Here is a 57,671-nt window from a genome sequence, read left to right as displayed (position 1 = left end):
TTCGGGTTGGTGAAGCGCCAGCCGATGGAGGTGTCAAAGGTAGCCCCGGGCTTGGCGAACGCCTTCTCTGGCTTGGCCATGACCCAGGGCGCGCGGGTCATGGACTCCACACCGCCGACCACCACAATGTCTGCGGCTCCGGCCTTGACCATGTGGCTTGCCATGGTGATGGCGCTCATGCCGGATGCACACAGCCGGTTGACGGTGATGCCGGGAATGCTGTCCGGGAAGCCGGCCAGGAGCCACGCCATGCGGGCCACATTGCGGTTTTCCTCACCGGCACCGTTCGCGTTGCCGAGGATCACCTCGTCCACGTCGGCGGGATCAATCCCGGTGCGGGCGATGAGTTCCTTGATGCTCAGGGCGGCAAGGTCGTCGGCCCGGACGGTGGCGAGAGCCCCACCGTAGCGGCCAACGGGCGTGCGGACGCCTCCCACTAGGAATGCCTGCGGTGTTGCTGCGGCCATGAAAACACCCTTCGAACGCGCTCGTCGGTGCGGCCCATGCCTCCACCGGGACCGGCCACCAAATTACCGACCGTTCGTTCTATAAATATTCCATGGAACGGACAAGCGGTCAATGACTGCCCTAGAGCCAGGGTCAGCTGAGCCGAAATACCCCACACCCCCGCCGAGTGTCCACATAACGTACGTTTGGGGGCCGAAATCAGGCTCAAACGTACATTAACTGGACACTCGAGCCCGCGGGAGGGCGGTCAATCGGCCAGCCGGACCCGCAGGGTGATCCTCGGCTGAACAGGCGGACGGAGCGGTCACGAAGTGGTGCAGCCAGGGTCAGCTGAGCCGAAATACCCCACGCCCCGCCGAGTGTCCACATAACGTACGGTTGGGGGCCGAAATCAGGCTCAAACGTACATTAACTGGACACTCGAGCCCGCGGACGGGCGGGCAATCGGCCATCCGGACCCGCGGGAGGGTGGCCAAGTAGTGCTCCGCTCTTGGCATAGTGTCCGGCTGCTGACTGCAAACCCAAGGGCGGGCCTCGCTACAGTGGAATCATGACGACTTCCGATGCCGCAGCACCCACGCACAATTCCGAGTCCCACCCCGCAAACTCGCTCCCCGCAGTGTCACTGCCGGCCAGCCAGGCGGATTCCAGCGCCCCCGTCCAGCCGCCCGTGGCCAAGAAGGTTCCCACGGAACGCACCCACCACGGGGACACCTTTGTGGATAACTACGAGTGGCTGCGCGAGAAGGAAAACCCTGAGGTCGTGGCGCATCTGAACGCCGAGCAGGCCTACACTGATGCGCTCACAGCCGGCCAGGAACAGCTACGCACGGACATCTTCAACGAGATCAAGAACCGTACGCAGGAAACCGATCTCTCGGTGCCCAGCCGCAAGGATGACTGGTGGTATTACGGGCGCATGGTGGAGGGCCAGGCCTACGGCATTCAGTGCCGCGTCCGAGCCGAAAGCAATGGCACCCTCGATGATTGGACTCCCCCGCTCATTGAGCCCGGCGTGGACGTCCCCGGCGAGCAAATCATCCTCGATGGCAACGTTGAAGCAGAGGGTCAGCCGTTCTTCTCGATCGGCGGCGCCGCCGTTACCCGCGACGGCAACCTCTACGCCTACGCCGTGGATAACGCAGGAGATGAGCTCTTCACAGTCCGCATCAAGGATCTGCGCACCGGCGAGCTCCTTGAAGACACCATCGAGAACGCCTTCTACGGCTTGGCCTTCTCCCCCGATGGCACCACACTGTTCTACATGCTGGCCGATGACTCCTGGCGCCCCCATCAAGTCAAAACCCACGTACTCGGCACCCCCGTGGACAGCGATCAGGTCCTTTACCAAGAGGACGACGTCGCCATGTGGACAGGCTTCGACCTATCTGCCGACCGCCGCCACCTCATGATCAGCATCGGCTGCTCCGAGTTCAGCGAAACTCGCCTTCTGGACTTCGCCGCCCCGGAAAAGGGCCTACAGGTGCTCATCCCCCGCAGTGCCGAGATCTTGTACGACGCCGAACCCTTCCTTGTGAACGGGCGCGAAAAGGTCCTGCTCACCCACGACCGTGACGCCGTCAACTCCATGATTTCCCTGGTTGACGCTGCGGAGTTCAGTAAGCCTGTGGACCAACAGGTCTGGGAGACTGTGGTGTCCCATGATCCTGCTGTACGCATCAACGGGGCATCTGTCACGGCCACCCACATGGTGGTCTCGCTGCGCAAGAACACCATCGAGAGCGTTCGGGTGACCGAGCTGGAAGGCTTGGGGACCGCGGCGCAGGCGGCCGCCGTCGAACCTATCTTCGATGAGGAGCTGTACACGGCTTCCATGGGCGGCAGCGAATACGAATCCCCCGTCATCCGCTTGGTGTACACCTCTGATTTCACCCCGCCGCGCGTTTACGACTACGTGCTTCCGGTAGGCGATGATGGCGGCGAGCTGCTGTTGCGCAAGGAAACACCCGTTCTGGGCGGCTACCGCTCCGAAGATTATGTCGCCACGCGCGAGTGGGCCACGGCCGACGACGGAACAAAAGTTCCGCTCTCGGTGCTGCGCCGGGCTGACCTTCCCCGCGACGGTAACAACGCCGGCGTGATCTACGGTTATGGTTCGTATGAGATGAGCATGGATCCGGGATTTGGCGTGCCCCGTTTGTCGCTGCTGGATCGCGGCGTGGTCTTTGTGGTTGCGCATGTGCGCGGCGGCGGCGAGATGGGCCGACCCTGGTACGACGACGGCAAGAAGCTGAACAAGAAGAACACGTTCACCGACTTCGTGGCCGCCACGGACTGGCTGGCGGGCTCGGGTTGGGTGGATCCTTCCCGCATTGCGGCCATGGGTGGTTCGGCCGGCGGGCTTTTGATGGGTGCCGTGGCAAACCTGGCCCCGGAAAAGTACGCGGCCATTGTGGCCCAGGTGCCTTTCGTGGACGCCCTGACCACCATTTTGGATCCGGAACTGCCGCTCTCGGCCTTGGAATGGGAAGAGTGGGGCAACCCCATCACCGATCCGGACGTCTACAAATACATGAAGGACTACACTCCGTACGAGAATGTTCAGGCCGTGGCTTACCCGAAGATCGCCGCCGTCACGAGCTTCAATGACACCCGCGTGCTGTACGTGGAACCGGCCAAGTGGGTGCAGGAACTGCGCGCAGTATCAACCGGAACCGAGCCGATTGTCATGAAGATTGAGATGGATGGCGGCCACGGCGGTGCGTCCGGCCGCTACGAAGGCTGGAAGACCCGCGCCTGGGACTACGCCTTCCTGGCTGATGCGATCGGGGCAACCGAGCTTCGCTGAGCGGCCACTGGCATGCGCGCCGCCCAGATGTGAAAAATGCCGCCTTTCCCGCATATTGCCGCAGGTCCGTAGACCGGTGGCAATATGCGGGAACGGCGGCGTTTTTGTCCGGTCGGCTCCGGTCAGCTGCGCACCACGGCGTAAACGGCCTCAGAGGTCCATTCGCCCTTCAAGTACATGTTGTTGCGCAACACGCCCTCGCGCTGCATGCCCAACCGTTCGCAAATGCCGGCCGACGCCGCGTTCCGGGCATCGAGCCGGGCTTCAACACGATAGAAATCCAGCTGGTCCAGGGCCAGCTCCAGCACCGCCCGCGCAGCCTCGGTGGCATAGCCTTTGCCTTGGGCCGTGGGTGCCATGGTCCAACCAATTTCGCCAAAACGCTGCGGTTGCGGCCCCTCGGGTTTGCCGCCCTCATTCCACTTCAACGCCATCTCACCAATGAGGCCCGGCTGCCCCTGGAGCTCCACGGCGAAGGTGGCCCAATGCCCCGGAGCGCAGAACGGCTCTTCAACATATCGGGCAATTCTCGCCATGCACTGGGCGTAGCTGCGGGCCTCGCCGTACAGGTACCGCGCCGTTTCCGGCAGCCGCTGGTAGTCGTAATAGGCGTCAAGGTCCGCGGTGGAAAAGCGCCGCAGGACCAGCCGCTGTGTGGTCAGTGGATAGGGAATTTCAACCATGCCACGAGCCTACCCCGGCACCCCAAACGGTGAGTGAGCGTTTACCAAAACACCCCTATCGCTGAGGGAGCGTCTAGGAGGAGAGCACGACGGCGGCACTCGCCTCTGCGATCGCCTGCTCTTCGTTGGTGGGAACCACCAGCACGGGAATCTGTGAATCGGGGGCACTGATCACCCGGGGTTCACCTGAGCGCACCAGGTTCGCTGCGTCGTCGAGCTTCACGCCCAGCGCACCCAGGCGGGAGGCCACCAAGGCACGGAACTGGGCTGAGTTCTCGCCAATCCCTGCCGTAAACACCAACGCCTGCGCCCCGCCCACCGCCACATGGTAGCCGCCAATGTACTTCGCCAACCGATAAGAGGTGACATCCAGGGCGAGCCGGGCATGCCTGTCACCGGATTCGGCGGCGTCCACAATGGCACGCATGTCATTGTTGCCAGCGAGCGCCTTCAAGCCCGATTCCTTGTTCAGCATGGTGTCGATCTCGTCAGCGGAGAGTCCTTGGCGCTGCAGGAATACCAGGATGGACGGATCAACATCTCCGCTGCGAGTGCCCATGACCAGGCCCTCCAGCGGGGTGAAACCCATGGAGGTGTCAATGCTCGCACCGCCCTGAATCGCCGTGAGGGAAACACCATTACCGAGGTGCGCCACCACAGCGTTGAACTCCTCAACCGGGATGCCCAGGAGAGCTGCGGCGCGGCCGGTCACAAACTCGTGCGAGGTGCCGTGGAAGCCATAGCGGCGGATCCCGTACTTGCGGTAGAGCGAATCCGGCACCGCATAGCGCCACGCGTGTTCGGGCAGCGTGCGGTGGAACGCGGTATCGAAAACCGCCACCTGCGGCATGTCCGGCCACTTCGCCGTGATGGCGCGGATGCCCAGCACGTTCGCGGGGTTGTGCAGCGGGGCGAGGGGGTTCAGCCGCTCGATGGCGCGTGTAATTTCATTGGTGATCAACACCGGTTCGCTGAAACGCTCCCCGCCGTGCACCACTCGGTGTCCCACGGCGTCCAGAGGCTTGTGCGCCAGCTCGTCCGCCAGTGCCGCCGCCACCTGAGTCATGGCTTCACCGTGATCGGCAATTGCACCACCTTCCTCGCCAATCCGCTCAATGAGGCCGCTGGCGGCAACCTCATTGGTATCGGTGTCCCTTACTTGATACTTCAAGGAGGATGAGCCGGAGTTGATGACAAGCACGCGCATTAGGAATCCTTCACTTCGGTAGCTTCAGTAGCTTCAGCGGGCTGGCTGCTTTCAGGGGTGCCGGACGTTTGGGCCTGAATGGCCGTGATCGCCACGGTGTTAACAATGTCTTCAACGGTGCAGCCGCGGGAGAGATCGTTGATGGGTTTCTTGAGTCCCTGCAGGACGGGCCCGACGGCGACCGCCCCGGAGGATTGTTGCACTGCTTTATACGTGTTGTTGCCGGTATTGAGATCGGGGAAAATGAACACCGTGGCTTGCCCTGCCACGGCAGAGGCCGGCAATTTGGAGGCCGCGATGGAGGCATCCACGGCGGCGTCGTACTGGATGGGGCCTTCAATGGCCAGATCCGGGCGGGCGGCACGAACCAATTCGGTGGCCCGGCGAACCTCGTCCACAGCCTCACCGGATCCGGAGCCGCCGGTGGAGTAGGAGAGCATGGCAATACGCGGTTCCACCCCAAATTGGGCTGCCGTTGCTGCGGAGGCAATGGCGATGTCTGCCAGTTGTTCCTCATTGGGTTCGGGGTTGACGGCGCAATCTCCGTACACCAACACCCTGTCCTCCAGCAGCATCAAGAACACCGAGGAGACGATGTTGACTCCGGGGCGGGTCTTCACGAACTCCAGTGCCGGGCGGATGGTGTTGGCTGTGGTGTGGGCGGCGCCGGAGACCATCCCATCCACATGGCCCAGCTGGACCATCATGGTGCCGAAGTAGGAACCATCCAACATGGCCTCGCGGGCCCGGGCCAGATCCATTCCCTTGTGGGCGCGCAGCCGCTGGTACTCACTAGCGAAGGACTCCCGCAGTTCGGAGGTCGCCGGGTCAACAATGTTGATGCCACGCAGATCGATGCCGTGGGAGGCAGCCAGTTCCGCAACGGCTGCACCCGAGCCCAGAATGGTCAGATCGCACACATCGCGGCGATGCAGAATTTCGGCGGCGCCCAGCACACGGGAATCGTTGCCTTCGGGGAGCACAATGTGTTTGCGTTCGCTGCGGGCCCGTTCGATCAACTCATGCAGGAACCGTAGCGGGGTCATGGTGGCCGGCCGGGGCAGTGTGAGCCGTTCCAGCAGCTCATGCTCATCCACGTTGCGGGCCCAAGCACCCATTGCGGCGGCGATTTTCCGCCGTTGTCCCGTATGGATCTCGCTGCGCACCTCACTGACAGCAGTTGCGGTACTGAAGGTGTCGGCGTCGTGCGCAAAAATAGGGAAGGGTGCGTGCGCCAGGAAGGGCAGCACGTGCGGATCCGGTGCCAAGCCCCCGGTCAGCACCATGCCACTAGGGACCGGGAATTCAGGGGAAAATGCTGACGCCAGGGTGGCAACCATGACATCGGCGCGATCACCGGGCACAATCACCAGATCATTGGAGTCCAGCTGACTCAGGAAGTTACCCACTGTCATGGCCGCGACCTTGATGGCGTGGACGTCGCGCTCCAGCTCGGAACTGCCAGCTATCTGTCGCATGGAAAGGGCCGCAGCCACCTCCCCCACCGTGGGCCGGGAAATCTCCGGAATTTCAGGGATCACATAGACCGGGCGATGACTGTTTCCCGGGCGAATGGCGGAGGCAATGGCCGTCATATTGTCCGGATCGGCGCGGTTGACCATCATGGCCAGCAGCGAACATCTCTCGGCGGCCAGTTCTTTGCGGGCCACGTCCACGGCGTCAGCGATTTCCTGGGCACTCAGTCCGCGAGCGCCAACAACGGCCAGCATGGGCAGGCCTAAATTGTTGGCCAGGCGGGCGTTGAGATCGAACTCTACTGCCGCGTCTTGGCCCGTCAGATCGGTGCCTTCAACAATGATGACGTCGGCATGTTTGGAGATGTCGCTGAAGATTTCCACGGCCCGGGAGTCGATGTCCTCGCGCCGGCCAGCGGCCATGAGCGCACGGGCCTCGGAACTACTCATGCCGGCACGGCACACTTGCGGATCCAGCTGATACATGCGGCGCAACATGGCCACGGTGGGGTCCGCTTCCGGGTCGAGCGCGGAGGTGATGGGGCGGAAGAAGCCGATCCTATCCGCGCGTCGGTGCAGGGCGTCCGCCAATCCGAGTGACACCAACGTCTTACCAGAACCGGGAGTAGTTGCACTGACATAAATTCCACTGGACATGGTCATTTGTTTACCTTTCGCACGTGTCCCTCCATCCAAGCATGCCGCGTCTTACTTAGGCCCGAATGGCGGCGTGGATCACGTGGTAGTTCTCCCACCCCGTAAGCCGCGCGTTAGAGTTGGCGGCATGTATGAAATTGGCGAGCTGCTCTTCGGACGAATGACCGGGCCCCTCGATATAGCCGCGACGGCCGCCACAATCTTGGGTGCGCTGCTGCTCTGTGCGGCGTTGTTTCTGATTGGCCGGCGCAATGATGTTGGCTGGGGACTGGCCGTTGCTGCCCTGCTTTTGGCCGGAATCGCGTCAGTGCTCCCGTTCCCGCCCATGCTGCTGAGCTCGTCTGCGGCAATAATGCTGTTCGGTGCCGGAGCGGCGATTGCCACGGCGATTGGCGTTGGTGCCGCCGTGTACGCTCTGCTGTTGTTTCGGAAGTTACCGTTGTCCGCCCCCATGACGCGCGCCGTGGTGCTGCGAGCATTCAGAGCGCCGGATGTGGTGGCGCCGGTGGCAGTTGCCGTGCTGTATTCATTGGCCTCGCTAGTGAGCGTTGCCGCAATTTTCACGGGTCTGCACGCCCCGCTCAGCAAAGCCCCGTGGCTCACCTTCTTTGTCACTGGAGTCCTGGCCGGGATAGTGCCAGCCGCGCTCGTGGGCCTGGCGAACCGTTCCCGCTGGGCATGGTTCCTGTTCTTCGTCGCCGCGATTGCTGCTGTTTACGGCACTGTCATGTCGGCGCAGGGCTCGGTGCTGATCTTCCTGTACGTGGTGCAGGCCGGGCTGGCGATCGCCGGTTGGCAGCGCTGGGGATCCATCCCGGCAGCGGCCGTTTCTTCAAGCCCGACGCCGGTCAAGCCCACCTTTTAGCCCACCCTTTGGCCTAGTTGACTGCAGCTGCAGCCGTCTGCGCCGTGCCCGGGTGGGAGCACGCTAGAAGATGAGGTTAAAGAAGCCCCAGCAAAGGACGCTTTACCGTGCGCTGCGTTGAGCACGGTTTGATACATCACTGAGATGTTCTGCAGGGATGCACACTGGAGCATCGTGCCGCCAGCGTTGAAAAAGGCCAGGGCACGGTTTGCCGGGCTACAAGGACTCAGCTGTTTTGCCGCGCACAGGTCGTAGGAGTGGATGACGCCGGTGAAGCCCAGATCGCCACGCAGCATGCCCCCACAGTGGTCCGAGAGAACGGGGCGATGTTGGCCGAGTCAATCCGCTTCTAGTAAGCGCTGGAGACCATGACCAACCGGACACCTTGGTTGACGGTGGGAACAATGGCGGCCTGCCGCATGCCTGCGGCAACAGCATTGCCATGACTGGAAACGGTTTGCGGGCTGTAGCCATACTCCCGTTCTTGGTAGCCGATCGGGGACATTCTAAGGCGCAAGAGCGGCACTGTGCACGGTGTCCAGCTCGGGAGCCAGATTCATGTTGAGACCGGCCGCTGCCCGCTGATTTTCCCCACCTCCTGGCATACGACGGCAAGGTTGCCGGCGCCAGTGCGCCCTGCGACAGCCCGGTGGGGATAGTGGAAAACCCGGCCCGGAAATCACCTGCCCGTACCCGCCTTCCTTGCCGGCGGCCACCAGCAGGAAGTTTCCGGAAAATATTCGCTTGGTGCACGCGGCTTCACGTTGCTGTTTCCTGGCCCTTCACGGCTACTTCCGGCACCGTCCGTGGAGTAGGAGCCGGGCAAAATCATCATTGACACCACATGGCCGGACATGATCAGCTTGTCTGGTCTGATGCACCCGTCGAATCGACTTTAAGGAGGACCCCATGATTGTTCGCGCAGCCTTTCACGCCCAAAACATCCATGCTTTCCTCCCCAGGAGTCGATCCACCCATGAAGTTTTCCACTGACGCCCAGCACTTCGAAAAAATCAACCGCAAGTCCTCTCGGCCCCGCTTCACAAATGGGCCCCTTGAGCGCAAGCCGCATTCAGCCGACTGGAGCGTCCTTGACGATTCCCTCGGCGATAACCAGCGCTGGTCAACGTGGCCCGATCTTGAGAAACTCATGCGCGGGCCCACTCCCTATCCCGAATTCGTGATTGAGGACGCCGCCGCTATTGACACCGAGCTCGGCGTCCTAAAAACCGGCAAGGAAGCGGACGTCTTTCTTGTTGAGCGGGCCACAGAATCACGGCGAGCCCTCTTGGCAGCCAAACGGTACAGGTCTGCCGATCAACGCCTGTTCCACCGGTCATCCACCTACACGGAGGGCCGCTCGGTGCGGCGTTCACGCGATGCGCGGGCCATCAAGAACAGCAACAGCTACGGCCGCGAGGTGGAGGCCGCCCGTTGGGCCAATGCCGAATGGACGTACCTTCGTATGGCGTGGGAGAACGGCATCCCAGTGCCCTACCCCGTGCAAATCTGCGGGAGTGAAATTCTGATGGAATTCATTGCCGACCCCGAGAACCCGGGCGCTGCGGCCCCACGGCTGCAGGCCACGCATCCAAGCGCTGAACAGTTGCGCAGTTATTGGCACCAACTTGTGGATGCCATGACGGCGTTCGCACGCTTGGGCTTCGCGCATGGAGACCTCTCACCTTATAACGTGCTTGCCGCCGGCGACCGCCTGGTGATCATTGACCTGCCGCAGCTGGTGGACCTGGCTGGAAACTTACAAGGAGCGGAGCTGCTGGCACGAGACTGCAAGAACATGTGTGTCTGGTTCTCCGCCCGCGGACTGGAGGTGGACGGCGAGCAGCTCCTAGGCAAGCTGCTCGCCGAAACCCGGTAAGTGATTCATCCAGCGGTCCCATGTGGGTGCCACGAGTTCATACAAAGCCTGGTAACCCTGGGACCGCGGATGCGCGCCGTCGCCCTCCAGAACCTGTTGCCGCCACACGGGGTGACGTTCCAACACGGAGAAGACCTCCACGTAGGGAATGCCCCGTGCACTGCACAACGCGTGGAAGTGCGCGGAGAGCTGAGCGATTCTAGCGTTTTGTGCATCGTCGGAAACTGCCGGCGGTCCCACAACAAGGATGGGATCGCCGGAGATAATCTCCAGAATGCGCTCTAGATTGGAACACGAATCATCCGGGTGAACCCGGGGTATGCCATCCACGGAGGTGGTGTCGTTGACCCCCATGGAGACAACCACACGGGTGGGGCGCAGTGGGGACCGCCGCTGGTCGATTTCTGCGCCGATCCTGCCGAGGATTTGAGCGGAGGTGTTGCCGCGAATGCCCAAATTGTAGGCGGTGACGGGTCGCGCCGCTGCGGCCTGCCGGGCTGCCAGCCGACCGGTCCAACCCAAGGCGGTTTCATCTCCAACGCCAGCCACAAAGGAATCACCCACAAAGCAGATCTGCTGGCCGCCCGGGCTCACGCGGACGGGCTCATGCCGGCCGGGCTCATGCGGAGACCTGAACCGTCCCCGGGCGGAACGGGAGCCATGGCGCGGAGTAGACCAAGGCCCGCGAAGTGCCCTGTTCAACAGTGAAACTGGCCTCCCCAAACTTCCACATCCGGTTATAGAGGAAGACCGTGACCTCCACGTCCCCGGCCACTTTCCAGTTTCGAGTGCCCCACTGCGTTGGTTGGGCCACGCCGTCAATCACCACTGTGGGCTTGGGAAATAAACCCAGCCACGGTTTGCGCAGGGTCAGTTCAAAACGGTGTGTTGCCTTTGAGAGTTCAGTCACGCCTTCAGCCTATCCGCTGTTTGGCAGCACGACGGCGGCACTAACGTTGCGCCGTCGCCTCACCTCCTGCGGCCGGCCGCCGTAGTTCCCAATGCCGTTCTGGCGCCAGCGCTGCGAGGAAAGCGTCGTCGTGACTAGAGACCACCATGGCCCCTTTGTAATCGGCGAGCGCGGAGACCAACTGTTCCGTGGACACCAGATCCAGGTTGTTCGTTGGCTCGTCCAGGAGCAGCAGCTGCGGTGCTGGCTGGGCCAGCAGGATCCGGGCCAGCGCCACCCGGAACCGTTCCCCGCCCGACAGTTCCCGCACGGGCTGGTGGGCCAGATCGCCGCGGAAGTGGAAGCGCGCCAGCTGCTCACGCACCTCGGCCGGATCAGCCGATGGTGCCGCCGCCCTCACATTCTCAAGCACCGACAAGGAATCATCCAGCCCCTCCCACACTTCACCGGTGCGAGCGGAGCCGAAACCGATTCGCTGCCGCAGGTACCCAACAGGCACCGCGGCCAACGGCACCAGCGCATTCAACAGGGTCGTCTTCCCCACTCCGTTGGGCCCAGTCAATGCCACCCGCTCGGGTCCGCGCAGCGTCAGGCGCGCATCGGGCGCAAGGGGCGCTCTGCCGTCGTGCAGTTCACCCAGGTCAACCACCCTGGCGGGCGCATCGAGCACTGTCCGGCCGGGCGGCACGGCAGTGTCCGGCAGATCGATGCGGATGCGAGTCTCGGCGCGGACGGCGTCGCGGGCATCCGCCAGGGCCGCCGCCGCATCAGACTCCCGGCTGCCCATGGTGCCGCGCACCTTGCCTGCCGACTGTTCAGCCTTCTTGCGCAGCTCGTTCGCAAGGATCTTGGGCATCGAATCCGCGGCCTTCCGCCCGGCCTTGGCGCGACGGGCAATCTTGGTCTCCGCTTCAATGCGCTGTCGCTTTTCCGTGGCGAGCCGGGCTCCGGCGTCGCGAACGGCACGCTCCGCCGTCTCACGTTCGGCGGCTAGTTCCGCCTCATAGACAGACCAGTTGCCGCCGTGCCGGATGAGCTCCACGCGTTCCCCGGACCAGGCACGGCTGCGGACGGGGCGCAGCTCGGCGATGGCATCCACACGTTCCAGCAGCGCCCTGTCATGCGTGGCAATCACCAGCGTGCCGCGCCACCGCTCCACCGCCTGATAGAGGCGTTCGCGGGCGGTCCGGTCAAGATTGTTGGTGGGTTCGTCGAGCAGCGTTATGGGACGGGCCGTGAGCTCCAGCCCCGCGAGCGCGGTGATCATGGCCTCGCCGCCGGAGAGCGTGCCCACCGTACGGTCCAGGAAGTCCGGGCCATCTGCCGGTAGCCCGTACCCGGACAGCAGGGCCACGGCACGTTCCTCCAGGTCCCAATCGTCGCCAATGAGCTCCAGGTTTTCCGCCATATTCGATTCCCGCCCGGCCAGCACATCGGCCAGCGCACGGCGCTTCTCAGCCATGCCCAGCAGTCCCGTGACGGTCTGCTCCGTCCGCAGGGTCAGCTTCTGCGGCAGGTAATTAACGTTCGACGACGTCATCAGAGTTCCGCTGCCGGGCGCCAGTTCTCCTGTGATCAAGCGCAGCAGCGCGGTTTTTCCTGTGCCGTTGGGACCAACAAGGCCGGTGCGGCCGGCGGCAAAAACAGCCGAGACGTCAGTGAAGACGGGGGTGCCGTCCGGCCAGCCAAAAGTGAGCCGGGACAGCGAAATGGGATGGGTGTTCTGCATGGTTCTCCTCGACAAGTGAATGCGCCGAGCTGCAGGCCGGACCTCTCAGAGGTGGGCGTGCATCACTTCAGCGCGGTTAGGCGAAAGCGAACCAAGTCTTCAACGTAATACCTGACGTAGGGGATGCGAACTTCTCCAGTGTTGCACGGTCAGGGGCGGATCTGTCAACAGCCCTCCCACCGACGCTTCCTCATATATGGGGAGTTTTTCACCGACGCGTCATCACCTTTGGGGCATTTTTCACGGACGCTCCATCACCGGGCCTATTTCCCCGAGACCACTAAAAAACCATGTTGCAGCCGCCCCGCGGTGGCCCGGGCCGGATCTTCGCCCGCCAGCCCGATGCCTGTGCTGCCAGCTTCATCGTCTACTCTGCTGGAATGACTAATGCCGCCGGAGAACTGGGAAATACCGCCGCGAACTGGTGGGCTGCCATTGCCAACGGCTTCACCCGCACCGATCCGCTCAGTGTCCCCCTGGGCATCTTGCTCGCCATCATTGGCGCGGCCGTTGTGCTGAGCATCCCGCGCGTAACGTGGCGCTGGTTTGGGCTATACGTGACGTTTGTGCACGAGCTCGGCCATGCCTTTGCTGCGCTCATGACAGGCCGTGTGGTGCATGGCCTGAAGATTGGGCTGGACCATTCCGGCCAGCTGGTCAGCAGCGGCCGGCGCGGTTTCAGCGCCACATGGTCCGGCTTTTGGGGCTACCCAGCACCTGCCATCGTGGGGCTGGCACTTGTCTGGTCAGTGTCGGCAGGATGGGCAGGTGCAGCAGCATCCATCGGCGCCTTGATCCTGCTGTTGGCTTTGATATTCCTGCGGAACTTCACCGGGATCGTGGTGGCCCTGCTGAGCGCGGCGGTGGCGCAGGCCCTGGTCATGTTCGCCACCCCGCAAACTGTCAGCTGGGCGATTTTGACCTTGGGGATCGCCTTGGCCGTCGGCTCGGTTCGCGACTTCTTCAAGGTCGCGGCGGTCCACACTCGCCGCCGCAACCAACTCACCAGTTCTGATGCCTACCTGCTGGCGCAGTCAACCGGTGTCCCGTCCGTCCTCTGGCTCGCCGGCTTTGCCCTGGTCATCGGCGCCTCCGGCGCATCTTCGGCCTATTTTGTGTGGGGCATGCTGGCCCGCTGATCTAGTGCTTGCCCAGACGCAACGCCACCAGCGTCACGTCCCCGGAGATCCCTACCCGAAGATCGGCAGGCAGACCGTTGACCACCGTTGGGAGATCAAAGTTGATAACCCCGCCGGAGCCTAGAGGCACCTCCACCGTCAGCCACGGCAACCATGTCCCGGCAGCTCCGGCGCGTTCAAAACTGACCCCTCCACTGCCGCCGTCGAGCACCCGCAGCTCACCCGGCCCAGCAGGCAACGCGGACCAGTTCTTGTAATAGGCCAACGCTGAACGATGCCCCGACGCAACCGTGATTGCCGTGCCAGCGAGGTGCGTTTCCGGCACCAATTCCAGCCCGTGCGCAGCATCGAAGTGCTCGGCACGGACGGTGTCCCCGGGCTCCCGGTCGCAACTGCCCGCCCCTGTCAACACCAAACTAGCTGACAGCGGCAGGTCCTGCGCCGACCGTCCAGCGAGGAAAATGTACTCCCCCGGCTCGGTCAGCATCGCCAAGGATGTGACGCTGAACGTGGCCAACCGCTCGCGAGCAATGGCCACCTTGACCACCCGCTCTTCGCCGGCGGCCAGCATGACTCGGGCATGACCAAGCAGCAGCCGGCGCGGGAATTCGAAGCGGTGATCCGGCGCTGCCGCATAAATCTGCACCAGCTCTGCCAGTTCACGGTCGCCGGTGTTGCGTACAGTCAGCGATGCTTCCAGCCAGGCATCGCCGTGGTCTGTCACCAAGAAATCGCTGTACTTCACCGTTGAATAGCCGAGCCCGTGACCCATGGGATACAAGGGTTCGGCGCGCGAGTACTGGTAGGTTCCGCCACCTGAAATGATGTCGTAGTCCAAAATATCTGGCAGATCGTCATCGTGGGCAAACCACGTTTGCGGCAGTCGGCCATAGGGTTCCACGGTTCCGGACAGCACGTCCGCTACGCCATGCCCCAGCTCCTGACCGGCATGCGAGGTCCACACAATGGCCGGCGTATCCGCCAAGTCACCCAAGGCATAGGGGTAAGAGGAAACAATCACCAGCACGGTGTTGGGATTCGCCTCCCTCGCTACCCTGACCATTTCCTGATCGCGCTGCGACAATTCCAGGGTGCTGCGATCCAGCGTCTCCCGTCCGCCCAAGTGCGGATCATTGCCAACAACGACGACGGCCACACTCGCCTGGGCAGCGGCTGCCGCCACTGCTTCCAAACCGTTCTCCTGGATGCGGAGCGTGAAGCGGTCGGCCACCTCGATATCGCCAGCCACGAGCAGGGCGCTGCCTGTGTGCGCCTCAATGTGGACCCACTTGCCGGTGCCCACGTGTTGCAGCCGGACACTGCCGTCGCTGTCCCGATGGAGGCGGAAGGTCTCCTGCACAATCCAGCCGCCCACCCGTGTGGCGCTGGGGTAAAGGTAACCGTCATTCCCAGCCGCCAGCAGGCGCGAGTTGCCCCGGGCCCGCAAGGTGACTTCCCCGCCACCCCAATCCTGTAATTCAAAGAGCTGATCGGCTCCGGCGGTGGCGGAGCTTGCCGCAAGGGATTCATTCTCGGCAGCAGTGCCGAGGTAACGGCCTGTCCGAATGCTGCGCAGGGCAACCACATCGTGTCCGCCCACCGTTTGAACGCTCGGGTAAATTTCACCTAAACCAACGGCTACACTGAGCTCATATTCCGGCGTTCCGCTGTACCAATCTGTCAGGACGTGGGTCCCCAAAGCACCGATGACTGCCACCGGTCCAGGGTCTTCCGGCAGCGGCAGGAGGGGGGCCGCCGTCGAGCCTTCCGCGGCAGTAGGAATGGCATTATTGGCCAGCAGCACCACAGATTTTGCAGCTGCTTCACGAGCCAGAGCCCGGTGGGCCCCCGCCTGCTCAGCCACGTCGGCACCCGACTGCGCTGCGTGAATCTCCTCGCCGAACTCACCCGTTGCCGCACGGAGGCGCAGCATGCGCAAAACGCTCGCATCGACGTCGTCCATGGTGATCAGCCCGCGCTCCAGAGCCGCTTCCAGGTGGGCACTAGAGGGTGCTGAATCGTCGCCGTCGTCGGTGAAATTATCCACGCCGGCCAACAGCGCCGCGGCATAGGCTGCGGGGGCATCGGGGAAATATTTCTCGGCCTTGTACAGGCTCGTGGGCGCCCCAGCGTCAGTCACAATCGCCAGATCCGCTCCCCCGGGCCACTGGCGCAAGTGCTCCGCCACTAGATCGGAAACATGGGCGGGCATGCCATTGACCAGATTGTAGGAAAGCATGACGGCGCCCACTGCGCCTCCTGCGATGGGTGTGCTGTAGGCGGGCAACTCGTATTCGTGCAGGACTCTGGCCCGCAGCTGCGAGGAGGAGACGTTGCGATCAACCTCGTTGTTGTAGCCCAGGAAGTGCTTCAGCGTTGGCACTGTTTGCCAACGGGCCGGGTCATTTCCGCGCAGGCCATGGCAGAAGGCCCCGGCAAGCTGGCCCGTCAGGACGGGATCTTCGGAGAATCCCTCCTCGTTCCTGCCCCACAGCGGATGCCGCAAAGGGTTGACCACGGGCGCCCACACGTTGAGGCTGATCGAGGGGTTTTCCTGGCGCTTGGCCCGGACCTCACGTCCCACAGCATCCCCAACGCGCTGGAGTAGATCCTCATCCCATGTGGCAGCCAAACCCACCGGCTGCGGAAAAACAGTGGCCTTCCCCAACCAGGCAACCCCATGGGCACCCTCAGTGCCTGTCTGATAGGCGGCGATCCCCAGCCGCTGAACGCCCGGTGAATGCTGGTGCAACATGGCCACCTTCTCCGCAGGACTCAACTGCGCCAATAACTGCTCGGGGCTGTTGCCGGGCTGCACATTATTGGCGGGCTCATGGCCGGCTGGCTCGGTACTGGCGAGCTCGGGAGCAGGAGTGGTCATGGCGACGGGTTGAGTCATGGTGGTTTCTCCGGAAAGGTGTTTTATGTTTAAACGCTTGCGCAAGGGATTGGGTTCTATTGTTACATCACTTTTTCATATAATTACAGCCGAAAACTCAATGTTGCGTGACGGGTGTCACCTAACCTAGAATCGATTTAATCGAAGCGCATCGACACTATTTCAACAGATTTCCCTCGCTTGCTTCGAGCGCTAAAACCCCATGGAACTCACGTGGGAACGGCGCCACAACGAATCAATCAATGGCATATGCCATCACAAAGGAGTGACACACTATGAGGAAAAATCGCCAAGCGACTACTTCCCCGCTAGGGACCAATGGCCTGAATCGCCGGTCCTTTCTGGGTCTCGTCGGCATCTCCGCGGTTGCACTGAGCACGGCAGGCGTTCTGACGGCTTGCGGAAACGGCTCGAGCAAGGCCCAAGTGACATCGTCCCTGGGCTTGGCTGATTCAGTGGCGAAACTCGTCCCCAGCTACGTCCCCATCGATCTGGTCACCCCGGATATTGCCAGCGTCAACGGCTCAACTCCCGGTTTCATCAGTATTCCAGAAACACTGGTCAAGTCCGTCACCGAGGTGCCCGGCAAGGGCGGCAAATACAAGGCCATGACCCCGGCGTGGTGGACAGTCCCGCCGGCTCTTGCCAACAACAGCTACTACCAGGCCGTCAACAAGGCCATTGGCGCCACTGTTGATTTCCAGGTCAATGACGGCAATACCTACGGCGATAAGATCCAGACAGTTCTGGCTTCCCCCAAGGATGTGCCGGACTGGGTTGTCATCCCCTCCTGGAACCTGCCCCCGCGCTTCGGTCAGGCAGTCACCAGCGTCTTCGAGGACCTCGCCCCGTACCTATCCGGCGACAAGATCGAGAAATACCCGAACCTGGCCAACCTGCCCACCGCGGCCTGGAAGTTCAGTGCCTTTGCGGGCGGCCTCTACGGCCTGCCCTACCCCAGCACCCTTATAACGGATGCCATTTTCTACCGTAAGGACATCTTCACCGAGCTCGGCCTCGAGGCCCCCAAGAGCGCCGATGAATACCTCGCCATTGCCAAGGAACTGACCAACCCAGCTAAGAAGCGCTGGGGCTCCGAGGATGTTTGGAACGGCGCACAGATCATGTTCGGCGTTGCGCCGAAATGGAAGCTCGTTGACGGCGCTCTCCAGAACAAGGTGGAGACGGATGAGTACCGCGCCGCCTTGGAATGGATCGCGAAACTCTTTGCCTCCGGAGCCGTGCACCCCGATGCTGTCGCCGGGAACCTGCAGCAGTCCAAGGCCCGTTTTGAATCAGGCGCCTCACTCATGGCCACTGACGGACTCGGCAGCTGGCACGAATCCCTGGCGCGTATGCTCCCCACCAACCCGAAGTACGACATGGTTCCCATGGACTTCTTTGCGGCCGACGGCGGTGACCCCACCTTGTTCCGCGGCTCACCGGCCAGCATCTTCAGCTTCATCAAAAAGAACAGCGACAAGGCCAAGATCGAGGAACTGCTCGCCCTCGCCAACTATTTTGCCGCCCCGTTTGGCACCGAGGAAAACCAGCTCATCAACTACGGCGTCGAGGGTGTGCACTTCACCAAGGACAGTCAGAACATCCCGCAGTCTACTGAAAAGGGCCTTGCCGAGGTCACCAGCACCTACTCGTTCCTGGTCAGCCCGCCAGTGGTTAATTCCAAGGTCCAGTACCCCGGCTACGTCAAGACGGCCAGCGAGTGGGAAGCCCGCCAGGCCCCGTTCGTTGTTGAAGAGCAGTTCTTCGGCCTTCAGATCGAGGAGCCGAACAAGTTCGGTTCACTGAACAAGCCGTTCGACGATCTGGCCATGGATATTGCCCGCGGCCGCAAGAAGATCAGCGATCTGGACACCGAACTTGCCACGTGGAAGAAGAACGGTGGCGATGAGCTCCGTGAGTTCTACACCGGTTTCTTGACAGCGTGAGCCGGCAGCCACCCATGACAACCACACTGACAAAAGTTGGCGATGCCGCCCCGGAAGCCGCTGCTTCCGGGGGCTCCGGCCCCAAGACGCGTCGCGGTAAGGACAAGCCCGAGGTTCGCATTGGCCTCGGTCTGAAGGCACGCTTCCGCCGCGACAAGTCCCTCATCTTCATGACCCTCCCGGCAGTTCTATTGCTGGGACTGTTCGCCTATGTGCCCATCATGGGCAATATTGTGGCATTTCAGGATTACTCACCTTTCGTTGGCATTGCCAATAGCCCCTGGGTGGGCCTGGACAACTTTGCCAGGGTGCTCAGTGACGCCAATTTCTGGGTGGCTGTCAAAAACACCCTGGTCATTACGGCCTTCCAGCTGATCTTCTTCTTCCCTATCCCGATCATCCTGGCCATCCTGCTCAATTCCCTGGTTCGCCCGGCGCTACGGGCCACGATTCAGGCCATTGTTTACCTGCCACACTTCTTCTCCTGGGTTCTAGTTGTTGCAGTCTTCCAGCAGATTCTCGGTGGCGCGGGGCTGTTGAACCAGCAGCTGCTAGCCAACGGCTGGCAGGGCATGGACATCATGACCAACCCTGACACCTTCTTGTTCCTGATCACCTCCCAGTCCATTTGGAAGGACGCCGGCTGGGGCATGATCGTGTTCCTGGCAGCGCTGAACGCCATTGACCCGTCTCAGTATGAGGCAGCAGCCGTGGACGGTGCCGGCAGGTGGAAACGCATGTGGCATGTCACCTTGCCCGGCTTGCGCCCGGTCATCATCCTGCTACTGATCCTGCGTCTTGGCGATTCCTTGTCGGTGGGCTTCGAACAGCTGATCTTGCAGCGTGATGCTGTAGGTGCCGGCGCCTCGGAAGTACTCGACACCTTTGTCTACTTCACAGGTGTTCAAAACGGTGACTGGAGTTATGCCGCAGCCGCCGGGCTCATCAAGGGCGTGGTGTCACTGGCATTGATCCTCGGGGCCAATAAAGTTGCCCACCTATTCGGCGAAGCAGGGGTGTACTCCAAAAAATGACCACCATCGAAAAATTACCCAAAAAAACCGGCGGACTCCGGTGGCCCGGTAGCGAGGCGCCCACCCGGGCAGCCTGGGAAGAGGAACCGTCCAAGGCCATCAAGGCGGCAAAGTCGGCAACCCTGATCATTGTTGTTCTCGCCGTTCTGCTACCGCTCTACACCATTGTGTTGACCAGCATCTCCACCCAGTCCACCATCACCAATGCCGGCGGTTTGGTCCTTATCCCAGGTGAGATCAGCTGGGATGCGTACCGGCAGATCTTCACAGGCGGCGTAGTCACGCGGGCCATCATGGTCAGCGTTGGCATTACGGCAGTAGGTACCGTCCTTAGCTTGGTGGTCTCGGTACTCTGCGCCTACGGCCTGTCCCGTCCCGGAACACTGGCCCACACGCCGCTTTTGTTCGTGCTGCTGATCACCATGTTCTTCGCAGCAGGCATGATCCCGTCCTACCTGCTTGTCTCCGGATTGGGAATGATCGACAGTTATGCAGCGCTTATCCTGCCCAGCTGTATCTCCGTTTTCAACATCATCATCTTGCGCGGTTTCTTCATGGGCATCGATCAGGGCATCCTTGACAGTGCCCGGATTGATGGTGCCAGTGAATGGCGCATCCTGGGCCAAATTGTCATGCCCATGTCCAAGGCCGTCACAGCCGTTATTGCACTGTTCTACGGCGTTGGCTACTGGAATGCGTTCTTCAATGCCATCTTGTACATCAATGACAGCTCAAAGAATCCGCTCCAGGTGGTGCTACGTTCCTATGTTCTGCAGGGCGTTTCCGTGCCTGGTCAGATCGCCGTGGGGCAGGGCGTTGCGGCGTCACTGGCCTTGCAGATGGCAGTGATTGTGGTGGCCATGGTGCCGATCCTGTTCGTCTACCCGTTTGTGCAAAAGCACTTCACCAAGGGCGTCATGATTGGTGCGGTGAAGGGGTAATGTTCACACCCAGCCACCTCGGTGGGGTCCGGAAGCTGTTGGCTCCGAAACCCACCGAACCAGGCCTCTCTGGCCTAGGCGCCTACCTTGGCGCCGTCGCTCTAGACGCTGGCCTTGGCCGGCGAGGTGGTGACGCGCTGCACCAGGCTCGGAACAATGAGCCGCACCTCCGCAGGCTTTTCGGTGTGCATCCGTTCCATGACCATTTCTACGGCGGTCCGGCCAATGTCATGAGCGGGGATACTGACGGCTGTCCATGGAGCCGTACTGGCCAGGGCAACGTCGGTGGGGGCGATAGCAACCACGGAGATATCCGCCGGGACGCTCAGACCCATCTCGCTCAGGGTGTCGCGCAGCATCGGGAGCAGGAATTCGTTGTGCACCACCAGCCCGGTGGCCGCATCGACTCCCGTGACCAGATCTTGCAGCGCGTGCGCCAGGGCGGCCGCCGTGGGTTCACACGCTCGGCTGGCAAAGTCCACGTTGGCTGCGCTGGCGGCAGCTTCGAAACCGTTACGCACCCTGTCCGCGTACGTGGCGTGGCGTTCCAGCGATGCCTGCGGGGAGCCAATCAGCGCCACACGCCGATGGCCCAGGTCCACCAAGTGGCGGACGGACACTCGGGATGCCGCGGCGAAGTCGAAATCTACGCAACTGAGTCCTTGGGCGTCGTCGGGCAGTCCAATCAGGACCGCCGGCTTCCGCATTTTGGCAAGCAGCGGCACCCTCGGATCTTTGGCTTCAATGTCCATCATGATCATGCCGTCCACAATGGACTGGGACATCACCCGGGCAATCCCGTCAGTGTCATCCTGGGTCAGCAACAGCACGTCTTGTTCGAAGGTTCGGGCTGTGGTGACCACGGCGGAAACAAACTGCATGACGACGCTGACGTTGACGTCTTCACGCAAAGGAACCATGAGGCCCAGAACGTTGGACCGGTTGGACGCCAGCGCGCGAGCGCCAGCGTGGGGGCTATAGCCAAGTTTTTCAATGGCGGCCAGCACCTCGGCCCGAGTATCAGGGGAGATGGTCCGCTTACCACTGAGCACATATGACACCGTGCTGGTGGACACTCCGGCCGCCCGGGCGACATCGTTCATGGTGGCCATGCAACTCTCCTTTTCACAACCGCAAACTTCATCACAGTAGCCGTTAATTTAAGCGAAGCGCTTCGATACCAAACGGTACCTGTTTATAAGCATCTATTTAAACCAATTCGTCCCTAATGCACACAATTTATCGAAATTCAGATCATCACATTCGATTGAACCGATCCAATTTGGAAGGAAATTCATGAACAGGCAGCAACTTGGACTGGCCTCGTCCATGCCGGGTGAAGGACTCATCTTTGGTGCCGACTACAACCCGGAGCAGTGGCCGAAGGCAAGCTGGCCAACTGATGTTGCGCTCATGAAGGAAGCCGGGATCAATCTCGTCACTGTGGGGGTGTTCAGCTGGGCTCAACTTGAGCCTGAAGAGGGCCAGTGGAACTTTGCTTGGCTCGATGAGGTGCTGGATCTGCTCCACGCGGGCGGCATCCGGGTCAGCCTCGCTACCCCCACAGCATCCCCGCCACCCTGGCTGGGGAAGCTGTACCCGCAAACACTGCCCACCGATGCCTCGGGCCACACTCTTTGGTACGGCTCCCGCAACCAGTTCAATCCTTCTTCTCCCAAGTACCGCGCAGCGGCCGCAACCATTACGGCTAAAATTGCCGAACGCTACGCCCAGCATCCGGCCCTGGCCATGTGGCATGTGGGTAACGAGTTGGGTCAGATTAGTTTTGATGACGAGAGCGCCTGCGCATTCCGTGAATGGTTGATGGGCAAGTACGTGACCTTGGAGCGGCTCAATGATGCGTGGGGAACCACGTTTTGGTCCCAGCAGTATTCAACGTGGGAAGAGATTCTGCCTCCGCGCAGCGCCCCCTACATTGGAAACCCCGGGCAGGAACTGGACTTCAAGCGGTTTACCTCGGATCAGCTTGTCTCCTTGTTTCAGGCGGAACGGGACATCATCTCGCGGTACGACACCACCCATCCCATCACCACCAACATGATGGGCTTCTTCTCAGGCATGGACTACAACTCCTTGGCGCGCGAGACGGACTTTGTTGCCAATGACTGGTACACGGATCCAGGCGATCCGCAGTCGTGGCAACTGGGCGCGTTGACCCATGACCTGTGCCGTGGTCTCAGCGGTGGCAAGCCGTGGTTGTTGATGGAATCAGCTACCTCAGCAGTGAATTGGCGCGGGCACAATGTGGCCAAGGAGCCAGGGGCCTTGCAAGTGGATGCGCTCTCAGCCGTGGCCCGTGGGGCCGATGGTGTGTGCTTCTTCCAGTTCCGGCAATCCTCTTTTGGTGCCGAACGGTTCCATTCAGCTGTTGTCCCACTGGCCGGCAGCAAAACTCGCGTTTTCCGCGAAGCGGCAGCCCTTGGCGCCTACATGGCCCAGCTCGGCGCCCTGGCGGGGACGCCGAGCCAAACCCGGATTGCGATCCTGTTCGACTGGTCCAGTTGGTGGGCTGCCGAATCTGCGGCACGCCCCTCTGAAAAGTTGCAGGTCATGGAGCAGTTGCTAGCCTACTACCGGCCGCTATTGCGGCACGGCTTGTCAGTTGAAGTGGTTCATCCGGACACCGATTTGGACCGCTTTGACCTGGTCCTACTGCCGAACCTCTTTCTTCTGGGCAAGCCGGCCGCCACCGCGTTGAAGCGCTACGTTTCCAACGGCGGGCACATGGTGGTGGGCCCCTTCAGCGCGGTAGCCAATGAGGAAGCCAAACTCGCCACGGGCCGTTTCCCGGGAGCTCTCGCTGAAGTTCTAGGAGTCTCCGGCGAGGAATGGCTGCCCTTGGACAAGCCCGTCCCGCTCGTCTTCACGAGCCCCTCGACGGGTACCCAACTGCAGGACATCCACGCCTCGATCTGGTCCGAAGATCTGGAACTTCACGGTCCCAACACGCGGACCCTGGCCTATTTCGGTGCGGGGCGCTTGGCCGGCAAACCAGCCATTACAGCGAACCCGTGGGGTGCCGGTGAGGCCTGGTACGTGGGTGCCGATCTTCCGGCCGAGGCCTTGGAAACACTTGTTATGTCCGCCGTCGCCGCGGCCGGTATTCAGGTTCCGGTGCCGCTGGGACTGCCTGACGATATTGAGGCTGTGGAACGCGGGGACCAGCTGTTCCTGCTCAATCACGGCCCCACCCTTTCCTCCGTTGAACTGCCCGGAACCTTCGGCACCAGCACCACCATCACACTTCCCCCTTATGGGGCAAAAGTACTTTCACAAAAGAAGAATCGAGTCTATTCATGAAATTCACCGACGGATATTGGCTGCACCGCCCTGGGATCACAGCGCTGAACCCTCGTGATGTGTCCGAGGTTGTTGCCGACGGCAGCAAGCTCGAGGTGTTCGCTCCCACCCAGCGCATCAACGCTCGTGGCGATGCGCTGAACTGCCCGCAGCTGACCATCACTTTTGATTCCCCGCTAGAAGATGTCATCTCCGTGACGATTGAGCATTTTCAAGGGGCTCTCGATCTGGGCCCGCACTTTGAGGTGACGGAGGGCAACCCCGAGGTCAATATCTCCATCGAAGAAAACCAGACGGTGTATACCTCTGGTGCCTTGAGCGCACGGATCAAGACCGACGGCGACTGGGGCGTTGATTTCATGGCCGGCGGTCATGTGCTCACCAGTTCCGTGCCCAGGAGCATTGGCGTGATTTCCGATGCTGCCGGAAACAACTACGTGCATGAGCAGCTCACCTTGGGCGTGGGGACCAATGTGTATGGTTTGGGCGAGCGGTTTGGTGCGTTCGTCAAGAACGGCCAATCGGTGGACGTCTGGAATGAAGACGGCGGAACCTCCAGCGACCTCGCCTACAAAAATGTGCCGTTCTACCTGACGAACAACGGCTACGGCGTTTTCGTGAACCACCCGGAGCGGGTCTCCTTCGAGGTTGGTTCCGAGGTGGTCTCCCGCACGCAGTTCAGTGTTGAAGGCCAGAAACTGCAGTACTTTGTGATTCATGGGGACACCCCCAAGGACATTTTGGCCCGCTACACGGAGCTGACCGGCCGCCCGTCGCGCATCCCGGCGTGGTCCTACGGGCTGTGGCTCTCCACCTCCTTCACCACCAACTACAACGAAGAAACCGTCATGTCGTTCATTGACGGCATGGAAAAGCGCGGTCTGCCGCTGTCCGTGTTCCACTTTGATTGCCATTGGATGCGGGCCTTCCACTGGTCAGATTTCATTTGGGACCCGGCCACCTTCCCTGACCCCGAGGGGATGTTGGCGCGTCTCCACGATCGTGGCTTGAAGGTCTGCGTGTGGATCAACCCCTATATTGCTCAGCGTTCCTACTTGTTCAAGGAAGCCATGGAGCTGGGGTATCTGGTGAAGAATGCGGATGGTTCCGTCTGGCAGTGGGATATGTGGCAGGCCGGCATGGCGCTGGTTGACTTCACCAATCCTGAGGCGGCCCGCTGGTACCAGGAAAAGCTCCGCACCCTGCTGGGTCAGGGCGTGGATTCCTTCAAGACCGACTTTGGCGAGCGGATACCCACCACTGTGCGCTGGCATGATGGGTCCTGCCCGGAACGGATGCATAACTACTACGCACAGCTGTACAACCAGACAGTCTTTGACTTGCTGACCAAGGAACTGGGCCACGGCGAGGCGGTCCTGTTTGCTCGCTCCGCCACCGCTGGCGGGCAGAAGCTGCCTGTTCATTGGGGCGGGGATTGCGAATCCACGTTCGCCGCCATGTCCGAATCATTGCGAGGTGGCTTGTCTTTGGCCTCCTCAGGCTTCGGATTCTGGAGCCACGATATTGGCGGTTTTGAAGGTACCCCGGATCCGGACATCTTCAAGCGCTGGATTGCTTTTGGCCTGCTTTCCTCCCATTCGAGGTTGCACGGTTCCAACTCTTACCGAGTGCCGTGGCTGGTGGACGAAGAATCAAGCGACGTCCTCCGGCATTTCACCAACCTGAAAATGCGACTCATGCCTTACCTCTTGGCCAGTGCCGAGGAGGCGTATGCGGCAGGGACGCCCATGATGCGGCCCATGTTCTTGGAGTTTCCGCGGGATCCGAGTTGCGCGGCTCTGGACCGGCAGTACATGTTGGGCTCGGACGTGTTGGTAGCTCCTGTGATGGACGCCAGCGGCAGCGTTCAGTTCTACCTGCCCGAAGGCACCTGGACGCATTTGGAAACCGGCGATCAGCTGCAAGGACCTGCGTGGCACACCAAGACGTTCTCCGTGCTGAGCGCCGCCACCTACGTCCGCCCCGGAGCAGTTCTCCCCTTGGGGACCGTCAATGACCGGCCCGAATACGCATGGAACAAGGAGGTTGAGTTCATCGCATTTGCCCCCTCCGAGGGGCAGCGGTCAGTGGTCTCGATCCCCACTCAGAGCGGCGGAACGGCGCTCTTTGATGTCACCGTGACCAAGGTCGACGGCGCAAGCCAAGTCACCGCCGTCGAACGCTAATCGCGTATGGGCTCACGGTAACTCCCTGAATAGCAGCGGGGTGTGACTGCCGGAATTCACGGCAGACACACCCCGCTTATTTGTGTCTTAGGAGGAAAAATCTGCCGGGAACAGCTCGGTCCAGCCCTCGTCACTGACATGCACAGCGGCGCTGAGCTCACCCCAGGAGACGCTCGCCGGCCCGGCCGTGGCCTTGGATTTAGCCCGCAGCCGGGCCGAGAGCAGTGTAGGGGCGCCCGTTTCAGTGCTCCAGCTCAGATCCAGGACGATTCCCGGGCGCACCACTAGGCCCCGCACCGATCCTTCTGGCCACAGGGCCGGAACCGCTGGCAGCAGCTCAATGTGCCCGGTATGGCTTTGCACCAGACACTCCACAACACCTGCCACAAAACCAAAATTGCCATCAATTTGGAAGGGCGGGTGGGCGGCAAACATGTTGGGGTAGAGCCCGCCTGCGTGGGGGCTATGCTGCTCCCCCGCGGTCCGGAAAACGAGGGCCAAGAGCCGTTCCACGGCCGCGGTGTCCTTCAGCCGGGCCCTTAGTGCCAGCTTCCACGCCAGCGACCAGCCGGTGGAATCATCGCCACGGGCGTCCAGCGTGCGGGCTACTGCTTGGGCCAAATCCGGGGTCAGCTCGGTCTCGCCGGGGTAGGCAAAGTAGAGGTGGGAGACGTGCCTGTGCGTGGGTTCCGGCTGGTCATAGGACTGTGCCCATTCTGAAATGGTGCCATCCGGCGCCACGGGAATCTGAGGCAAGCGCCCCAGCGCTGCCTCCAGCTGGGGCGTCAAAGGCTCCCCAACCGGCGCCAGCTCAAGTGCCGCACGGAAGAGCCTGGCGATGATGGTCAGATCCGCCGTGGAACTCTGGCCAGCAGCGGCAATGGTTCCATCCTCAGTTTGGAAGTGGTTTTCCGGGGACGTGGACGGGGATGTGCCCAAGGTGCCGTCGGCTTGCGGAACGAGCCAGCCCAAAGCGAATTCGCTGGCCCCCTTGATAATGGGCCAGGCCCGTTCTGCGGCGAACTGCTCGCTTCCGCCGTGGCGCACATGCTCGGCGAGGTGGGTGGCCAGCCAGGCACCTCCCATGGGCCAGAACCCCCACGAGGCGTCGCCAGCCACAGGCGAGGTGAAGGCCCAGGCATCCGTGTTGTGGTGGGCAACCCAGCCATCGAGGCCATACACGGTCCGTGCTGTGTGCCGGCCTTTCTGCGACAGGGACTCGAGGAGGTCAAAAAGCGGCTCATGGCACTCGGCCAAATTAGCGCTCTCGGCGGCCCAATAGTTCATCTGGGTGTTGATGTTGATGGTGAAGTTGGAACTCCACGGCGGTTGCATGGACTCGTTCCAGATGCCTTGCAAGGTGCTGGCCAGGGTGCCGGGGCGGGAGCTACTGATGAGCAGGTACCGGCCGTAGTTGAACAGGAGAGCGGCGAGTGCGGGATCGGCAGGGGTTTCACGGATTCGGACATCGGTAGGCTGTTCCAGATCACCGGTGGGGCTACCCAAATCCAGTTCGGTCCGCTCGTACAGCTCCTGATGATTGGAGCTATGAGCCTGGAAAAGTTCCGCGGAGGACAACGCCGAGGCGGCCTCGACCAAGTCGGTAGCGTGGTCGAGCGGGGCACCAACGTGAGGATCCAGGGGAAGGTGTGAGCCAACAAAGTTGGTGGCGGTGGCCAGCACAAGGCGCAAACGGGAGACGCCAGCGGCAGCCAACGTCCCGGCGTCGTGCTGGTCTTTTCCGCCCGAGAGTTCCGTGCCGTCATGCTGCCAGTGCGCTACTACGGCACCGCGCAATGACTCGCGTCCGGGCTGGTCATATTCGACGCCGGTGGGCGGGTTGGCGTAATCGGGAACCGCGTTCGTGGGCAGTTGCAGATCGAGGGTGGCAGCCCCGGGATCCGACGTGGCTGCCGTGATGCGCAGTTGGCTGGCCAAGGCGGCCGTGACCTTAGGCAAAGGTTCGCCCATCACGCGGAGCTCCACCACCATCACCTGATGCGCGGGCGAGACGTAAACCTGCTCGGTGATGCTCCGGCCAGCCACCGTGTAACTGTGTTCATGCAGGGCGCTGCGCAAATCCAGGGTGCGTCGGTACTGCTGGGCGGTCTGCGCTGTCTGCGCTCCGGAGCCAAAGTCCAGCTCGAACACTAGCTCGGCAAACGGCAAATAGCTTTGCGTATGCGCCGTGGCTACCTTGCCCAATTCGGTTTCGGCAACGGCGAAAAGGTCCGCTGCCACTGCCTCCCGCGCCCTGGCAATAGTGGCCGGACCATCCTTGAGGCCGCGCGTATTAGCCGCCTCGCTGCCGGGCCCACCTGACCAGGCCGTGGAATCGTTGAGCGTGATCCGCCCGCCGCCCACCCCTCCGTAACACATGGCTCCGAGCCGGCCATTGCCCAGCGGCAGAGCCTGCGTGAATTCCTGCGCCGGAGCATCGAAGAACAGCGTGTGCGCGTCAGTTGTTTGGGAGACGGCCGGTAACTCCGTCAAGAGCTGCTGAGCTGCCACTTTCGCCGTGGTCAAGGGGTGCGGACTGCGGTCAAGATGGTGGCTCATAGCTGCTTTCTAAAAGGATGGTTTACTCCTCTCCATGCTTCCCTAAAGTGCAGCCGACCGGGTCTTTGTGACGCGTGAATCTGGGCGTCATTTTGCCCTTTGCTATCCGTTCCTCACTCCGTAATGCAAATGGACGACGCCGTTGCCAAAGTGTTGCTGTCCCAGCAGTTCCAGCCGGGTTTCCTTGATCTCAGGAAGTGCTGCTTTCCCTCCGCCCACCATGACCGGGGAGATGAAGAGATGGATTTCATCGACCAGCCCGGCGCGCAACGCTGTAGCACCCAGTTCGGCACCACCCACGGAGAGGTCATGATCGGCGTCGGCCTTCATGCGACGGATGGTCTCGGGGTCAAAAATGCGTTCGATCCTGGTCCTTGACGTGGACACCTCATCAAGGGTTTTGGTGAATACCACTTTGTCCGTTCCGTGCCACAGCGTGGCGTAATCCCGCATGACCTTGGCGAGATCGGTTTTCCCGTAGAACTCCTCCCACACCTGCAGGGTTTGGAACATGCGCCGCCCAAGTAAGAACGTGCCAATATCCTCTTGCAGACGGTTGACGGCGCTGTGGACCTCGTCGTCCGGCATGGCCCACGCGAATCCGCCGACTTTGTCCTCGATGTAGCCGTCAAGTGATGTGATGGCTGCGTAAATGAGCTTGCCCATGGCGTCCGTCTCCCTAGCGAATATTGCCCTTTTGTTCACCAGTATTCGCGCATTGGGCGGGGCTGGAAAGCTATTTACCCATCTTTTTCAGGAGCCATTTCACAATTTGGTCTGTTTGATTTCCAAACGGATTCTCATCCACAACGTAGGTCCATGTGGCGGATCCGCTGCGAATGCCGGCGGCGTCAAGGTCTACATGGCCATCAATGACCTTAAGAGATTTCACGGTGTCGAGCGCAGTTGCGCGGGCGTCTTCGAGGAAGCCTTCAAATGTCCTGATGGTCTCGCGGCGGAATTCATCCAACGGGTTCTGCCGGCCCAGCGCGCGCAAGTGGATGGCGGCCCGTTGCTCCGAGAGTTGCGCCAAGTGGTCACTCCATTGCGCGTCGAGCTCAAAAAGCATCACGGCCCTGCACACACGAGCCAGTTCCGTTTCACCGAGTGCGCTGCGCAATTCGTCCAGACGGTCGCCGCTGTCGCCGCCGTCACCGTTGCCGTCACTGTCACTGTCACCGTCACCGTTGCCGTCTCCGTAGGCACGTTCCGCCAACGCGTAAAGCGCCGCATCCAGGTCGCTAAGGAACGTCTCCCGGTCCGCCAGCACCACCCTGCGCTGATAGGCGATCAGCTCGTTGTACTTCCACGAGTTTTGCTGTGTGGTGAAGCGTTCGGCCTCGGCGAGCCGTTGCGCCTTGTCCAGCAGCGCGGACACACCTGCCCGGGTGACCAGCCCGTCGCTGTCCGCGTCTTGGGCCACCGTATTGCTAAGTTCCAGGCCGTGCGTTTCCTGCCCATTGGCGGCCGGGTCTTCCATACTCGAGAAGATGACACTGGCCCCCGGATCGCCCTGCCGTCCAGCCCGGCCGCGGAGCTGAGCATCTAGTCGGGGCGAATAGAAACGGCCCACAATAATAACCAGCAACCCGCCCAGCACGGCCACCTCGGCGTGCTCGGCAGGGTCCGCAGGACTCCCACCCAAAAGAATGTCGGTGCCCCGGCCAGCCATCTGTGTGGAGACAGTAATGCTCCCCCGGCGCCCGGCCTGGGCAATGACCTGCGCCTCGAGGCTGTCGTTGCGGGCATTGAGGACTTGGCATTTGATGCCCGCAGCCTCCAACAGCAACGCGAAACGCTCGGATGTCGCCACATCATGGGTGCCCAGCAGCACCGGCTGTCCCGTGGCGTGAGCCCCTTGGACTGCCTCAACCACTGCGGCATCGCGGTGGGCAGCTGTGGCGTAAATTTTCTCGGGATGGTCCGCACGGATGCATGGCGCATGGGAGTCCACGCGTCCGGCGTCGAGCTCGTAATGCGTGCGCAGATACTCCGCAACGGCCACGGCGGTCCCGCTCATGCCCGTGACGGTGGCAAAACTCTTGATGAGATCCCGCACCAACAGCTGGTCCAGAACCTCTCCCTGCTCGGTTGTGTGCAACCCCTCCTTGGTTTCCACGGCCGCCTGCAGGCCATCGGGCCAGCGCTGCAACGCAGCCACCCGGCCACGGGAATCGGAGACAATCTCAGCCTTGCCGTCGCGCACAATGTAGTCAACGTCGCGATGCAGCAGGACCTGGGCGTGCAGCGCCGTGTTGATGGAAGAGAACAATGGGGTCCCTGCCGTCGAATAAAGTTCGACGCCGGGCCACCTCGCCTCCACTTCGGCCAGCCCCGCGTCGGTGAGCGAAACGTTCCGCTTGTCTGCTTCAATAATGAAGTCGATTCCGGGGCGCAGCGCTTTGACAAAGTCCGCCACATCCACTGATTGCAGCTCGCTGCGCGCGCGGCCCGCCAAAACCAGCGGAAGGGTGGCCTCGTCCACTAGAACGGAGTCGATCTCATCCACAATGCACACATCAAAAGGCTGCAAGGTGGTTTGCTCCGGCTCGGTGCACGTGCGGTCGCGCAACACATCGAAGCCCAGCTCGTTGACTGAAACGTACACAATGTCTGCCTCATAGGCCTGCCGGCGGCCCTGCGGTTCCATTGACTCGGTCACCGAGGCCACCTCAACGCCAAGCTGTTCGAAGAAGGGCTTCATCCAGGCGGCATCGCGCTGAGCCAGGTAGTCATTAACAGTCAGGACGTGCACGCGGCGTCCGCGGAGCGCATGGGCTCCGGCAACCAAGGCGCCCACCATGGTTTTGCCTTCACCGGTGTCCAACTCCACCACGGTGCCGCGCACCATGGTGGCGGCTGCCAGCAATTGCGTGTCAAAAAGTGCCATGCCGAGGCTGTTCTGGACGAAAACCTTGGCAACGGCCAGGTAGCTTTCCAGCTCCTCATCACCCCAGGTGGCACTGTCGGGGAGCTGCTGCAGGAGATCCTCGGCTTGTTCCCCCGTCAAGGTGGCAGCCCGAGCTGCGGCCCGGGTAACCAGCCCGCTGTGTGTTGCCGTATCCGCAACGCCAGGGGCGTTGAAGAGCCAGTTCTTGAATTTCTGGGGAAGACGCAAAGTTCCTCGAGTCATTGGAAGTTCAGGCAGCCTGCCGGTATCTACAAGGTACTCGATTTCCAAGGTATCCGGGCCGTGGCAAGAAGTGCCATAGCCGCTCCAACCCGGCAATCCCCTGCAGTCATCCCCTAGATCTCGCCGGTCAGCGAGCCGGCAGCCCCATGGACAAGAGTTTCCAGCCAGCACCTAACGGCGAACGGCCCAGCGCCTGGGAAATTTCCATCAATGAACAGCCGTCAGCGTACATAGCGCGCAGGCGAATCTGATCGTCACGGGAGTATGCCTCACCGGAGCGGAACGCCAATGATTCATCGTCAAGCCTGCCCTGGGCGTTCATCAGGATCCTCAGCAGCCGAACCACCACGTCCCGTTCCGCAACGCTCAGGGCCTCCCCTATCTCGCTCGGACTCTGCCCCTCTCGGAACAGCTCCAGAAGCTGCTGCGTTTCGTTCTCGTTCCATTCCCGGTCAGGCACGCCAGGGTCTGCTGGAGCAGCGGGGTCCCCGGGCTGAATCAACCAGTGGCGTGGCGGCACGCAGATAACCATGTCACGAGCGTCTTGCGGAACTGCCATGCAACTCATCCCCCCACTCGAGTTCGCTTTGCTAGTCCCGAGTGTAGGAGGAGGCCCTGACATTGCAGGGGCATGACCGGCAAGCTACTTAAAGCTCGCAGCCCCCAGAACAGCGGGAGCAACAGGTGTCCCGTCCTGACCGCCGTCGGAAGTTCCCTGCGCGGCAACCTTTTCCACCGCGTCAAGGCCGCCGGTGATCTCGCCGAAAACGGTGTAGCCGCCAGCCGCGTCCCGCCCAATACTCGTGTCGCCGTACACAATGAAGAACTGGCTGCCGTTGCTATTGGGATCAGTCGTACGCGCCATAGCGAGCGTGCCGCGCGGGTAGAGATTGTCAGTCGGCGCATTTTCAATGGGGCCAAACTCGTAACCCGGACCACCGGCGCCGGTGCCCGTGGGATCGCCGCACTGGAGGATATCGAAGCCGCCAGTGGTGAGCCTGTGGCACTTTGTCCCGGTAAAGAAGTTCGTGTCCGCCAAGTGCAGGAACGACGCCACGGCCTGCGGGGCCTTATCGCCGAAGAGCCTCACACTCATCTCAACCCCGTTGAACTCCAGGGTGCCGTTCCATTCGCGATTCTGTGCCGCGGCAGGAGCCGGCGCAGCCGCGGCGGCCTGCGTCTGCGCGTCGCTACTGTCCCCCATCATCAGCCCCATCACTGTGCCTCCGCCAATAACCGCGACCATCGCAACGATCAAGGCGATCACGAGAAATTTCATTTTCGTGGAGTTCGTGGCGGCAGACTTTGCGGCTTGGGGTTTATGCATGCGGATCAGTCTAGAAGAGATCCGGCTCTCCCCTTGCCATCATGACGAGCGGCACCGCACAATAACGGCGTCGATCTCGGCTGCGCTGACCCCATTGTTCAGCAGAAAATTCCGCACATCCATGGTTTCAGCGAATGCCTGCAACGCTTGACCACGCCCCCTCACCACGTCCGCCAACTCCGCCTCAGACAGATGCTGCTCATAGGGATGCTTCACGGGCGAGACTCGGTGCCATTCGTTGATGCCGCGCGCCGCCAATTCATCCTGGGGCACGGCCCGCTCCTCCTGCCCCAGCAATGTCAGCAGCAAGGTGGCAATCAGCCCGGTCCGATCCCGCCCTGCCGAACAGTGGATCACCACTTTCCCCCGCGCCGCCGCCAATTCCTTGAAGACTCTGGCCACCTGTAGGGGGAAAAGTCGCACGATGTCCGTATAGAGCCGCGGATGGTTCATGTAGGGGAGGAACAGTTCCTGATAGGAGGGATCGTCAGGGTCTTCCGTGGGTGAATGTACGACGTCGAACCCCACCATCGCAGCCTCACTCACCACCGGGTCGGTGGGCCTACGCTTGCGTTCGACAGGGTTCCGGAGATCGATGACGGTGCGTACGCCGTCGTCACTGAGCTGTTGCCAGCCGTGTTCGGTGAGCCACTCGCTGCGGCCCATCCGGTAGATGTCGCCGGTGAGAGGGCGGGCATTGACGGCACCTTCCCACTGCGGGGCGGCTGGCTGCGACGCATCCATGTCAGCGTTGTTTGGCGAGGCGGAAGTCAAGCCCGTTCCGGACTTGCGGCCACTCGGCGGCCAGGATGGAAAAGACAACAGTGTCTCGCAGTGAACCGTCAGCCAGGCGGCGATGGGCCCGCAAGATGCCGTCCTGTTTGGCGCCGAGGCGGGCAATAGCCTCCCGCGATTGCGTATTCATCCAATGCGTGTGAAATTCAACCACCTCGCAGCCAAGCGTCTCAAACGCGTACTGCAGTAGGAGTTTTTTGCTGTCCGGATTGGTTCCCGTGCCCTGGGCACTGAGCGCATTCCATGTGGCACCTATTGCGAGCCGGGGAACATTGAGGTCAATGGCGTAATAACTGGTCAGTCCAATCACCTTGCCCGGCTCCCCCGTTGCGGGATCATTCTGCCGCGCCGTGAAGGACAGCTCAGTTCCGGCCTGGTGGGCGGCCAGGCGCGTCTCAATATTGGCGCGCATGCTCTCAGGACGCGGCACTGTGGTGTACCAAAGGTTCCACAGCTCGCCGTCGGACGCCGCAGCAACCAAGTCATCGTGATGGTCCGGGCTCAGTGGCTCGAGAGTGACATATTTACCCCGGAGGGTGACGGGTTCAATCGGGCTCATGAAAAAACACTAGCGGATACCAGCACGAAAGCTTCGCCTGACCACCGATGGGACTACCCAACACCCTTGGTTGACATATCAACTTATTGCATGACATGATTTTATTGAAGCTTCAATTATTTGATGCTCGGCGCTTCATCCAGAAGGCCTGCCCCATGACCCCAAAGAAACGTTGAGAATCCTATGAACAACCTTGCCCTGAATACAGCCGCCCGAACCATCCTTCGGATTGTGGTTGGCTTCCTCTTCGCAGCCCACGGCTGGCAGAAGTACAACGAATTCACCATCGTCGGAACCCAGGGCGCATTTGCCCAGATGGGCGTCCCTGCCGCTGATGTGATCGCACCGATTATTGCAACACTGGAACTGGTGGGTGGCATCGCCCTGATCCTGGGTCTGGCAACGCGCCCGTTCGCAGCATTGCTGACGCTGAACATGCTCGGCGCCATTATTCTGGTCCACGCGTCCGCGGGCGTATTCGTAGAAGGTGGCGGCTACGAGCTGGTGCTGCTCTTGGGCGCATCGGCTCTGGCTATTGCCTTGGTTGGCCCCGGCAAGCTGTCGCTGGACCACGCCCTGTTTGGACGTTCCACGTCCAAGTTGCGCGTACTGGCATAACCTCCCCGCGAATACGCAGCCGCGACTTTATTTATAAGCAGCCGGGACCCTTGGAGCTGCGGCAGAATCATTGTGCCGCAGCTCCACCGGGCGTGGCGTGCGTATAAATAAAGTCCACTTTGGCTATACGCAGACCCAGCACCCGTGGCCTGCGTATAAACCACGTTCTGGACACCCAGCGCCGGCACCGGCAGACTTTCCCCATGGCCTACTCATTACAAATAGTGGTTGATTGCACCAATCCGCACGTTCTTGCCGATTGGTGGGCAGAAACCATGGGCTGGCAGGTGGAACCCTCAGATGAGGATTTCATCCGGTCCATGGTCGCCAAGGGTTTCGCCACCCAGGAACAAACCAAGCTCCACAATGGCGTCCTCGTTTGGGTTGATGGCCAAGCGATCAACCCAAACGAGGACATGAGTGCCGGAGCGCCCCGCATCTTGTTCCAGCGCAGCGATCAGGAAAAGCTAGGCAAGAACCGCATCCATTGGGACGTCCGGCTCGGCGATGATGACAAAATGACTGTTCGCACAAATCTGGAAGCACGCGGTGCCACCTTCCTCTGGGAAGCCAGCCAAGGCCCGCATTCGTGGTTCACCATGGCAGACCCCGAAGGCAACGAATTCTGCATCAGTTAGTGACAACAGCACGACGTCTACTGCGCCCCAGCTCACCCTGCCAGCTAAGATCGTTAGCGTGAACGCAACGAATCTTCCTCCCCAGGTATCTGACATCTTCGATCCCACCCGCTGGCGCGTGGTTGAGGGCTTCGACTTCACTGACATGACCTACCACCGCCAAGTGGAACGTGGCGAAAACGGTGAGATCATCAAGGACCTCCCCACCGTCCGCATCGCCTTCAACCGCCCCGAGGTCCGCAACGCCTTCCGCCCGGGCACGGTTGATGAGTTGTACCGCGCCATGGACCACGCCCGCATGACCCCGGATGTCGCAACTGTTCTGTTGACAGGCAACGGCCCCTCCCCCAAGGACGGCGGCCATTCCTTCTGCTCTGGCGGCGATCAGCGCATTCGCGGCCGCGACGGCTACCGGTACGCAGAGGGCGAAACCAAGGAAACCATTGATCCGGCTCGCGCTGGGCGCCTCCACATTCTGGAAGTCCAGCGCCTCATGCGCACCATGCCCAAAGTTGTCATCGCCGTGGTCAACGGCTGGGCAGCAGGCGGCGGACACTCCCTCCACGTGGTCTCGGATCTGACCATCGCCTCCCGCGAACACGGCAAGTTCAAGCAGACTGACGCCACTGTGGGAAGCTTCGACGCCGGATACGGCTCGGCGCTGCTGGCCCGCCAGATCGGGCAGAAGAACGCCCGCGCAATCTTCTTCCTGGCCCGCGAATACTCTGCCGATGACATGGTCGCCATGGGCGCCGTCAATGAGGCAGTCGCTCATCAGGATCTGGAAAACGTGGCACTGGAGTACGCGGCAGACATTGCCCGCCAATCCCCGCAGGCCATCCGCATGCTCAAATTCGCGTTCAACATGGCCGACGACGGCCTGGCGGGTCAGCAGGTCTTCGCCGGCGAAGCCACCCGCATGGCCTACATGACGGATGAGGCCGTGGAGGGCAAGGAAGCGTTCCTGGAAAAACGCGACCCCGACTGGTCTTCCTTCCCTTACTACTTCTAATCCCCTATATATAGGTACTCATGACTATTGAACCCCTTCTCAAGGCACTCTCCGAAGCACTCTCCGGCGAAGGCCCCGCAGTCCAGATCGCCCCTGACGGCAGCTTCACGCTCATCCCCCAAAGCGAGCTGGGACTTGCCGAAGGAAGCGAAACCGAGATTGCCGCCGTCGTGCTTACCTCGGGGAGCACAGGCACACCCAAGCGGACCATGCTCAGTGTTGAGTCGCTGGCAGCGTCGTCGGTGGGCACGGCCATGGCGCTGTCCGGCGAGGGTCAGTGGCTACTCGCGCTACCCATGAATTACGTGGCCGGTCTGCAGGTTCTGGTGCGCAGCCTGTTCGCCGGAACCCGCCCGTGGGCCATGGATCTGAGCGGCGGGTTCACCCCCGAAGCGTTCACCGAGGCCGCCCTTGAGCTGACCGACAAGATGCGTTTCACCTCTCTGGTCCCCACGCAGCTCAGCCGCCTGCTGACCAACCCGAGCGCCGAAACGCTGACCGTTTTGCGCCGTTTCAACGCGATTCTGCTCGGCGGCGGCCCCCTGAACCCCGTGTTGCTCGAGGCCGCGCGCGGTGCCGGGCTGAACGTAATCACCACCTATGGCATGAGCGAAACCTGCGGCGGTTGCGTGTACGACGGCGTCCCGCTCGAGGGCGTGCGCCTGGCCATCCGAGACGGCCGGGTCTGGCTCGGCGGTGACATGGTGGCCACCGGGTATCTGGGCGATGCCGCTCTCACCTCCGCCTCCTTCACTGAGGAAATGGACGACGGCGAGATGGTGCGTTGGTATGAAAGCGGCGACTTGGGGGATCTGGATGGTGAGGGACGGCTGCGCGTGCTGGGCCGAGCTGATGACGTCATCATCACCGGCGGGTTGAAGGTTTCGCCCGGAGCCGTGACGGATGGTTTGCACCGGGTGCAGGGTGTCCGCGAAGCAATTGTGCTTCCCGTTCCATCCGAGGAGTGGGGGCAGCAGGTGGCCGCGATGGTAGTGGCTTCATGCACCGAGGCCGAGTTGCTGGCCGCGGCTGGGGCGTTGCTGGAGCCGCATCTGGTCCCTAAGACTGTGGTGTTCGTCTCCGAGCTGCCGCTGCTACCCAATGGAAAGCCCGATAGATCGGCAATTTTGACGGCATTGACGCAAGCTGCAAATGTTGCCTAGCCCCGACAAGCGGCACAATTAACCTTGTGGGCCCGATGCTCGGGCTCACATATTTTTTATCTTGTTTTATGCACTACCGAATATTTCATTCAACTGCACATAAGGAGTACCGCTGTGGCCACTGTGGGTCAATGGATTGCCGGAGCCCGTCTGAGGACCCTCCCCATGGCAGTGGCTCCGGTCATTATCGGTACGGCCGCAGCCTACGATCTTGGTGCGCTGCACTGGGGGCGCGCAATTTTGGCGATGTTGGTCGCCTTGCTCCTCCAGATTGGTGTGAACTACGCCAACGACTACTCCGATGGCATCCGCGGCACCGACGAGGTCAGGGTTGGTCCGCTGCGTCTGGTAGGTAGCGGGGTGGCCAAGCCGTCGCACGTGAAGATGGCGGCCTTCACCATGTTCGGGCTGGCAATGCTGGCGGGCTTGGGCCTGGTCCTCGCCTCCAGCGCGTGGTGGCTGCTGCTGGTGGGAGCCGGCGCGGTTCTGGCCGCGTGGGGGTACACCGGCGGGAAGAATCCCTATGGATACATGGGCCTCGGCGATGTTTTCGTGTTTGTGTTCTTCGGCCCCGTGGCTACGTTGGGCACCACCTTTACCCAAGCCGGGCAGGTGAGCCTAGCGGCAGTGTTGGGGTCCATCGCAACGGGACTGATCGCCGTCGCACTTTTGATGGCTAACAATGTCCGCGACATCCCCACGGATACCGAAGTAGGCAAGCGAACTCTCGCTGTGCGGCTCGGGGACAAGAATGCGCGGCTCAGCTATGTGGTGATGCTGGCATTGTCGCTGGCGCTCATGATGTTCCTGGTGCCGGCCAAGCCGTGGATCTTATTGGTGCTGTTGCTGGTGCCGTTCATGCTGATGCCCAGCTGGCTCATGCTTCAAGGGAAACAGCGCAAGTCCTTGATCCCAGTGCTGCAGCAGACAGGGCTGATCAACTTGGGCTTCAGCGTGCTGTTTGCCGTGGCCATGGTGCTGACCGGGCTGCTGGGGCAGTAGCTCAGCGCACTCTGACACTCCACACAAAGGACACGTTCATGAACGCCTTCAGAAACAAGGTCATCCTCCTGCCCATGACCGCCGGGCTGTTACTGGCGATGGCCGGATGCGGCGGGGCTGCTCAGTCGCCCTCGCCCACGCACGCCGCGGGATCTGCAACCGCACAGACTGCCCCGACATCCGCAGCCCGTACCGTTCCCGACGCCAAGGAAATCTTCCCCAAGGTCACCGAAACGGTCAAGAGTGCCACATCCGTCTCCATCGCCGGCGACATTTCGCGCGACGGCGACACCGTGAAAATCAAAGTTTCCGGCACCCGCGACGGGTCCAACTCACTGGCCGAAGTTACCAATAACGGCGCAAAAAGTACCATGCTTGCCGCCGACGGGGGCAACTACCTGAAGGCGGATAGAGAGTTCCTCGCACAGAACGTGGGGCAGGAAACTGCGGGCTCAGTCGCAGCGCTGGTCGGCGACAAATGGATTGTGATTACTGACGCCAGCCAGTTCGGCAATATCAGTATTCCCACACTGCTGAATTCCTTCAGTGACAAAGGGCTGGCGGAAGCCGATTTTGGCACGATTACCGACCAGTCCATCGTGGACCTCAAGGGCACCAAGGCTTTCAGGTACACCTCTCAAGAGGCAATCGTGTGGATCGCAGCCGAGGGCGATCCCTTCCTGCTTCAGATGCAGCCGCAGGGTTCCGCGAGCCAGGACACGGGGACCATGATTTTCAGTGAATGGAACTCAGTGGCTCTTCAGACCGCACCCGCCGAGGATGAAACGATTTCCATCCCTGGGCTGTAGGACTTATTCGCTCTTGTCCGCGGAGGGCTTGCGGTCGGCGTCAATCCAGACATCGGGGTTCTCGTCGATGAGAGCGTCCTCAGCCTCGGCGTCGGCCAAAGCCGAGGCCGACTGGGTGGTGTTGGCGTTCGGGGCGAAGCGATCGGCCACAACCGAGGTGGCTCCGTCACGCTGCTTGCGCAGGAAAATGAAGCTGACCACAAAGGCACACAGGGCAGCAATCACGGCTGCGGAGAAGGGCTGAAGTTTCACCCCGAGGTAGGCGACGAGGAAGAACGCCATAAAGAGCACGCCGCGGATCAGGGAGTATTTGAAGAAAGCCACGGAGCAAGTTTAGCGGTTGAAGCTGGGTGTCTCCCCAATGCCCTAAGCAGGTGCTGATTTTTCTGTCAACGGTAGAATGAAGTATGCGCTATATCATTCCAGTGACCTTAGGTGTTGTCCTGTTTGTGTACGGACTCATTGACTGCATTCGCAGCGAAGCCAATGACGTACGCAGCATTCCCAAGCCCGCGTGGATCTTGGTGATCATCTTCCTGAACGTCATTGGCGTGGGTCTGTGGTTCCTCTTTGGCCGGCCCCAGTATGCCCGCAATCAGCCGGGCACAGCATCCTCATTCCGCTCTACCACTGCCGGTCAGCGCGGACCTGCTTCTGGGGGTCAACAGCGTTCCACCGCACCCGACGACGACCCCGAGTTCCTGCGCAACCTGGCGGTTAACAGGGCCCAAAAGCTGGAAGCCGAAAGGCTCCGCAAGCTCAAGGCCGAGCTGGAGGCCCGCGAGGCCAAACTCCGCGAAGAGCACCCAAACGACGAGACAAAGAAGTAGTCTCTAGGATCCCAGGGCACCAACCAAAGGGCTAAAATCCACGCCCTCCCATGGCCAAGTACCCTCCCCGCGGCTATGGTGGAAATCACAGTCGGCTGCTATTCCGTTACGGAAGTCCAGCCGATGGCTACGTTGGGAGGGAACGTAATATGCCACAAATGAGTGCCATCACCATCCGTGGAAGCGGGAAAAGGAAACGGCTCAGACACTGGGCTGCCATCGTGGCGCTGGGGATGGGCCTAACGATTTTGCCTGGCTGTGCCGCCTCAGACAGTGTCCCAACCCTGACCTGGTACATCAATCCTGACGATGGAGGCCAAGCCGATTTGGCTCAGGTCTGCACCACGGCAGCAAAGGGCGCCTACCGGATCGAAACTTCTCTCCTGCCCAAGGATGCGGCCGCACAACGTGAGCAGTTGGCCCGTCGGCTTGCTGCCGGCGATTCTTCGCTGGACATCATGAGCATCGATCCACCCTTCATTCCCGAACTTGCCGAGCCTGGCTTTCTAGCTCCGGTTCCCGCCGACGTGGCAGAGCGGACCAGTAAGAACATTCTGGACGGTGCCCTGGCAGGGGCAACCTGGAAAGACCAGCTGGTGACGGTTCCCTTTTGGGCTAACACTCAAATCCTCTGGTACCGGAAATCCGTAGCCAAAGCCGCTGGCTTGGATATGACAAAACCGGTGACGTGGGACCAACTGATGGACGCCACCCAGAAGCAAGGCAAATACCTCGGCGTCCAAGGTGCCCAAGCCGAGTCCATGACCGTATGGATCAACGCCCTCATTGAGTCCGCCGGCGGGCATATCCTGCTTAACCCGGGAGCCCGGGCTGATGACATCAAGCTCGGCCTGACCACTCCAGAAGGCGAGAAGGCTGCGGCAATTATTGGCAATATCGGCAAGAAGAATCTTGGCGGACCGGGACTGCCCACCTCAACGGAAAATGACTCCATGATTCTTTTCCAAGGGGACAAGGGTTCCTTCATGGTCAATTATCCATTTGTCTGGCCGGCAACGAATGCGGCTGTGAAAGCAGGAAGTGTTGACCAGGATGTCCTCGATGACATTGGCTGGACGCTTTACCCCCGCGTTGATACGGAAACCGATACTGCCCCTCCTCTGGGCGGGATCAATTTGGGAGTGGGCTCCAAGAGTCAGCACAAGGATCTGGCTTACAAGGCCATCGAGTGCATCACCTCTCCGGAAAACCAGGCCACTTACTTTGTGACCAACGGCAATCCGCCGTCAAACTCCACGGCCTATGACGATCCGCGGGTGGAGAAGCAATTCCCCATGGCAGCGACGATCCGAGAATCACTCAAGCTCGCAGCGCCCCGGCCACAGACGCCGTTCTACAACGAAATCTCCACGGGATTGCAGCAGCGTTGGACTCCACCGTCAGCGGTTGATCCTGCAACAACTCCACAGAATTCCCAAGAATTCATCCTTGCTGTACTTAGGGGGGACAGGCTGCTGTGAGCACCTCAATCAAAGCGTCCAAGGGCACACCAGCAACTCGATCCCAGCGCCGCCGCCCACATCTGAGCGACCGCGCCAAGTCTGAGCGCAGACTGGGCTGGTATCTGGCCGGGCCTGCCTTTATTGTGATGCTGGCCGTAACCCTGTATCCGATCCTGCAAGCCTTTTGGGACTCGCTGTTTTCCCTACGGCTGACGGCCCCTGATGACAAGGCGTTCATTTGGTTCGCCAACTACGTTACCGTTCTCTCCGATCCTGTCTGGTGGCGGGACCTGGGCGTTACGGTGATCATCACCATTGTCACTGTCGTGATTGAGCTGATTCTGGGCTTTGCACTGGCTCTTGTGATGGATAAGGCCATCAAATCCCTGCGGGGTCTGTTGCGTACAGCTATTTTGGTTCCCTACGGAATCATTACAGTGGTGTCCGCCTACGCCTGGTTCTATGCCTTCGACATCAACTCCGGCTACGTCAACCATTGGTTCAGCTGGATACCCGGAATTAACCCAGATCTGAACTGGTTCGCCGAATTCTGGCCTTCGCTCTTTGTCATCATGGCATCGGAGATCTGGAAAACCACTCCCTTCATTTCTCTGCTGCTGCTGGCTGGCTTGGCGCAGGTGCCCGGCGAACTCACCGAGGCAGCTCAGGTGGATGGCGCTACGTGGTGGGAACGCTTTCGGAAGGTCATTGTGCCCAACATGAAGGCGGCCATTATGGTTGCCGTCCTGTTCCGCACCCTGGACGCCTTCAGAATCTTTGACAATGTCTTCATTATGACCAACGGGGCCCACGGCACCGAGGTGCTGTCACTGCTGGCTTACAGGACGTCCATTTCGCGGCTGGAAATTGGGCTCGGGTCAGCTATTTCAGTGCTCTTGTTTGTGTGCGTGTTGATCATTTGTTTTGTTGCCATCAAACTTTTCAAGGTGGATCTCGCCGGAACGCAGGGAGGCAAGTCATGACCAGCGGAAAGCAAAAGATCATTTGGTCGGGGATCGCAGTATTGGTGCTGATTTACGCACTTTTTCCCGTGGCATCCATTCTTTCGACATCTTTCAAGGCACCCAGCGACCTCACCTCAGGAAAATTCCTGCCCAGCTCCGGCGCTAGCACGTTGGAGAACTACCAGCAGATATTGGTCGGAGACGCCCAGGGACTGTTCCTGTCGGCATTACGCAACTCCATCGGGATCGCACTGATCGCCACCGTGATCGCCGTGGTGCTAGCCACCTTGTGCGCCTACGCCATTGCCAGGCTAGATTTTCCTGGCAAGAAAATTGTGCTGACAACAGCTCTGGCTGTCTCGATCTTCCCTGTCATCTCGATCGTCACGCCGCTGTTCAACCTGTGGCGCAACATTGGCCTCTATGACACGTGGCTCGGATTGATCATTCCGTATCTGTCACTGACGCTGCCAATCTCCATTTGGACGCTGGCAGCATTTTTCCGCCAGATTCCGTGGGAACTTGAACAGGCGGCTCAAGTTGATGGGGCCACTACGTGGCAGGCCTTCCGCAAGGCGATCGTTCCTCTGGCTGCACCCGGGGTCTTCACCACGGCGATCATTGCGTTCTTCATCGCCTGGAATGACTTTGTGTACGGCATTTCTCTCACATCCACTGAAAGCGCACGAACGGTGCCGGCGGCTCTGGCTTTCTTCACAGGCGCATCCCAGTTTGAAGCGCCAACGGGCGCCATCTCGGCTGCGGCCATCATCGTGACGATTCCCGTGGTCCTGTTGGTCTTGCTGTTCCAACGCCAAATTGTCTCGGGCTTGACCCAGGGCGCCGTCAAGGGCTGAAACCTTTACTCACAGAATAGGATCGCGAGCATGGCTGCTATCACCCTCAAGAACATCGTCAAGAAGTACGGGGACGGCTTTCCGGCAGTTAATGATGTCAGCATTGACATCGCAGATGGTGAATTCGTCATCTTGGTAGGCCCCTCGGGTTGCGGTAAATCCACCATCTTGCGCATGATCGTGGGCTTGGAAGACATTACCTCCGGGGAATTGATGATCGGCGGGCAACGTGCCAATGACAAGGCTCCCCGAGATCGAAATCTTGCCATGGTCTTTCAGAACTATGCGTTGTACCCACACCTCACGGTGTTTGAGAATATTGCTTTCCCTTTGCGCTTAGCTAAGGGCAAACACCAGGAAGAGGATGTCCAGCGGCTGGTCACAGAAGCCGCGGCCATGCTGGAACTCACAGACCATCTCCAACGTAAACCGGCCAACTTATCCGGTGGGCAGCGCCAGCGGGTGGCCATGGGCCGGGCCATCGTTCGTCAGGCGGATGCGTTTCTCTTTGATGAGCCGCTATCAAACCTGGACGCAAAATTGCGCGGTCAGATGCGTTCGGAAATTTCTCAGATGCAGCGCCGGCTAGCCACTACATCTGTCTACGTCACGCACGACCAAACCGAGGCGATGACGCTAGGTGACAGAGTCGCCGTGCTCAAGAAGGGTGAATTGCAGCAGATCGCTTCACCACGTGAGCTCTACGAGCAGCCGGTGAACTTGTTCGTGGCAGGATTCATTGGATCACCCTCGATGAACTTCCTGCCGGCCAGCCTCGAGGGGAACATCTTGAGCACAGCCATCGGAGACATTGAAATCTCCCCAGAGAAAGCAGACAAGGCCAGAGACCGTCCGGTGATACTGGTGGGGGTGCGTCCCGAGTTCTTTGAGGACGCTTCTTTGGTAGAGGAGCACAAGCTTCATCACGGTTCCACCTTCACCGCTGAACTGACTCACACTGAGTGGTTGGGCAATGAACAGTACGGCTACATCAATTTCGATCCGGCCCCGGAAGTCCGCGAAATGCTCAACAGCCTGGCACGGGATATGGACGCCGATGAGCTGCGACCGCAAGTTGTGGTGACATTGGATGCCGCCAGCAAGATCCGCGGTGGACGTCCGGCCGAGCTCTGGCTGGACACACGCCGCTTGCATCTCTTTGATCCAAAGACTGGGGAAAATCTGACCCTGGATGCAGAGGAGGGTGCCCGCTTGACGGCAGAAGCCAATGCCGAGCGGGCTGAGGAAATTGAGTCTGCTCGACAAGTCGCAGCAGGCTGAAATATTCGGGACTCAGCGATACTTGCGCACTTCGCGACTAACCCCGGCACGGCGTTAATGCCGTGCCGGGTTTGGTCGTGGTTCCCGGAGGCGCTACTTCTTCTCGTCGATCTTAACGGTCCAGGAATCAAGGTTGGCGGCCTTGACGTCTAGGAAGTAGTTCCCGGCTTTCTTGTGGATGGCCGCGGTGTTGCTCTCCGGCTTGGCTGCCATCGACGAAACGTGGGACCAACCAGCATTGGGCAACGCTGTTACTGGCACACTGGCGCATCAAACTCTTTCCTCTCGACTGAAACTAATGCGTCGGGAGGAAAGGCCGCACCACCTCAACTGCAGGTGGCGCTGAAACTCACCTCGTTGCAGAAGTTTGAAAGGGTGCGGTTCCCGGTAGCCAGGCTGCGGTCATTGCTGTCATGAACCATAGTGAGTTGTGGTTCATTAGTTACGTCCAGTTAGGCTGTTTTACGGCCTCTCATCGACAAACAGACATCACAGGAGCAGCATTGTGAAGAGAACTTTTGCGGCGGTAGCGATTGCCGGATTGCTTGGACTGACTGGATGCGCCTCGAGCCCCACAGCGATGGAAACCTCATCAGCTCCAAAGACAGCCACTCCTACAGCTTCGGCGGAATCGCCGGTGGACTCTGCCGCAGCCACTGGGGCAAAGACAGTCAAGGACGCCTGCGAGACGTTTAACTCCCTCTACGCCGAGTTCGCGGCCGTTTCCGTCGACAACGAAAACGGCTACGAAGACATCTACATGAAGGCGCAAGACGCCCAAGGCACAGTCTCAGGGAATCTCGTCGGGCTCTTCGCCTCTTTGAGCATCATCGCACTTGACCGCGCATCAGCCGCATCAGACGGAGGTCAGATAGAACAGGCATCAAAGGACGCCGTTCGCGATGCTGTCTTCGCTAACGCCAGCGCTTGCACGGCCGAAGGCGTCACTCTTCAGCTTTAAGGGGACTCAAGATCCCGCCGTCGCGCAATCCAAGGATGCAGGAAAGCCGCACCATCTTTGTTTTTACAGTGACAATCTGGACGATGACTTCGCGCGGATCGTGGAGCGTGGTGCTGAAGCGGTAGTGGAACCTCGGATGGCAGCATCCGGTGCCGGATGCCAGGCCGTTGTGCGCGACCCGGACGGCGTCTCGATTGAGTTGCTCCAACGGGACCTTCCGCTCCGTAAGGGCACGGTGCCCCACCCGCACATACAAGCCATAGATCACTTTTCACTTCAAGCGTCAGATCACGATCGTACGTTTGAGTTCTACACCCGCAATCTGGGGATGAACGTTGCAAAACAAACCCCCATCCCCACCCTGCACGGCGGGGCACGATTGCACCACATCGCCTTTGCCGTTGACGAGGCAACTCTTGCCAACTTGGTCTCCATCGGAGCCACCACCGACGGTTCGGCAAAACCCGCAGCAGGCGGGGTCGGCAGCATCGGCTCTGTGACGGATCCGGATGGAACCGTCATAGAGTTCGTCGACAGGCCCCGGAGCCTCGCGGGGTCAATCAACGGACTGTAGACAACGAGTCTTGGAGCTCACCTCGTCTTGCTTGAGTCGATGCTGGGGCAACTTCCCACCCACGCAGACTCAGGGTGAGGCCAGATAAGAAAGCCGGGCCCGCGCTGGAAGGCGCGGGCCCGGCGTCGTGCTTGAAAAAGCGGGATCAGCCCACCGGGTACATCTGGATAACAGAGGGGCGGGGTGCACGCACGTCTCCGCGCTTCGGGGTGGCACCCTCGGCAACGTAGTCGGGGAAGTAGGAGGTGTGCGCCCCGTACGTCCCGTCCTCGCCCGGGTGCTGCACGGACACGTAAACCATGGACTCGTCGTCGTGAACGATGGGCCCACAGGTCTCGGCATCGCGCGGCATGGAAGCGAACTGCTGCACATTGCCGCGGTTGCGCCCTTCCAAGCCCACCTTGAACAGGCCATCGTTGTAGCCAATGACCGACGGCGCGCCATCCGTTGAGATCCACAGGTTGCCCTGGGTATCAAACGCCAGGTTGTCCGGGCAGGAAATGGGGCTGACCTTGTCTGTGGGGAAGCCGCTGAAGTACGTTGTCGAGTTCTGAGCGGGGTCACCACAGAGCATCAGCAGGTTCCAGTTGAACGTGGTGGCGGTGGAGTCATTGCGGCGCTCGGTGATCTCCACAATGTGACCGTCACGGTTCTTGGTGCGCGGGTTTGCCTCGTCAGCAACCGCATTTGCGCCCACGCCACGGTTGGTGTTGTTGGTGCAGGCCACATAGACCTTGCCCGTCTTCAAGTTCGGCTCCACGTCTTCGCAACGGTCCATCTTGGTGGCTCCAGCCTTGTCCGCGGCGAGGCGGGTGTAGACCAGAACTTCCTGAACGCTCATGCCGGCGATGGCACTCTTGCCGTTGACAACCAAGGGCAGCCACTTGCCGGAGCCATCAAAGGCGCCATCCGCGGGAACCGAGCCGGAACCGTCAATCTCCACGGCAGAATCGCCGGTGAACTGAGCAGCGTAGAGATCGCCCTCGCTCAACAAAGTCATGTTGTGAGCCTTGTTGTTCTTCTTGTACTTGTTCTTGGAGACGAACTTGTACAGGTAATCAAAGCGCTCGTCATCGCCGGAGTAAGCCACCACCTTGCCGTTGTCAGCGATGATGACGTTGGCGCCTTCATGCTTGAAGCGGCCCATGCTGGTGTGCTTTTTCGGAACGGAGTTCGGGTTTTCCGGATCGATCTCCACGATGTAGCCAAAGCGGTTTGGCTCGTTGCGGTACGCCTCGCCGCGGGCATCGAAACGGGGGTCCTCGTTCTCCCAGCCCATCCCGGTGACGTTGTTACCCAGACCGTATCGGCGGTCCTCAACACTGGTTCCTTCGGTGCGGAAGAAGCCGTTAAAGTTCTCCTCACCGGAGAGGATGGTGCCCCAGGGAGTAGTTCCACCGGCACAGTTACCCAAGGTGCCAAGGACAAAACGGCCTTCCGGATCCGCTGCAGTCTTCACGAAGTCAGTGCCAGCTACCGGACCCGTCAGCTCAAACTTGGTGTCCAGGGTGATGCGGCGGTTCAGCTTGCCACCGCGGATGTACTCCCACGGCTGGCCCTTCTTATCGCGCTCCAACTCAACCACGCTCATACCCACGGCGTTGCGGAAGATGTTTCGGCGCTGCGCCTTTTCGGCCTCATTAGCCGGAGCAGCGGGGAACATGATCTGCGCGTTCACGTACTCGTGGTTGCAGACCAGTAGACCCCGCTTGCCGTTGGGCTGGCGCAGGATCTCCAGGTAATCGTTGTTGTAACCGAACTGGCCAGCCTGCGCTTCTGCACTCTGGTTAGCAAAGTCAAAGTCCGGTGCTTCGTTGAAGATCGGATCGCCCCAGCGGATGATGGGCTGCCAGCCGTAACCGGCGGGAACGTTGAAGGCGTCAACCTCGGCGTCGACCGGCTTGATGGGCGTGAACGCGAGCTTGCCCTTCTGGCCGTTGCCGTTTCCGTTTCCGTTGTTGCCATTGCCGTTGCCGTTGCCGTGAGCCATCACAGCGGTGCTGAGCACGCCGGCCAAGCCGATTCCCATAGCCGAACGGCGGGAGAACTCCGTCGAGACAATATCGCGGAAGTAGTTGTTGGAGGACGTGTTGCACACGGCCTTGGAACAAGCGTTGTCACACTTGAGCTGGCAGGTGACGGCACTGCGCTTGCCGCGGGTGTGGCCGAGCATTGGCAAAAGCTTCTTCAAATCGTTCATGGCGAACCTTCCAGACGTGGATGCATTGCAGTCACTGTGGCAGGTCAGAACGACACGTTGGCGGGAATCTGTTGAACGGCAGGTTAATAAGGTGCAAACCATGAGTCCCAAGTCGACCGGATGCGCGGAACCAGCGCAGCGATGCCTGAAATCTTCTTCACGGCAGTTCGGGACGCTGTAAAGCCGGCACCACTTCGGGTATTTCCGCCGTTCCGTCGCCGGGCAGTCGCTGCTTCCTTACCTTATGCGCCACACTCGGACTGAGTTTGGCGCTGCTGCACGCGCAGCGCCAAACCACCCCCAACTTCCAAACGTTATGCGCCACACTCGAGCTGGGTTTGGCGCTGCCACTCTCGCAGCGCCAAACCGCTGTTCAGTCCGGCGCATAAACTACGGCGGTCAGTTGCCGCACGCCAGATCCTGGCTGTCAGCTCTTGGCGGCCAGCTCCTGACGCTCAGCTCTCCTTACCAAGGTAGGCGAATGCTGCAACAACGTGAGTCTGCGTGGCCACGCTAAGTGTGGGGTCAATCGCGGGTGCGAAGAACGGTGAGTGGTTCGCCGGGATGTCCTGGGCCACGGTACCCTTTTCCACCGCTGCACGGTACACATCAGGCGGTACCGATCCCACAGTCCAATATGTGTAGGGAACGCCGAATGCGTCAGGCAGCCTGCTGAAGTCTTCCGACGCCGTCGCCGGTGCAGTCTGGTAGACCATCCCGGGCTCAAAGTGCTCGGTGAAGGCCGCTGTGACGCGCGCGTTCGTCTCGGCATCATTTGTGGTCAGCGGGTACTGGTCGTAGTACTCAAATTCCGGTTCCTTGGGCGAACCGGCGGCCGCGCATTCGCCGCGCACGATCCGCTCAATCGAGGCAATGACGCGGCCACGTAGCGCTACATCATAGCTGCGGATGTTCAGCAGGAGCACGGCGCGGTCGGCGATGATGTTGGACTTGGTCCCGGCGTTCGATGCTCCCACCGTGACCACGGCAAACTGCCCGGGCATGGTCTCCCGCGAGACGATGGTTTGCAGCTTCATCACAATGGAAGCGGCCAGCACCACAGGATCCACGGAATTGTGCGGCATGGACCCGTGAGCGCCGCGCCCGTGGACGGTGATCTTAAGCGAATCCCCGGCGGAGAGGATGGGGCCGGCCGTGGTGCCAATGGTTCCAGCTTCGGTGGCCATCACATGTTGGGAAAGGGCGACGTCGGGCCGGGGCACCTTGGTGACCAATCCGTCGTCGACCATGGCGCGGGCACCGGCGGCGGTCTCCTCGGCTGGCTGGAACAGGGCAATGTAGGTCCCTGACCAAGAGTCGCGCCCGTCCGCGAGCAGCTTCGCCGCGCCGAGAAGCGCGGTGACGTGCACATCGTGGCCGCAGGCGTGCATGACGCCCACTGTTGAACCGTCGGTGTCCGCGACGGTGGCCGTGGAGGCATAGTCCAGACCGGTGGCCTCGGTAACGGGCAGGGCATCAATGTCGGCCCTGGCCAGCACGCACGCCCCGGGCCCATTTTCCAAAACCCCAACAACGCCGGTGCCTCCGATCCGCTGAACCGCAAAACCGAAGCCCGTGAGCTTTTCCTCGATGGATTGCGCCGTTGCGAACTCCTGGGAGCTCAGTTCAGGGTGCTGATGCAGCTGCTTGTAAAACTCACGCTGCCATTCGAGCTCTTGATCCAAAGTTGCGAGAACGGCCTTGACCTCTGACATGTATCTACCTCACTGTTCGGCGGCGAGTCCTGCAACACTTCAACGGCAGAACGGGTCCGCGATTGCCACGTTATTCCTTGCAAGGGGCAGTGTCCAGAAGACGGGCCGCAAGATCGCCGGGGAAGTCAGTCTGGTGCCCCAAGTTGCGGATTAGCTTCCAAACTTGCCATTTGCACCGCGGCAATGGTGGGCTGAGGCTATGAAAAGGCTATTGGGGATTCTTGCTCTGATACTTCTAGCTCTGTTGGGCGTGGCTCCGGCGGCCCTGGCACAGACCCCCACAGACATCGTTATAGAGGACACCGCGGGGGTGCTGTACCAGCCGCAATTGCTGCCAGCGCTCGAGAAGATCAACTTCCGCTCCCCCACCACAGTGGCCATTTACACCCGCAACGGTGAAGCGAGTGACAACTTCAATGAAGAAGTATTGCGCTATGCCCGGGCCAGCCATCCTGAATGGATCAGCGCCGACGGGCAAAAGTGGGCCGATGGGCTGTTCATCTTTGCCTTCGACCCGCAGGGGCGCCACGTAGGCACATACATGGGTGAGGACCGCAAGGTGTCTTCCGCAAAGCGAGAGGCCATCCAGGAATCTGTGAAGGACTTGTTCCGCGATGCACAGTGGACCGATGGCACCATCACCGGCGTCAAGAAGGCCGCCAAGCTCATCAACCAGCCCTGGTACCAATCAGCCGCGTTCATCATCACCACCAGCGTCGTGGGCGGCATTGCCCTGTTGGGCTTCGGCGTCCGGGCTGCCGTCCGCAGCAAAAATCGCACCAAGGCGGCCGAGCACCTCCAACGCGGCGACGCCGGATTTTCCAGTGTGAGCCTCGCTCTGGACACCACGGAACTGAATGCCAAGACCATCCCGGATTCCTCCAGCTACGGTGCCTTAGTGCTGGAAAAGTACCGCGATTTCAGCAGCCGTTACAACGAGGCCAGCGTGCTCAATCAACAGGTTCATTCCTTCACCAAGAAGGAATTGTCCCAGAGCGCTAATGTGAAGATCGTGGGCAAGTACGCGGATCTGGCCGAGGACTTGGACAGCTTGGACGATGTCATTGGTGACACGAACACGCTCCTGAACCGCTTTTCTGGGTGGGAGGGCGCTTGGGATCGGCAGTCGCAGCCGCTGCTTGAGGACCTCAACCAGTTGCCAACATTAGTCACCCAAAGCGAGGCCAAAGGATTGCCCACCACCCTTGCGCTGGATTCCCTCCACGCGCAAAAGAAGTCCGAGCTGGATCAGCTGGGGGCCTCTTTTCAAGAAGGTCAGCTCACACCTGAAGAGGCCCTCGACCGTCTGCGGGAGCTGCGCAAAGAATTGACGGCCGCGCTGCAAAAACACTCGGATGCCATGATTGAAAAGTATGCCAAGACCAAATCCGAGAAGTCTCAGATGCGTCGGGCCATGGACACGAGCCGCAAGAGCGCCTACCGCAGCAGCTCGCCCACCATCCTCGGATCGGTTTACGGCTGGAGCGCCTTCTACTCGGTGCCGTCCTTCACCACAGGCTATTCCAGCGCCCGTGACGAGGTGAAAGCTTCCCGCAGCGACTCGGGTTCCTCCAGTTCGGGCTACGGCTCCAGCGGTGGCAGCTTCTCCGGCTCCGGAAGCTCTTCCAGCTTCTAATCAGCTGCCTCTCAGCTAAGTCTCTTAAGTTCGACGCCGGATCCCGCCCAGAGCACCTACCTCACCCTGGGTGCGCCCTGGGTGCGCCTTGGGTGAGGTCGACACGGCAGGAGCGTTGCTCAAAATTTCCCGGATCTGAGCGAGCGTTGGCCGAAAAATCGCCATATCCGGGTTTCCGAGCCAGCGTCAGGCGGGGAGTGCCTCGGGGTTGACTGGGTGCGGCGGGAGTTGGCCCTTTGCCATGGCGATCGCATTGGCCGCTGCCAACACGGCCATTTTGGACCGAACAGGGCCCGTTGCGCTGCCAACATGAGGCAGCAGGACCGTATTGGGGAGCTCGGCCAGGCCAGGCGCCAGTGCCGGTTCGTTCTCAAAAACATCCAGGCCAGCGCCGGCAATGATGCCCTCGCGCAGCGCCGTGACTAGTGCAGCCTCATCCACCACGGGGCCGCGGGCCGTGTTGATCAGGATCGCGCCCGGCTTCATGGCAGCCAAGACGGAGGCGTCCACAAGGTGCCGGGTATCCTCGGTCAGCGGGACGTGGAGGGAGAGGAAATCGGCCTGAGCCACCACGTCCTGCCATGGCAGTTGACGGACCTTTCCGGCGAATTCCCCCAGCTCTTCATCGGAAACCATTCGCTCGGCCGGCGGGCGGGGCGAGAACACCACGTCCATGCCAAAGCCCAGCGCTCGGCGTGCCGTAGCCCGGGCGATGCGCCCAAATCCAGCCAGGCCCAGCACCTGCCCCGCCACGTCACTGCCGATCATCAGCTGGGGTTTCCACCCTTCGAATCCGCCGGAGCGGACCAGTGCATCAGCTTCCACTACTCGGCGGGCCGTCCCCAGCAGGAGCAGCAGGGCAATGTCGGCAGTGGCGTCAGTGAGGACGCCGGGGGTGTTGCTCACCAGAATGCCTTTGGCGGTGGCGACTGCGACGTCAATGTTGTTGAAGCCCACGGCATAGTTGGAGATTCCCCGTAACTTGGCGGTGGCCAGCAGTTCCCCATCGACAGTGTCAGCCAGCTGGGACAGCAACACGTCATAGTCGCCGCTGGCACACAAAGCACGCAGTTCGGCCGGGTTTGGGGCTGTCGGCAATACGGTGACCTCACCGGCGTCGCGCATCATCTGAAGTCCCGAATCCGGGATGGAATCAGTGACTAAAAATCGGAAGGTCATTGCTGCTTACTCCTTGAGGTCATCTGTAGGTAGTGAGGGAGCGCTGCTCAAAACATCACCATATGTGAGGAAGCGTTGGGTAAACCGGCCCGATACGTGATGGAGCGTTGCTTGGGAAAGCTTAGGCAACCGGGGTCTTGGCGCTCTCCACTGGTTCCGGCGCCGAATCTTCAATGTACCGCTTGGCATTGATCATGACGGCACCTGTCATCATGACCACGAGGCAAACGCCAAGCATGGCGAAGGAGGCGGTCCATGAGCCGGTGGCGTCGTGGATGGTGCCAAAGAACAGCGGTGCAATGCCAGCGCCCGCGTAGCCAAGGCCCTGGCTGAAACCGGACAACACCGAGGAGCCGTGCGTGGTCCGCGAGCGCAAGTTCACCATGAGCAGGGCTGTGGCGAAGGTGCCCTGGCCCAACCCGGAGAACGTCACCCACAGCCATGTCCCGTCCAACGGGGAGAGGTACAGGCCAAGATGTCCCGTGGCCCAGCACAGCGCGAACAGGCTGATGGCCACGATCGGGTTCTTCATGCGCGGCACCCAAAGCGGCACCAGCAAGCTCACGGGCAGACCAAGGATGGCGAAGTAGGCCAGCGCTGTGCCTGCCGTGGCGGCGTCCAGCCCCTGACCGGAGAGATACGGGGGCAACCACGTGAAGTACACATAGGTCTGGGCGGAGTTGCCGGCCAGGAAGATGGCCAGCCCCCAAGCCACCGGCGAGCGCCATGGCCGCAGCCGAGGTGCGTGTCCGGTGCCTGACCCCGCCGGGGTGAGGTGGGCAGCCGGCCCGGAGGCGCCGTCGTGAGTTACCGCGCGTTCCTTCCTGTCCCGGATAAATTGGATGATCCATGGCAGCAGCACCACCAGGCTCACCGAGGCCCACATGCCAATGGACACGCGCCAATTGCTCAGACCCGCCACCGGCACAGCCAGCTGCGGACTGATGGCCGTGCCCACGGACAAGAGCGTCACATAACCGGCAGTCACCACGCCCACGCGGTCCGGGAAATATTTCTTCACCAGCGGTGGCAGCACCACATTGCCAATGCCGTAGCCGGCCATGACCACGGCCGTGAAGCCCAGGAAAGGCCAGACCTGATCTGTTGCGGCACGTGCCAGCTGCCCCAGCACTGCCAGTACGACGGCGGCCACCAGCGCCTTCTCGAGCCCGAACCGGCGGATCAGGATCGGTGTCAGCAAGCCGAAGATGGCGAACATCAGCGGTGGCATCATGGCCAGCAAACCCGTGGATGCGGCGTCGAAACCGAGTTCTCCCTTGAGCTCGCCCAACAGTGGGGGCACCACGGAAACGGCAGTACGCAGGCTCAATGCCATGACCATGATGCCCAAAAGTGCGCCGATGCGGCCGGTCCAGGGTCGTTTTACAAGAAAATTGGTCACCGCTCAACAGTAGCCAATGACTGCCAGCTCCCATGACGGGCCTCCTTTTGGGGACTAGCCCAGGCCTGACGTTCCAGTCGGCCCAAACTGCTCAGTCAACCCAGACGGCTCAGCTCCACAGTCCTCCTGCGGCGGCACCCCTGCGGCTGCATGCCCCACAGAAGTGCACCCCGCGGAAGTGAGCCGTCATTTTCTGCAAGATCATGCCGAAAAACGACGCCGCAGGCTTAGGATGGAGCCACAGGACACTCAGCTGCCTGTGAAAACTTAGTACCAGTTGCGAGGAAAGGGGCGGCGCAGTATGGATGTTGCCGAATTGGGCGCGGCCCTCCGGGCGAGGCGCCGATCGCTAAACCTGACCCAAAGTGAAACCGCCGATCTCGCCGACATCTCCACCCGCGTGCTCAGTGATCTGGAGAATGGACGTGAAACCGTCCGCCTGGACATCCTCACAGCCGTCACGGCAGCCCTGGGCATGAGCCTGACGCTGGCGGTCACCCGGTGAAGAACCTCGAATACGCCAAGGCCGTCACCCGAGCCGTTGTGTATAAGCGAGGTGTTGCAGCGGCGACGCTGTCCCGGCAGGCCGGCCTGGGTGTTGTCTTCGCCTACCTGCCGGAGTACCTGAAAGCTGGCGGGCCCAGCATCGCCTCCACCCTGCCCGCGCTAGACGTCCCCGTGACGCTGAGCCATGGCAGCGTGCCGGCCTTCTTCGCTGGGCTACTGCCGGAGGGCGAGCGGCTGGCCAAGCTGCGGTGGGCCGTCAAAACCACCATGGATGATGAATTCTCCCTGCTCGTGGCCGCCGGTGAGAACCCTCTTGGCGATGTCCAGATTGTTGCCGCCGGGCAGAATCCCGAGACGATCCCATCCCTGTTGACTGTCACCAAAACCATGGATAACATCAACTTTGCCGATTTTGCTGCCGTCCCTGGCCCCGTTGACCTCTCGGTGCTGCCCGGATTGCAGGACAAGGTCACGGCCTCTTACCGCCACGACAAAGACCCCACCCGCGCCTACATCCTCAAGTTCAACGACGGCAGCCACCAGCATCAGGTCGAGACCGAACACCTCCTCCTCACCAAGGCACGGGGGCTGTCCATCCCCGTGGCTGATGCCCGCTTGGTGCACGACGGCGTTGGCCAGGCCGCGCTGCTCGTCTCCCGTTTTGACCGGTCCCCCAGCGGACCACTGGCGGTGGAGGACTGCGCGCAGCTGCTGGGCCTGGGGCCCAGCCGCAAATACTCGGTACCAAGCGAGGCCGTGGCCTCAGCCGCCATCAGCATGTGTTCTTCCAAGGCTTTGGCTGCACGAAACATCTTCCTGCAGTTCCTTTTTGCGTGGCTTACAGGCAATGGAAACCTGCACGCCAAGAATATTTCAGTGGTCCAGCAAAGCACTGGTGAATGGTTGGTGGCCCCGGCCTACGATTTGCAATGCACGCTGGCCAGTGAGATTGAACAGGGCTTCGCGGCAGGCGTCCCCGGCGGCATCCTCACCGAGCTCACCGACGGCGACCCCTCCCGCGACCCCGGCATGGCCCTCCCGGTGGGCGGCAGCGCAGGCAGCCGCACGGGGCTGAATCGCAATGACTGGCTGCGTTTTGGCCGGTCCCTGCAGATCCCTGAACGGCTGGTGGCCAAGTGCATTGACAAGGCACTCTCGGCTTCCCTGCTTTCCACAGCGGACCTGCCATTCGAGCGGCACGTCAGTGCCGCCGTCGTGCGTGTTCTGAGCATTCGGCGCGAGGCGATCCAGCGCTAGCGCGCCCAGGCGTACCGCGGCGAAATACTTTTACTGACAAAATGACGCTAAACTGTCAGTATGCCCAGAATAGCCGCCTCCACTAACGCGGCGCAGCGAGAGCAGACGCAGCGCAAGATCCTCAACGCCTTTGGCGAACTTCTGTTCACCCATGGCCTACCTGGCCTGACCATGACAGATGTTGCCAGAACCGCCGGCGTAGGACGCACCGCCGTTTACAACTATTTTGCCGATCTGGAACAGCTCCTGGTGGCGTACGCGCTGGATGAAACCGGCCGCTTTGTGGTTGAGCTACGGACCAGCCTCGAGGGCTTGGACAATCCCGTGGACCGCCTGGCACTGTACGTCCGGGCGCAGATGGAAGACCTCACGCGGCGTCACCTCCCACCGGGTCCGGCCATGCGTTCGGTACTCTCGAGCGAATCGTTCGCCAAGCTGGGAGTCCATGTGGGTGAACTGAACACCTTGCTGACGGACATCCTGCGCGACGGCATCGAGCGGCATTACCTACCCGTGGCAGATGTTGACGGGCTGGTGCTGCTGATCCACGGTTCGCTGACCACCAGCGCTTCCCGGCGCAATGTGGAAACCCCCGATGAGGACCACATTGCCGGGGCCGTCAGGTTTATTCAGGCCGGCGTTGGCGCCAGCTTTGACGCCGAAGGGCGCCCCCTCACACTGAGCTAAGACTTGGCGAAAGGTTGGGGCTCGCGCAACCTTTGGGCTTGCGCTGGTTCAAGGCTTGCCGGATGGAACTGCCGGGGCGCCTGTTGCTCCTGCACTCGGGGCAACACTAGGCGGCGGATTCAGCCGCGGGCAGGACAACACGCCAGCCTTCTGATCTACCTGCTTAGCAGCCACTAGGTCACCGAACTGTCCTGTCAACACCACATCCACCGTGGCGTCTTTGCGATCATCCTCGAGGTATTCGCTATTGGGGAAGTTGCGCTGCAAGTTGAATGCGCCCGCGTGGCCGCCGGGGCCGGAGATGATGACGGACGGTGCCACCGGGTCAATGACCTCATTGTCGATCTTCTTGACCTGGTAGCCGCGCTTTTTCAGCTCGGCAGCCACTTTT

General features: G+C 61.1%; 49 protein-coding genes (2 of these 49 only partly in view). 26 read left to right on the top strand and 23 right to left on the bottom strand.

Annotated features, from left to right (window positions below):
- Positions 1–467 carry the beginning of an acetyl-CoA C-acyltransferase gene (locus CXQ93_RS08505; protein WP_104110013.1) on the bottom strand. 760 nt of this gene lie to the left of the window's left edge, so 467 of the gene's 1,227 nt are visible here — the first part of the coding sequence; the start codon lies at positions 465–467; the stop codon falls past the left edge of the window.
- A gap of 551 nt (positions 468–1,018) precedes the next feature.
- Between CXQ93_RS08505 and CXQ93_RS08500 the strand changes: the two genes are divergently transcribed.
- Positions 1,019–3,277: a S9 family peptidase gene (locus CXQ93_RS08500; protein ID WP_104110012.1), complete on the top strand. Its 2,259-nt coding sequence runs from the start codon at positions 1,019–1,021 to the stop codon at positions 3,275–3,277.
- Between the two features lie 122 nt (positions 3,278–3,399).
- On the opposite strand, the gene CXQ93_RS08495 is transcribed toward CXQ93_RS08500, so the two are convergent.
- The 3 genes from CXQ93_RS08495 to pta all read right to left on the bottom strand — a co-directional run bounded on the left by CXQ93_RS08495 (position 3,400) and on the right by pta (position 7,299).
- The gene (locus tag CXQ93_RS08495) at positions 3,400–3,960 is read right to left on the bottom strand and encodes a GNAT family N-acetyltransferase (RefSeq protein WP_104110011.1); all 561 of its coding nucleotides are present in this window, start codon (positions 3,958–3,960) and stop codon (positions 3,400–3,402) included.
- Positions 3,961–4,033: 73 nt separating this feature from the next.
- A complete protein-coding gene (locus CXQ93_RS08490) occupies positions 4,034–5,167 on the bottom strand; it encodes an acetate/propionate family kinase (protein ID WP_104110010.1) in 1,134 nt (377 codons plus the stop codon).
- Complete coding sequence (gene pta, locus CXQ93_RS08485) at positions 5,167–7,299, bottom strand: phosphate acetyltransferase (protein ID WP_104110301.1); 2,133 nt, start codon at positions 7,297–7,299, stop codon at positions 5,167–5,169. Before pta ends, CXQ93_RS08490 begins: the two co-directional genes overlap by 1 nt.
- A 127-nt stretch (positions 7,300–7,426) precedes the next feature.
- Between pta and CXQ93_RS08480 the strand changes: the two genes are divergently transcribed.
- On the top strand, positions 7,427–8,164 hold the full coding sequence (locus CXQ93_RS08480; RefSeq protein WP_104110009.1) for a hypothetical protein: 738 nt from the start codon (positions 7,427–7,429) through the stop codon (positions 8,162–8,164).
- A 349-nt stretch (positions 8,165–8,513) separates the two neighbouring features.
- Here CXQ93_RS08480 and CXQ93_RS20630 read toward each other — a convergent pair whose 3' ends face one another.
- Positions 8,514–8,681, bottom strand: coding sequence for a hypothetical protein (locus tag CXQ93_RS20630; protein ID WP_181036095.1), 168 nt, complete (start codon positions 8,679–8,681; stop codon positions 8,514–8,516).
- A gap of 459 nt (positions 8,682–9,140) precedes the next feature.
- Between CXQ93_RS20630 and CXQ93_RS08475 the strand changes: the two genes are divergently transcribed.
- The gene (locus CXQ93_RS08475; protein WP_104110008.1) at positions 9,141–10,043 is read left to right on the top strand and encodes a serine protein kinase RIO; all 903 of its coding nucleotides are present in this window, start codon (positions 9,141–9,143) and stop codon (positions 10,041–10,043) included.
- On the opposite strand, the gene CXQ93_RS08470 is transcribed toward CXQ93_RS08475, so the two are convergent.
- From CXQ93_RS08470 to CXQ93_RS08460, 3 genes are read right to left on the bottom strand one after another with little or no spacing between them, the layout of a single operon-like run.
- Complete coding sequence (locus CXQ93_RS08470; RefSeq protein WP_104110007.1) at positions 10,014–10,637, bottom strand: GDSL-type esterase/lipase family protein; 624 nt, start codon at positions 10,635–10,637, stop codon at positions 10,014–10,016. The genes CXQ93_RS08475 and CXQ93_RS08470 overlap by 30 nt on opposite strands.
- Before the next feature lie 25 nt (positions 10,638–10,662).
- The gene (locus CXQ93_RS08465) at positions 10,663–10,953 is read right to left on the bottom strand and encodes a hypothetical protein (protein ID WP_104110006.1); all 291 of its coding nucleotides are present in this window, start codon (positions 10,951–10,953) and stop codon (positions 10,663–10,665) included.
- 40 nt (positions 10,954–10,993) lie between these two features.
- On the bottom strand, positions 10,994–12,682 hold the full coding sequence (locus tag CXQ93_RS08460) for an ABC-F family ATP-binding cassette domain-containing protein (RefSeq protein WP_104110005.1): 1,689 nt from the start codon (positions 12,680–12,682) through the stop codon (positions 10,994–10,996).
- Positions 12,683–12,972: 290 nt separating this feature from the next.
- Here CXQ93_RS08460 and CXQ93_RS08455 point away from each other — a divergent pair, with 290 nt between their 5' ends.
- Positions 12,973–13,821 (top strand): M50 family metallopeptidase, encoded by an 849-nt coding sequence (locus CXQ93_RS08455; RefSeq protein WP_258068770.1) that lies wholly within the window; start codon positions 12,973–12,975, stop codon positions 13,819–13,821.
- A 1-nt stretch (position 13,822) separates the two neighbouring features.
- Here the strand turns inward: CXQ93_RS08455 and CXQ93_RS08450 are convergent, their stop codons facing one another.
- On the bottom strand, positions 13,823–16,720 hold the full coding sequence (locus CXQ93_RS08450; RefSeq protein WP_258068769.1) for a beta-glucosidase: 2,898 nt from the start codon (positions 16,718–16,720) through the stop codon (positions 13,823–13,825).
- A gap of 275 nt (positions 16,721–16,995) precedes the next feature.
- On the opposite strand from CXQ93_RS08450, the gene CXQ93_RS08445 reads away from it, so the two are divergent.
- From CXQ93_RS08445 to CXQ93_RS08435, 3 genes are read left to right on the top strand one after another with little or no spacing between them, the layout of a single operon-like run.
- Positions 16,996–18,669, top strand: a complete 1,674-nt coding sequence (locus CXQ93_RS08445; RefSeq protein ID WP_104110004.1) for an extracellular solute-binding protein — start codon at positions 16,996–16,998, stop codon at positions 18,667–18,669.
- A 14-nt stretch (positions 18,670–18,683) separates the two neighbouring features.
- The gene (locus tag CXQ93_RS08440) at positions 18,684–19,703 is read left to right on the top strand and encodes a sugar ABC transporter permease (RefSeq protein WP_104110003.1); all 1,020 of its coding nucleotides are present in this window, start codon (positions 18,684–18,686) and stop codon (positions 19,701–19,703) included.
- Positions 19,700–20,644, top strand: a complete 945-nt coding sequence (locus CXQ93_RS08435; RefSeq protein ID WP_104110002.1) for a carbohydrate ABC transporter permease — start codon at positions 19,700–19,702, stop codon at positions 20,642–20,644. The genes CXQ93_RS08440 and CXQ93_RS08435 overlap by 4 nt, the downstream gene beginning before the upstream one ends.
- 101 nt (positions 20,645–20,745) lie before the next feature.
- On the opposite strand, the gene CXQ93_RS08430 is transcribed toward CXQ93_RS08435, so the two are convergent.
- Complete coding sequence (locus tag CXQ93_RS08430) at positions 20,746–21,756, bottom strand: LacI family DNA-binding transcriptional regulator (protein WP_104110001.1); 1,011 nt, start codon at positions 21,754–21,756, stop codon at positions 20,746–20,748.
- Positions 21,757–21,940: 184 nt separating this feature from the next.
- On the opposite strand from CXQ93_RS08430, the gene CXQ93_RS08425 reads away from it, so the two are divergent.
- Positions 21,941–23,965, top strand: a complete 2,025-nt coding sequence (locus CXQ93_RS08425) for a beta-galactosidase (protein WP_258068768.1) — start codon at positions 21,941–21,943, stop codon at positions 23,963–23,965.
- Positions 23,962–26,151 carry an alpha-xylosidase gene (gene yicI / locus CXQ93_RS08420; protein ID WP_104110000.1) on the top strand — a complete coding sequence of 730 codons (2,190 nt, stop codon included), beginning with the start codon at positions 23,962–23,964 and terminating at the stop codon, positions 26,149–26,151. The genes CXQ93_RS08425 and yicI overlap by 4 nt, the downstream gene beginning before the upstream one ends.
- An 87-nt stretch (positions 26,152–26,238) precedes the next feature.
- Here yicI and CXQ93_RS08415 read toward each other — a convergent pair whose 3' ends face one another.
- The 7 genes from CXQ93_RS08415 to CXQ93_RS08385 form a co-directional block, all read right to left on the bottom strand.
- Positions 26,239–28,710, bottom strand: coding sequence for a glycoside hydrolase N-terminal domain-containing protein (locus CXQ93_RS08415; RefSeq protein WP_104109999.1), 2,472 nt, complete (start codon positions 28,708–28,710; stop codon positions 26,239–26,241).
- Positions 28,711–28,812: 102 nt separating this feature from the next.
- Positions 28,813–29,376, bottom strand: coding sequence for a dihydrofolate reductase family protein (locus tag CXQ93_RS08410; protein WP_104109998.1), 564 nt, complete (start codon positions 29,374–29,376; stop codon positions 28,813–28,815).
- Between the two features lie 70 nt (positions 29,377–29,446).
- Entirely contained in the window at positions 29,447–31,843 is a 2,397-nt protein-coding gene (gene secA2 / locus CXQ93_RS08405; protein ID WP_104109997.1) for an accessory Sec system translocase SecA2, read from the bottom strand.
- A gap of 127 nt (positions 31,844–31,970) precedes the next feature.
- Entirely contained in the window at positions 31,971–32,402 is a 432-nt protein-coding gene (locus tag CXQ93_RS08400) for a hypothetical protein (RefSeq protein WP_104109996.1), read from the bottom strand.
- A gap of 84 nt (positions 32,403–32,486) precedes the next feature.
- On the bottom strand, positions 32,487–33,170 hold the full coding sequence (locus CXQ93_RS08395) for a peptidylprolyl isomerase (protein WP_104109995.1): 684 nt from the start codon (positions 33,168–33,170) through the stop codon (positions 32,487–32,489).
- A 39-nt stretch (positions 33,171–33,209) separates the two neighbouring features.
- Entirely contained in the window at positions 33,210–33,914 is a 705-nt protein-coding gene (locus CXQ93_RS08390; protein ID WP_104109994.1) for a tyrosine-protein phosphatase, read from the bottom strand.
- 1 nt (position 33,915) lies between these two features.
- Positions 33,916–34,524: a GNAT family N-acetyltransferase gene (locus tag CXQ93_RS08385; RefSeq protein WP_104109993.1), complete on the bottom strand. Its 609-nt coding sequence runs from the start codon at positions 34,522–34,524 to the stop codon at positions 33,916–33,918.
- A gap of 183 nt (positions 34,525–34,707) precedes the next feature.
- Here CXQ93_RS08385 and CXQ93_RS08380 point away from each other — a divergent pair, with 183 nt between their 5' ends.
- From CXQ93_RS08380 to CXQ93_RS08355, 6 genes are all read left to right on the top strand, one after another.
- The gene (locus CXQ93_RS08380) at positions 34,708–35,142 is read left to right on the top strand and encodes a DoxX family protein (RefSeq protein ID WP_104109992.1); all 435 of its coding nucleotides are present in this window, start codon (positions 34,708–34,710) and stop codon (positions 35,140–35,142) included.
- Between the two features lie 203 nt (positions 35,143–35,345).
- Positions 35,346–35,780: a VOC family protein gene (locus CXQ93_RS08375; RefSeq protein WP_104109991.1), complete on the top strand. Its 435-nt coding sequence runs from the start codon at positions 35,346–35,348 to the stop codon at positions 35,778–35,780.
- Positions 35,781–35,838: 58 nt separating this feature from the next.
- Positions 35,839–36,792: a 1,4-dihydroxy-2-naphthoyl-CoA synthase gene (locus tag CXQ93_RS08370; RefSeq protein ID WP_104109990.1), complete on the top strand. Its 954-nt coding sequence runs from the start codon at positions 35,839–35,841 to the stop codon at positions 36,790–36,792.
- 20 nt (positions 36,793–36,812) lie between these two features.
- Positions 36,813–37,955, top strand: coding sequence for an AMP-binding protein (locus CXQ93_RS08365; protein ID WP_104109989.1), 1,143 nt, complete (start codon positions 36,813–36,815; stop codon positions 37,953–37,955).
- A gap of 114 nt (positions 37,956–38,069) precedes the next feature.
- Positions 38,070–38,957: a 1,4-dihydroxy-2-naphthoate polyprenyltransferase gene (locus CXQ93_RS08360; protein WP_104109988.1), complete on the top strand. Its 888-nt coding sequence runs from the start codon at positions 38,070–38,072 to the stop codon at positions 38,955–38,957.
- Between the two features lie 38 nt (positions 38,958–38,995).
- Positions 38,996–39,766, top strand: coding sequence for a hypothetical protein (locus tag CXQ93_RS08355; protein ID WP_104109987.1), 771 nt, complete (start codon positions 38,996–38,998; stop codon positions 39,764–39,766).
- Positions 39,767–39,769: 3 nt separating this feature from the next.
- On the opposite strand, the gene CXQ93_RS08350 is transcribed toward CXQ93_RS08355, so the two are convergent.
- A complete protein-coding gene (locus tag CXQ93_RS08350; protein ID WP_104109986.1) occupies positions 39,770–40,090 on the bottom strand; it encodes a DUF4229 domain-containing protein in 321 nt (106 codons plus the stop codon).
- 83 nt (positions 40,091–40,173) lie between these two features.
- Here CXQ93_RS08350 and CXQ93_RS08345 point away from each other — a divergent pair, with 83 nt between their 5' ends.
- The 7 genes from CXQ93_RS08345 (at position 40,174) to CXQ93_RS21350 (ending at position 46,697) form a co-directional block, all read left to right on the top strand.
- Positions 40,174–40,596 (top strand): PLD nuclease N-terminal domain-containing protein, encoded by a 423-nt coding sequence (locus CXQ93_RS08345; protein ID WP_104109985.1) that lies wholly within the window; start codon positions 40,174–40,176, stop codon positions 40,594–40,596.
- Between the two features lie 158 nt (positions 40,597–40,754).
- Positions 40,755–42,077: an extracellular solute-binding protein gene (locus CXQ93_RS08340; RefSeq protein WP_104110297.1), complete on the top strand. Its 1,323-nt coding sequence runs from the start codon at positions 40,755–40,757 to the stop codon at positions 42,075–42,077.
- Positions 42,074–43,042 (top strand): carbohydrate ABC transporter permease, encoded by a 969-nt coding sequence (locus tag CXQ93_RS08335; protein WP_104109984.1) that lies wholly within the window; start codon positions 42,074–42,076, stop codon positions 43,040–43,042. Before CXQ93_RS08340 ends, CXQ93_RS08335 begins: the two co-directional genes overlap by 4 nt.
- A complete protein-coding gene (locus tag CXQ93_RS08330) occupies positions 43,039–43,881 on the top strand; it encodes a carbohydrate ABC transporter permease (protein WP_104109983.1) in 843 nt (280 codons plus the stop codon). Before CXQ93_RS08335 ends, CXQ93_RS08330 begins: the two co-directional genes overlap by 4 nt.
- Positions 43,882–43,911: 30 nt before the next feature.
- Complete coding sequence (locus tag CXQ93_RS08325; protein WP_104109982.1) at positions 43,912–45,162, top strand: ABC transporter ATP-binding protein; 1,251 nt, start codon at positions 43,912–43,914, stop codon at positions 45,160–45,162.
- A gap of 505 nt (positions 45,163–45,667) precedes the next feature.
- Positions 45,668–46,123, top strand: coding sequence for a hypothetical protein (locus tag CXQ93_RS08320; protein ID WP_104109981.1), 456 nt, complete (start codon positions 45,668–45,670; stop codon positions 46,121–46,123).
- Positions 46,065–46,697, top strand: a complete 633-nt coding sequence (locus CXQ93_RS21350; RefSeq protein ID WP_104109980.1) for a VOC family protein — start codon at positions 46,065–46,067, stop codon at positions 46,695–46,697. Before CXQ93_RS08320 ends, CXQ93_RS21350 begins: the two co-directional genes overlap by 59 nt.
- A gap of 145 nt (positions 46,698–46,842) precedes the next feature.
- On the opposite strand, the gene CXQ93_RS08310 is transcribed toward CXQ93_RS21350, so the two are convergent.
- Both CXQ93_RS08310 and CXQ93_RS08305 read right to left on the bottom strand, forming a co-directional pair.
- Positions 46,843–48,897 carry a PhoX family phosphatase gene (locus CXQ93_RS08310; RefSeq protein ID WP_104109979.1) on the bottom strand — a complete coding sequence of 685 codons (2,055 nt, stop codon included), beginning with the start codon at positions 48,895–48,897 and terminating at the stop codon, positions 46,843–46,845.
- 455 nt (positions 48,898–49,352) lie between these two features.
- The gene (locus tag CXQ93_RS08305; protein WP_104109978.1) at positions 49,353–50,612 is read right to left on the bottom strand and encodes an amidohydrolase; all 1,260 of its coding nucleotides are present in this window, start codon (positions 50,610–50,612) and stop codon (positions 49,353–49,355) included.
- 199 nt (positions 50,613–50,811) lie between these two features.
- Here CXQ93_RS08305 and CXQ93_RS08300 point away from each other — a divergent pair, with 199 nt between their 5' ends.
- Complete coding sequence (locus CXQ93_RS08300; protein ID WP_104109977.1) at positions 50,812–52,248, top strand: DUF5129 domain-containing protein; 1,437 nt, start codon at positions 50,812–50,814, stop codon at positions 52,246–52,248.
- A gap of 186 nt (positions 52,249–52,434) precedes the next feature.
- Here the strand turns inward: CXQ93_RS08300 and CXQ93_RS08295 are convergent, their stop codons facing one another.
- A complete protein-coding gene (locus CXQ93_RS08295) occupies positions 52,435–53,427 on the bottom strand; it encodes a D-glycerate dehydrogenase (protein WP_104109976.1) in 993 nt (330 codons plus the stop codon).
- Between the two features lie 121 nt (positions 53,428–53,548).
- On the bottom strand, positions 53,549–54,829 hold the full coding sequence (locus tag CXQ93_RS08290; protein WP_258068766.1) for a CynX/NimT family MFS transporter: 1,281 nt from the start codon (positions 54,827–54,829) through the stop codon (positions 53,549–53,551).
- 301 nt (positions 54,830–55,130) lie between these two features.
- Here CXQ93_RS08290 and CXQ93_RS08285 point away from each other — a divergent pair, with 301 nt between their 5' ends.
- The 3 genes from CXQ93_RS08285 to CXQ93_RS08275 are packed head-to-tail and all read left to right on the top strand — an operon-like array spanning position 55,131 to position 57,280.
- The gene (locus CXQ93_RS08285; RefSeq protein ID WP_062286420.1) at positions 55,131–55,334 is read left to right on the top strand and encodes a helix-turn-helix domain-containing protein; all 204 of its coding nucleotides are present in this window, start codon (positions 55,131–55,133) and stop codon (positions 55,332–55,334) included.
- Entirely contained in the window at positions 55,331–56,593 is a 1,263-nt protein-coding gene (locus CXQ93_RS08280) for a type II toxin-antitoxin system HipA family toxin (RefSeq protein ID WP_104109975.1), read from the top strand. Before CXQ93_RS08285 ends, CXQ93_RS08280 begins: the two co-directional genes overlap by 4 nt.
- Before the next feature lie 60 nt (positions 56,594–56,653).
- Complete coding sequence (locus CXQ93_RS08275) at positions 56,654–57,280, top strand: TetR/AcrR family transcriptional regulator (RefSeq protein ID WP_104109974.1); 627 nt, start codon at positions 56,654–56,656, stop codon at positions 57,278–57,280.
- A gap of 48 nt (positions 57,281–57,328) precedes the next feature.
- On the opposite strand, the gene CXQ93_RS08270 is transcribed toward CXQ93_RS08275, so the two are convergent.
- Positions 57,329–57,671, bottom strand: partial view of a LytR C-terminal domain-containing protein gene (locus tag CXQ93_RS08270; protein ID WP_181036094.1) — the 3' portion only. The gene runs 557 nt beyond the window's last position; 343 of the gene's 900 nt are visible here — the last part of the coding sequence; the start codon falls outside the window, past its right edge; its stop codon occupies positions 57,329–57,331.

This window comes from Arthrobacter sp. N199823 (genome assembly GCF_002929705.1).
Lineage (GTDB): Bacteria > Actinomycetota > Actinomycetes > Actinomycetales > Micrococcaceae > Specibacter.
The sequence above is the reverse complement of the archived record's forward strand: the minus strand, read 5'-3'. Positions and strand labels throughout refer to the sequence as shown.

What these genes read in the sequence shown, in the direction of transcription:
- CXQ93_RS08410 (WP_104109998.1), bottom strand. Translation starts at nt 29,376, where the DNA reads ATGGGCAAGCTCATTTACGCAGCCATCACATCACTTGACGGCTACATC.
- CXQ93_RS08395 (WP_104109995.1), bottom strand. Translation starts at nt 33,170, where the DNA reads ATGCATAAACCCCAAGCCGCAAAGTCTGCCGCCACGAACTCCACGAAA.
- CXQ93_RS08475 (WP_104110008.1), top strand. Translation starts at nt 9,141, where the DNA reads ATGAAGTTTTCCACTGACGCCCAGCACTTCGAAAAAATCAACCGCAAG.
- CXQ93_RS08430 (WP_104110001.1), bottom strand. Translation starts at nt 21,756, where the DNA reads ATGGCCACCATGAACGATGTCGCCCGGGCGGCCGGAGTGTCCACCAGC.
- CXQ93_RS08295 (WP_104109976.1), bottom strand. Translation starts at nt 53,427, where the DNA reads ATGACCTTCCGATTTTTAGTCACTGATTCCATCCCGGATTCGGGACTT.
- CXQ93_RS08490 (WP_104110010.1), bottom strand. Translation starts at nt 5,167, where the DNA reads ATGCGCGTGCTTGTCATCAACTCCGGCTCATCCTCCTTGAAGTATCAA.
- CXQ93_RS08305 (WP_104109978.1), bottom strand. Translation starts at nt 50,612, where the DNA reads ATGTCAGAGGTCAAGGCCGTTCTCGCAACTTTGGATCAAGAGCTCGAA.
- CXQ93_RS08340 (WP_104110297.1), top strand. Translation starts at nt 40,755, where the DNA reads ATGAGTGCCATCACCATCCGTGGAAGCGGGAAAAGGAAACGGCTCAGA.
- yicI (WP_104110000.1), top strand. Translation starts at nt 23,962, where the DNA reads ATGAAATTCACCGACGGATATTGGCTGCACCGCCCTGGGATCACAGCG.
- CXQ93_RS08460 (WP_104110005.1), bottom strand. Translation starts at nt 12,682, where the DNA reads ATGCAGAACACCCATCCCATTTCGCTGTCCCGGCTCACTTTTGGCTGG.
- CXQ93_RS08330 (WP_104109983.1), top strand. Translation starts at nt 43,039, where the DNA reads ATGACCAGCGGAAAGCAAAAGATCATTTGGTCGGGGATCGCAGTATTG.
- secA2 (WP_104109997.1), bottom strand. Translation starts at nt 31,843, where the DNA reads ATGACTCGAGGAACTTTGCGTCTTCCCCAGAAATTCAAGAACTGGCTC.
- pta (WP_104110301.1), bottom strand. Translation starts at nt 7,299, where the DNA reads ATGTCCAGTGGAATTTATGTCAGTGCAACTACTCCCGGTTCTGGTAAG.
- CXQ93_RS08440 (WP_104110003.1), top strand. Translation starts at nt 18,684, where the DNA reads ATGACAACCACACTGACAAAAGTTGGCGATGCCGCCCCGGAAGCCGCT.
- CXQ93_RS08345 (WP_104109985.1), top strand. Translation starts at nt 40,174, where the DNA reads ATGCGCTATATCATTCCAGTGACCTTAGGTGTTGTCCTGTTTGTGTAC.
- CXQ93_RS08425 (WP_258068768.1), top strand. Translation starts at nt 21,941, where the DNA reads ATGAACAGGCAGCAACTTGGACTGGCCTCGTCCATGCCGGGTGAAGGA.
- CXQ93_RS08445 (WP_104110004.1), top strand. Translation starts at nt 16,996, where the DNA reads ATGAGGAAAAATCGCCAAGCGACTACTTCCCCGCTAGGGACCAATGGC.
- CXQ93_RS08380 (WP_104109992.1), top strand. Translation starts at nt 34,708, where the DNA reads ATGAACAACCTTGCCCTGAATACAGCCGCCCGAACCATCCTTCGGATT.
- CXQ93_RS08455 (WP_258068770.1), top strand. Translation starts at nt 12,973, where the DNA reads ATGTTGCAGCCGCCCCGCGGTGGCCCGGGCCGGATCTTCGCCCGCCAG.
- CXQ93_RS08365 (WP_104109989.1), top strand. Translation starts at nt 36,813, where the DNA reads ATGACTATTGAACCCCTTCTCAAGGCACTCTCCGAAGCACTCTCCGGC.
- CXQ93_RS08450 (WP_258068769.1), bottom strand. Translation starts at nt 16,720, where the DNA reads ATGACTCAACCCGTCGCCATGACCACTCCTGCTCCCGAGCTCGCCAGT.
- CXQ93_RS08480 (WP_104110009.1), top strand. Translation starts at nt 7,427, where the DNA reads ATGTATGAAATTGGCGAGCTGCTCTTCGGACGAATGACCGGGCCCCTC.
- CXQ93_RS08495 (WP_104110011.1), bottom strand. Translation starts at nt 3,960, where the DNA reads ATGGTTGAAATTCCCTATCCACTGACCACACAGCGGCTGGTCCTGCGG.
- CXQ93_RS08500 (WP_104110012.1), top strand. Translation starts at nt 1,019, where the DNA reads ATGACGACTTCCGATGCCGCAGCACCCACGCACAATTCCGAGTCCCAC.
- CXQ93_RS08400 (WP_104109996.1), bottom strand. Translation starts at nt 32,402, where the DNA reads ATGGCAGTTCCGCAAGACGCTCGTGACATGGTTATCTGCGTGCCGCCA.
- CXQ93_RS08390 (WP_104109994.1), bottom strand. Translation starts at nt 33,914, where the DNA reads ATGGATGCGTCGCAGCCAGCCGCCCCGCAGTGGGAAGGTGCCGTCAAT.
- CXQ93_RS08375 (WP_104109991.1), top strand. Translation starts at nt 35,346, where the DNA reads ATGGCCTACTCATTACAAATAGTGGTTGATTGCACCAATCCGCACGTT.
- CXQ93_RS08385 (WP_104109993.1), bottom strand. Translation starts at nt 34,524, where the DNA reads ATGAGCCCGATTGAACCCGTCACCCTCCGGGGTAAATATGTCACTCTC.
- CXQ93_RS08275 (WP_104109974.1), top strand. Translation starts at nt 56,654, where the DNA reads ATGCCCAGAATAGCCGCCTCCACTAACGCGGCGCAGCGAGAGCAGACG.
- CXQ93_RS08435 (WP_104110002.1), top strand. Translation starts at nt 19,700, where the DNA reads ATGACCACCATCGAAAAATTACCCAAAAAAACCGGCGGACTCCGGTGG.
- CXQ93_RS21350 (WP_104109980.1), top strand. Translation starts at nt 46,065, where the DNA reads ATGCTGTCTTCGCTAACGCCAGCGCTTGCACGGCCGAAGGCGTCACTC.
- CXQ93_RS08325 (WP_104109982.1), top strand. Translation starts at nt 43,912, where the DNA reads ATGGCTGCTATCACCCTCAAGAACATCGTCAAGAAGTACGGGGACGGC.
- CXQ93_RS08415 (WP_104109999.1), bottom strand. Translation starts at nt 28,710, where the DNA reads ATGAGCCACCATCTTGACCGCAGTCCGCACCCCTTGACCACGGCGAAA.
- CXQ93_RS08285 (WP_062286420.1), top strand. Translation starts at nt 55,131, where the DNA reads ATGGATGTTGCCGAATTGGGCGCGGCCCTCCGGGCGAGGCGCCGATCG.
- CXQ93_RS08300 (WP_104109977.1), top strand. Translation starts at nt 50,812, where the DNA reads ATGAAAAGGCTATTGGGGATTCTTGCTCTGATACTTCTAGCTCTGTTG.
- CXQ93_RS08355 (WP_104109987.1), top strand. Translation starts at nt 38,996, where the DNA reads ATGAACGCCTTCAGAAACAAGGTCATCCTCCTGCCCATGACCGCCGGG.
- CXQ93_RS08310 (WP_104109979.1), bottom strand. Translation starts at nt 48,897, where the DNA reads ATGAACGATTTGAAGAAGCTTTTGCCAATGCTCGGCCACACCCGCGGC.